We start from the raw sequence: 57,671 nt of genomic DNA, 5'->3' as shown, positions 1-57,671 counted from the left end.
ATCTGGAGCGCCTCGAATGCCGCGTTCGGCCTCTGCCCGCTGCTGACGCTCAGCGCGATCGAAGCGCTCGATGCGCATGGCAGCGAGGAACTGAAGAAGATCTATCTCGGAAAGCTGGTGTCCGGCCAATGGACCGGCACCATGCAGCTCACCGAGCCGCAGGCGGGATCGGATGTCGGCGCGCTGCGCACCCGCGCCGAGCGCGCGGCCGACGGCAGCTATCGCATCAAGGGCACCAAGATCTTCATCACCTATGGCGACCACGACATGACCGATAACATCGTGCATTTCGTGCTGGCGCGATTGCCCGACGCGCCCGCGGGCACCAAAGGCATTTCGCTGTTTCTGATTCCGAAATTCCTCGTCAACGCCGATGGCTCGCTGGGCCAGCGCAACGACATTTATCCGAGCGGCATCGAGCACAAGCTCGGCATGCATGCTTCGCCAACCTGCACCATGACGATGGGCGACCATGGCGGCGCGATCGGCTACCTGATCGGCGAGGAAAATCGCGGCATGCTGTGCATGTTCACGATGATGAACCAGGCGCGGCTGGGGGTCGGTCTCGAAGGCGTCGGCATCGCCGATCGCGCCTATCAGCAGGCCCTGGCCTATGCGCAGGACCGCCGCCAGGGCCGCGCCATCGGCAAGAAGGGCGACGGCTCGGATGCGATCATCGTGCATCCCGACGTCAAGCGGATGCTGATGCAGATGCGCGCCCTCACCGCGGCGGCGCGCACGATTTGCTACGCGACGGCCGTGGCGCTCGACGTCTCCGTGCGCGCAAAGGACCCCAAAACGCGGGCCGACGCCGCCGCCCGCGGCGCGCTGCTGACGCCGATAGCAAAAGCCTTCTCCACCGACATCGGCAATGAAGTGGCGTATCTCGGCGTGCAGATCCATGGCGGCATGGGATTCATCGAAGAGACCGGCGCCGCGCAGTATTCTCGCGATGCGCGCATCACCTCGATCTACGAAGGCACCAACGGCATCCAGTCGATCGACCTGGTGACGCGCAAGCTCGCCGCCAATGGCGGCGAGGCGGTCTGGGCCTTGCTCGGCGAGCTCACGGAGATCGTCATACGGGTCGAAACATCGAACGATCCGGCATTTGGCACGACCGGCGCCAAACTGCGCGACGCGCTGAATTCGCTGGACCGCACCAGCCGCTGGCTGCTGGAGCGCGTCACCTCGGCGCCAAACGAAGCGCTGGCGGGTGCGACGCCCTATCTGCGGCTGTTCGGCGCGACGCTCGGCGGATGCGTGCTGGCCGGAGAAGCGCTGGCGGCCCGCGACGCCAGCGAAGGCGATCCAGAGCGTTACGTCACGCTGGCGCGGTTCTTTGCCGAGAATATTTCGGTGCAGGCTGCCTCGCTGGAGCGGACGGTGATCGACAGCGCCGAAGCGGTCAACGGCGCCGACGCGGTGTTGCTGGCGTAGTAGGATCCGCAGGGTCCCGCAACAGTTAGCGGCGATCAATCGCTGCGGCATTTTTGTGACCTGGAAAATGCCAAAGGCAACTGACAGGGGCAAATGCCAAAAGCAAATGCCAAGAGAACGCCGCCGCAGTGGCAAACTTTCGACACATGATAACGGCGAAAAGGGTTGATCCGACATGACTCGCGCGCGAGGGCAGATACCGATTCCGGTTTTGCGGTCGTGCCCATATTCAAAGAGGCCCTCGTGTCGCAAAAACTCTTGCCGTCGATCCTGCTCGCCTGCGCATTGTTTGCCTTCCCTGCTTTCGCCCAGACCGGCGCTGCGCCCAATAATGCGCCTCGTGTAGCCGCTCCCGCTACAAACATCGCCAATGTACTGACGCCCGATCAGGCGCAGCGGGCGCTCGATACGCTTCAGGACGACAACAAGCGCGCGCAGATGATCGACACGCTGCGCGCGATCGCCCAAGCCGTGCCGCAGGCACAGGCCGCGCCGCAGGTCCAGGCCGCGCCACCCGCGCCCGAACCGCAGCCTGCGATTCCCCTCACGGCGGACAGCCTTGGCGCGCAGCTCTTGCTGACGGTGTCCGAGCAGGTCGGCGAGATCTCGCACGAGGTCGCCGATATGGCTCGGACGCTGACGCACTTTCCGGCGTTTTATTACTGGATCGTGCGAACGGCCAACGATCCCACCGCCTATGATCAGTTGCTCGATATCGCGTGGAAACTGGCGCTGGTGTTCGGCTGCGCCTTCGCCGCCGAATGGCTGATCTTCCGTCTTATCAGGCGGCCGGTAGCGTTCCTGGAAGCGCGCCTTCCGCAAACGGCGCGGGCGCCTGTGCAGACGCCGGCCATGATCGATCCGCCCTCCTCCGCGGCGGATGTCACCGCGGAAGGCGAACTGCATCAACGACGTCTCAGTCTGGCGCGTGCCTGGCAGTCGCTGATCAGGCTGCCGTTCGTGCTGGGACGCCTCGCGCTCGAGCTGCTCCCGGTGCTCGTCTTCGTCGGTGTCGCCACCATGCTGTTGGGCACCGAGATCGGCGATCTCGTAACGACGCGGCTCGTGATCCTTGCGGTCGTCAATGCCTACGCGCTGTCGCGCGGGCTGATCTGTGTCGCGCGGGCGCTGGCGGGACCTTTCGGCCTGTTCCGTGTTCGCGCCGAGACCGCGGCCTATATCGAGATCTGGGCGCGGCGCATCGTCACCGTCGGCGTATCCGGCATCGCCTTTGCGAATGTGGCGCTGCTGCTGGGCCTGCATCGCGCCGGCTACGCGGCATTGCTGCGTCTGGTGCTGCTGATCGTGCATCTCTTTATCGTCGTCATCATCCTGCAATGCCGCCGACAGGTCGCCGAGGCCATTCGCGCGCCGGAAGGCCGCGCGGGCACAGCCGCCATGGTGCGCAATCGCGTCGCAGGTCTCTGGCATTATCTTGCGATCGCGCTCGACCTCGCATTGTGGGCGGTGTGGGCGCTGAATATCCGCAACGGCTACTCGCTGCTGCTGCAGTATTTTGTCGGCACCGTTGCGGTCGCACTGATCACCCGTCTCGCCATCATCGTGGTGCTGAGCCTGATCGATCGCGGTTTCCGGATCAGCCCGGATATCCTGCAGCGCTTCCCGGGCCTGGAGACCCGCGCCAATCGCTATCTGCCGCTGCTGCGCAAAATCGTCTCGGCTGTGATCGCCTTCATCGGCTTCGTTGCGCTGCTTGAGGTCTGGGGCGTGGATGCCATCGTCTGGTTCTACGGCGGCCAGATCGGCAGCCGGTTGTTGGCGGCGCTGGCGACGATCGGCATCGCCGCGCTTGCGGCGGCGGCGATCTGGGAGGCAAGCAATGCGCTGATGGATCGTCAGCTCACTGCGATGTCGCGCGACGGTCACTTCGCGCGCGCCGCGCGGCTGCGTACTTTTCAGCCGATGCTGCGAACGGCGCTGCTGTGCCTGATCGTCATGGTGGTCGGCTTGACAGCGCTGAGCGAAATCGGCGTCAACGTAGCCCCACTGCTGGCCGGCGCCGGGATCGTCGGTATCGCCATCGGCTTCGGCTCGCAGAAGCTGGTGCAGGACCTCATTACCGGATTGTTTCTCCTGCTGGAAAACACCGTCCAGGTCGGCGACAACGTCACGGTGTCCGGCCTGTCGGGCACCGTCGAGAATGTATCGATCCGTACCATTCGTCTGCGCGCCGGCGACGGCGCGCTGCACATCGTTCCCTTCAGCGCCGTGACGACGCTCACCAATGCAAGCCGGGGCGCCGGCAATGCGGCCGTCAGCGTCAACGTTTCCTACAAGGAAGACACCGACCGCGCCGGCCAGATCCTCAAGGATATCGTCGCCGAAATGCGCCGCGAGCCCGAATACCGGCAGGCGATCCGCGGCGATCTCGAATTGTGGGGCGTCGACAAGGTCGACGGCTCGATGGCGTCGATCGTCGGCCAGATTCGCTGCACCGACAGCGGTCGCTGGCCGGTGCAGCGCGAATTCAACCGCCGCATGAAGCGGCGCTTCCAGGAGTGCGGAATCGAGATCGCGTCCGCAGGTCAAACCATTCTGATGCAGATTCCCGCACCGGCCGAAATAGCGCCGGATGCGATGCCTCGGCGGGCGGCTGGCTAATTTCGATTCAGTTTTCAAAGAGCGGATCGGTCCGAGGCCGTCATTCCGGGGCGATGCCACCGGGTCCGCGCGGATGCGCGGCCCGATGACAGGCTCCGCATCGAACTACGATGTGCAATTGCACATCCGAGAATCTCGGGATTCCCCGATGTGCAATTGCACATCTGAGGTCTGGTGCTAACGCACCATCCCGGAATGACGCGGGATATGCATCCGCGATCCCGCGGCACGATGCGCCCGAGGCTTGCATGAAGCATTCGCCCAAGAAAGAGAGGGCGCAGGGAAAGCCGGGTGCCCGCTGCACCCGCAGCCCCGTGTGCGGTGGTGGTAGTGGCACACGAGTGTCGTCACCACAGGTTCACCGGAAACACCCGGCCTTCCCTGCGCAATGGTTTTAACGGCTTATTTCGCGCTCTCCTCGGCGACGAATTCGTCTTGTCACCGTCGTTGACGAATAGGGCGCATCGAATCCCGGTTGGGCTCGCAACACCTCCGCCAACTTGACACCAGCAACGGGTGCCAGGACCACACGGCTTCACCGTCCACAACTAGCGCCGTTCGTCCGCTCGCCCTGATCGCTCACGAACTTCAAATGAAGCCGCCCTGCGAGTTCAGTCGCGCGCCCGACGCTGCTGCGTCCACCGCATCCCGCCTCGCGTTCGTGACGATCGCGATACGCCCCTCTGGGAGGCGGAACGGGGCGGGGGATATTCCTGTGTCGGGGAAAGTGTCAAGGATGATCGTTCCGCCGAAGCGGCTCTGCACTGGATCGCTCGCCCATGGCAAGCGCTAGATCATCGTAGCCCACAGCCATAACTCTGGCGGTGCCCGTTATTTGGCGCTTATCGACAGCAGCAGGAAACGCTGCTAATTCAACCATTTGTATAAGTGCATAGTGAACAACAACCCAATTAGAATAGCGTGTTCGTATATGGGGGGTTACGGGTATGGGGGTTTTGCCGTTGGACCAAGTGACGGGTTCTGACAATGAGGCCGCATCGAAGCGGTTCATCGGCCTGCTCGATTACGTCAATGCATTGATCAAGCTCGATGAGCGCGTTCCGTTGCGCTTGAGCCAACACAAGCTGCCCAACGGAAGCTCGGTGGTACTTCACGAACACGAACTCAGCAAACTTCCTGGAATCACGCTCAACAAAGCGGACTACGAAGGCCCTGTCTGGCTCCGCGCTCAGCGCCTGCAGCGCTCTGCTCCCCCAGCCCCGCCCGAAGAGACGGTGCAATGGATCGAGTCGTCGGATGACCCAGGGATCCCACCCTCCCTGCATGAAACAGTACACGAGCGGGTTTCGGCATCTGTCAAAGAGCAACTCATCGCGGAAGGTATGCTGAGGCCAAGCGATTGCTCCCCCGCGCTCAAACCCGCGAGCGACAAAGACGACGAATCTTACTTTGACGTCTTCTATCGGCTCGAAGACCGGCCTGATGTTCAGCTTACCTGCAGCGACTATATGAAGGAGACGTGGCAGATCTGGGCCGATCGTGAGTTCCCACGTCGGCTTTCAATTCAGGCCTATCAACGCCTGTTCGATCTGGCCCAGCGAATGTCTCTCTCCGGAGGTAGCGAGTCGATTGAACTTGTCTGGGGCGTCGGTGTGTCACGTTGGAATAAGGGAATGCTCAGCGTCGAGATCCCGCTGATTGAACTGGGCGTGGAGCTTGAGATAGCCGATGACAAGGGTGCCGACGTCATCATTCGCCCGAGAAACCTTCCGCCTCGGTTCGATCTGACAGCCTTCGACAAGCTGGCAGAAGAACAAGTTGGCGCGGCTGAGCAAATTTGCGGCCGGCAATTGAAGATCATTGAACGCGACGAACCGGAGGGCATTTCGCCGTTCCGAGCAGAGTCTTTCTCATCGGTCTTGAAGCTTTGCGGTGGCGCACTGGATCCGGAATGCGAATACCTCCCCGAGACCCATAAAGTCCCAAAGAACCAGCCGCTGCCGGAACCGCCAGAAGATCGCCTCGTAGTTAGCGATCGGTGGGTCGTCTACGCTCGCCGGCGATCGATCAACGCGACGTTGCGCGATATCCAGCGTTTGAAGGACGAGGTCGCGCCGGAGGAAGGCGGTGGTGTGAAATTGGCCGGAGCCGCCCGCACACTGATCATGGGTGCCCGCGATGATCGCGAGCGGGACTATGAGCCGCTCGGGACCACGCTGGGAGCGCGCGATACGGTGTCCGCGGAGGTCAATCAGGAACAGCTGGATCCCGATCATAGTGATCTGTTCTTCCCCAAAGCCTTCAATGACGACCAGGTACAGATTGTCCGCCGCCTTGAGAAGGCGGACGGGATTGTTGTTCAGGGTCCGCCTGGTACGGGCAAAACGCATACGATCGCGAACATCATCAGTCACATGCTGGCGACGGGACAAAGAGTGCTAGTCGTGTCCCATGGCGAGACTGCGCTTAAGGTTATTCGCGACCATCTTCCCGAGGGTATCCGCGATCTCGCGATCAGCGTCACCACATCGGAACGCGAAGGGACCAAGCAGATCGAAAAAGCGGTCCAACTTATGCTGGAGATCGTCAACACGGTCGACGCAAACTTATCGAAGCAAAAGACCATCATCAGCCAGCTCTCGAGCAACATCGTGAAAGACCGGCAGCAACTGAAATCAATCGATCGTAAGCTCGATGCGCTTGCCTCGTTGCATTTCGGCGTTATTCCCGGCAGCTCGTACAATGCGTTCGAGTTGGCAACGAAGCTGGTCGCCGAGAAAGATCGTCACGGCTGGTTTACCGACAGACCGAAAGTAAATTTTGAGAGTTCCGGCTTGACCAGGCAGATGGTCGATCTGATCGCAGATGCGCGCAAACGTGCTGGCAGCGATCTTGAATTCGTTGACGTGGAACTACCAAGCCCCGACCTGTTGCCAGCTGCAGCCGAACTGGGCGGTTGGCACCTTGATCTACTTGAAGCCGATAATCTCGTAGCGTCGCAGCCAAACCACCAAGCGATGATGATCAAGCGTATCGTGGCAAGCGTCGGCATGTCGCGCGCCCATGAAATGGCCACGGCCTTCGAGGACTTGGTGGTTTCGGTAAGAGCCTATGGCTCCGCGCCTTGGGCCCTTGAGATCGTCAGGCGCCAGGTAGCGGGCGACGCTCGCATGCGGCGGGTCAATCCGACGCTGTATGAATTTCAGCGCGACATGCGTAACTTCCTCAAGAACTACCAATCGTTCCTGGCTAGACCAGTTCAGTACCCACCGGAACTAGCCGATCGAGCCGCCGACAAGATTTGGATCGCACTCTGCGAAGGAAAGAACCCGTTCGGTCTTATGGCGTTTGGGAATAGGTCCTTCAAGACACCGTTCGAGCAGGTACGGGTTGCGGGACGGCCGCCCGCGACTACGGACGAATGGAAACACGCGTTGCGGTTTGTGACCCTGCGCCGAGAATTGCCTGCGATACGTGCACGTTGGCATGCATTGCGCGATTTGATGGAAATTCCCCCGTCAATTGACTTTGCAGAAGACTCGCCGCCGCAACTTGAAACGTTACTCGGTCTGCTCGAGAACCTAAGCACCGAGATTCCCACCAAGACGTCCAAGGCCACAAAATATCTGACCGAAGCGCTCCGCAACCCCGGTGATGCGGCCAAGATCATGGCTGATAACGGCTCGATCAATGACTTTTCCGAAACATTGTCGAGGACGGTACGGGCAGCTCGTTTGAACGAGGCGCGTGAGACTATCGCGAAGCTAACGGGTCTGTTGGCACGGGACGTGCGCTGCCTCACCGAAGGCCGGCTAGTCCTTGACGAGCGGTTGGGCTGCGCCCAGTTCAGTGCGGAACAGGTCGAAAAAGAATGGTCCGCGTTCCTAGCGACACTTAATCGTATTCGCATGCTCGCACTGAGCTTCGAGGCTATCGTACATGGCGCACGAGCCATCGCGCAGGCCGGGGCGCCCAACTGGGCCGAGCGGCTCAAGACCGAGCCGGCAGTTGGCGAGCGAGACCCATGCTTTCCTTCGGATTGGACCGATTCCTGGGATTGGGCGACATCGATCGCGTTCTTAGAGAGAAGCGGATCCGTCAAACAAATCGAAAGCCTCAACCGGGAACGGTCGGATATTGAGAAGCGATTGCGCGACTCCTTCGCCAAACTCGTCAAAGAGCGAACGTTCTATAATCTCACGCGGACGATGACCAATGCGCACAAGACCGCACTCGGCATCTTCGCAAACATCATCAAGAGGATCGGCGCCGGCACAGGCAATCGTGCCAACCTCTTCAGGCGGGATGCGCGCGAGGCGATGGAGAACTGCTACGATGCTGTTCCTTGCTGGATTATGCCCGCGTGGCGTGTCTCCGAACAGCTGCCGTCCAAGCTGGCGAGTTTCGATCTCGTCATTCTTGATGAGGCCTCGCAGTCGGATGCGCGAGACCTCCCAGCGATCCTGCGGGGGAAGAAGTTGCTGGTGGTCGGCGACGACAAGCAGATTAGCCCGACCGCGGCGTTCATTTCGCTCGCCAACATCAGACGCTTGCGCAACAACTTCTTGAGCGAGATGCCCTATCGAGCCCAGGTTGAACCTGGCGGCTCACTCTACGATCTGGCGCGGGTGATGTTCCCGGGCAATTTCGTCATGCTCAAGGAGCATTTCCGTTGCGTCGAATCGATCATCCGTTTCTCGACGAACTTCTACACGCAACCCCTTATCCCACTCCGCGTGCCGACTGCCAGCGAACGGCTGGATCCGCCGCTGATCGATATTTTGGTCCAGGACGGCAAACGCCGTGGCAAGTCGAAGATCAACGATCGCGAAGCGGAGGTTATCGTTGAAGAGATCACGTCGATCATTTCCGATCCCTCTCAAGCAAGGAATCCCGAAACTCAAAAGCCTCGCACAATTGGTGTGATTTCACTGATCGGTGGCCATCAGGCAGCATTGATTCAGAAGATGTTACTCGATCGGATCGGCGAAGTGGCTTTCATCCACCATGGCATTGTCTGCGGCGACAGCGCTACATTGCAAGGCAATGAGCGCGATATTGTATTCCTTTCGATGGTTGCCGACCCATCTAACCGTTACGCGCAAACCGCTGAGCAGTATGCGCAACGCTTCAACGTGGCACTTTCTCGCGCACGAGACCGCATGTACCTGGTGCGCTCCGTTGAGCTAGACACTCTTAATCCGAGGGATCTGAAAGCTCGGGTGATTCAGCACTTCCGAGACCCGATGCCAGCTTCGGCGCAGAAGGCCTCGAACCTAATCGAGCTGTGTCAGTCGGGTTTTGAGCGAGACTTATTCACGCGTCTTACTGAGCATGGCTACAAGGTTACGCCGCAAGTCGGTTCGGAAGGTTTTTTCATTGACCTGGTGGTTGAGGGTGACGGCGGTCGCCGCTTGGCGATCGAATGCGATGGCGACCAGTACCATGGACCTGAACGCTGGGCCGACGACATGCGGCGGCAGCGGATTCTAGAACGGGTCGGATGGACGTTTTGGCGCTGCTTCGGCTCTGACTATATCATTGATAACGACGGAGTGGTCGGTGATTTGCTGACAACGTTAGAGCAGATGGGCATTCGACCGATCGGCGGCCAGATCGAACCATACCGTTACACTGAACATCGGGTGGTGGGGGAGCCGATCGAGAGCTTGCCTGCTGATGATAACGCCAATGCCGCAAATCTCGGCTCAGGCGCCGGATTGGCGATCGGCGATCGTGTGGTAATCAAGTTTGTCGATCGCGACAGCCAGCGACCGCTTTCCTATGCGATTGGCGAGGGACAATCGGACGAGCAGAATGGGTACTTGAGCATCAATTCGGAGCTGGCGCGCGCGCTATCGCGAGCAGAGCCCGAGGAGGAGATAACTGCAGAACTTGAGGGGCAAGAGCGGCGGTTCATTTTCATGGTCCACGAACCGGCCGTGATGGAGGCCGCTTGATCGTTATCGCTGAAACAGCAGGCTACCGCCATAGACTCAGGCGCCGAACCTGCGGCGTGAAAGAACCACTGCTACCGCACGGGCATCGGCGGCCGCGGCACCGATGACAGCTCGGGATCGGTGAGCGGCTGCGGCGTGGCTTGCGGTGGCACGTAAGGCGCTGCGGCTGGTGGCGGCAGGGGAGCTACCGCGGCTTGCGGCGCCGGATAGGCCTGCGCGGGCGGATATGTCGGCGTCGGCCGGCGCGCCGGCGTGGCGGCCCATCGCGGTGGAGGCGGTAACGGCCTGGGCCGCAGATTGCGCTCGGAAACCTTAGCTTCAGAAGTTCTGGCTTCGGAAGCTTTGGCCTCAGAAGCTTTGGCAAGGTCACGGGACATTTGTTCCTGGCTGGCCTTGAGCTGCGCGACGCTGGCCTTGAGCTGCTCGATCTCTTGCCCCGCGGTTGCGAGATCGCGCGCCATGGACTGGATCGACTGCGCCGATTCCGGCGGCAGCGCGGCGATGGCCGGCGCGACACTTTCCGGTGCGCTCTGAGCCGGAGCTGTTTCCGCTGCGGTTTGAGCCGGAGCTGCCGGTTGCGGAGGCGCGTCGCTCGCCACTGCCGCCTGAACCGGAGGTGGCGTCGGCTGCGCGGTCGCTCCCGGTTTTTCCTGCGGCAGCAATAATGAAGTCACGACGAACTTTGGCGCCCACTTCGCGACCATCTGTTTGGCCAGGTTGCCGGAAGACTGCCAGGCGATGGCGGCGCCACCGATGCACGTGGCCAACAGCACCGCCGTGAAGGCGCGTATCGCGCGCCCGCCACCCGAGGGCCGGTAGCCCGGAATCCGGACATCATGGATATCAGCAGGGCGAAACGTCGTATCGACAGGTGGCACCGGTGGGACGGCGGAGAAATCGGATCCCACCTGGGGCTGCGGATTCCAGGGACGGCTGATGGCGTCGTGCGCCACGCCGGAAAGCTCTTTATCCCCGGGCGCGACCAGAACGACATCGGGCGCGATCACAAGCACATCGCTCGGATCGGATTGTTTCGGGTTCAGCGTCGATTGCATTGGCGCTCCATACTTAGTCCAATGTCACCGCCCAAGGACGGCTGGCGGATTTACGCGAGATCATGATCCTATTGGATCGGATCACGATCGCATTTCCTTCTTTGAGTCTGATCGCCGCGCAAACGCCCGGCGTCTGTCGCGCGGGGAAACCGGTCCCCATTTTTCGCCGGTCAGGCTCCAGCTCGACGAAATCCTGCCCCAGACTTCATCCCGGTTTGACCAAAGCAAGGCGATACGGTGGAGACTATAGGGCCGCTCGTGTGGCCGCGTGCGGCTCCGGGCCAGGACGTTGCGGCCTCTTTGGTCTTCCGCCCCCCTCACCCAATTTGCGCTGGACGATCTGACGTCCGCTTCAACCCGGACCAACCGACGGCGCCGAACGCGAGCCCCACGTCAGCTAAGTGCCATTCCGGATCAGCGCGAGTCTGGACATAGGCCGAACCTTGCTCCGCTTAGTCTCTCGCTCTTTCGAGTGCGTGTCGAATGAGCTTTTGTTCGTCATTCGTCATCTGTTCAGGACCAAGTTTGTACATGAGTTTATCGATCTTGCCGGTGAAGCGGAACGGAAGTTTGTAACTGTCGTCCACTGCCGTGCGGGTATCGCTGCCGATGTCAAACGTTTCGTCGATAGCCATAAGAAACGGAATCGTGTGCGGGATCGTCTTTGCGGCCACCAGCTTGCCATCGACCGTCAATACACCGGTGCCACCCTTGCCCGGGCCGGGGCCGTTGTATTTGAAATCGAACACGATCGTGTGTTTGCCGGGCTTGAGTGCGTCGCTAAACAAGTCACGACCTCCCACGCCGGCTTCCCAGCGATACCGTTCCAGATCGAGTAAGTTGTAGACGAAGACCGGCTTGCCATTGAGCAGGTAGAGGGCGTATCCGCCAAAGCGACCGCCTAGAGTTACGATCATTCCTTCCGCACCGCCTTTAGGAACGGTAACCTCGGCCGTGATCGTGTAATCCTTATTGAGAATGCTCGGCGCGTTACCGTCAGGGATGCCAGCGTTCTCGCCGGAATATGTGAAGACGGTTCGTCCGGCGGTCGCACTTGGGCGCGGGGTCACAATGCGCGGCAGGATTGAATTATCCAGCGGCAAGACCTGATATTTCCCCGCCTCCGTCAGGAACAAGGCTTGCAGCTCGCGCAACTTGTCAGGATTTTTGTCTGCGACATCATTGTATTGCGAGTAGTCGTCGGCGATGTTGTAAAGTTCCCACTTGTAGTCGTTGATCTCAGGAAGCTTTGCCGTTCCTAAAAGCCAAGGCGGCACTGGCGGTGTTGTGCACGCGTACCAGCCATCGTGGTAGATTCCGCGATTGGCGAACATTTCGAAATACTGCGTGTCGCGCTTCGAAGGTGCGTTGGCGTTGGCCTTGTCGAACGTATAGGCCATGCTCACGCCTTCGATGGGCTTTTGCGTGATGCCATTGACCGTGGCGGGAGCCTGGATGCCGGCCGCTTCGAGGATCGTCGGCACGATGTCGATGATGTGATGGAATTGGGTGCGGATGCCACCGGCGTCCGTGATGTGGCCGGGCCAAGAGATGACCATGCCTTGCCGGGTGCCGCCGAAGTGCGATGCAACCTGCTTGGTCCACTTGAACGGTGTATCAAACGCCCACGACCACGCCACCGACATGTGCGGGTAGGTTTTTTCGGAACCCCAATCCTCGTAATGCAGCATCAGCTCGGTTTCAGGGAGTTTCAGAATGCCGTTGTAGGCGGTCATCTGGTTCGGGGTGCCTTCAAGAGTGCCTTCAGCGCTGGTGCCGTTGTCCCCGCTGATGTAGATGATCAGCGTGTTATCGAGTTTGCCCATATCCTCGACCGCCTGTATGACGCGACCGATCTCATTGTCGGTATAGGCTGCGTAAGCGGCGAACACCTCCGCTTCCCGCGCGTAGAGTTTCTTTTGCACGAATGAAAGCGAGTCCCACTTCGGCAGGCTGTCCGGCCAAGGGGTGAGTTGGGTGTTCGCCGGGATAACCCCGAGCCGCTTCTGGTTGGCGAAGATCTGGTCACGCATCTTCTCCCAGCCTATGTCGAACTTGCCCTTGAACTTCTCGATCCATTCCTTCTTCGGTTGATGCGGCGAGTGCGTGCCGCCCGGGACGTAATAAAGAAAAAACGGCGTGTCCGGTGCGGCAGCGTTCAATCCGTTCATGTAGCTGATGGCCTCGTCCGCCATATCGGTAGTGAGGTTGTAGCCGGGCTTGCCGATCCACGGAAAAATCTGAGTCGTGTTGCGATAAAGATAGGGTGTCCACTGGTCGGTCTCGCCGCCCATGAAGCCGTAGAAGTACTGGAATCCCATGCCGACCGGCCATTGGTCGAATGGTCCCGCCGCGCTGTAAAGATAGGTGGGAGTGTTGTGGTTTTTACCAAACCACGACGTGGCATATCCGTTATCGCGAAGAATAGTTCCGATCGTCGCGCTCTCGGGACCGATGACGGAATCGTAGCCCGGATAGCCGGTGGACATTTCACCGATGACACCGTAGCCGACCGAATGGTGGTTTCGGCCAGTGATGAGCGCTGCCCGCGTTGGCGAGCAAAGCGCCGTTGAGTGAAACTCCGTGTAGCGCAAACCCGCCTTGGCGATGCGATCCATACTCGGAGTCGGGATGACACCGCCGAAAGTACCAGACACGCCATAACCCTGATCATCGGTCATGATCAAAAGCACGTTTGGTGCGCCCTTGGGCGGCACGACCGATGGTGGCCAGTAAGGCTTGGAATCTTTGGCGTCTTCCTTGATCACGCCGTCGAATTTCGGAGGCTCCGGCGGAAGCTGCTTGCCATCGATCGTTGTCGTGGCGCTTGGCGAACCCGGCGTGCCCGTGATTTGCTGAGCCAAAGCACCCGATGCAAGCGATACACACAGAAGAATGCTTGATGATGATAGGAAACTCGTAATTTTACTCACGACGCCCTCCTATAATAACCAGTTTCGCAGTACACAACTCCTACGCTTCGAGTCCAAAAATTAAAGCCCAAGGATTAAAGGAGGAGCGCGAGCTTATCGGGCAACCAACCTCGCTTCGGCAAAAGCCGAAATCTTCGTAGATTAAAGTGATGTCGGCTCGAACAGCGGATATTGATCGACACGATCGACAAGTCGGAAAGATCACGCCCGCCGGCGGCCCGCACAGGATTCCGTAAAATGGATGGTGGCAGTCGTGAACTCCCTTGTCACTCGGCCTTGTCACTCGGCCTTGTCACTCGGCCCTTCGCTTGGAACCTTCCACGCTTCTGCGACTTCGTCTACCGAGAGAGTCCCATCCTTAGGACGTTATCTCAGGTAAGAGCGGGTCAGCGAGGTTGACCTAATGAGCGCCATATATCCACTGAGTGTGCATCGAAACATTGAACGGCGGTGGGCTGAACGCATTAAGTCGCTCAGACAAATCCGTGGACAATTACTTGTTGCGACCGGGCGAACACTGCAACACGCATTCAACAATGACGGTTCGCAGATTCCACTCCCTGTGAGAACAGCCTCGGATATGAGAACAGCCGTCGATATAAGAACAGCCTGGGACCGGGCACGAATTAATCGGCCTCGACCCCGTGATTGATTTTCCAAATCATAGTCGTTCATATGACTCAATGCGGCGTGCCGTGCGATTTTGGGGACACGACAGCGCGATGGAAGCATCATTTTTTATAAATGAAGAGGCCTTGAGGCGAATTCAACCAGATGCCGGCCCCGATGAATCGGGCTTTCTGAACGCGTTCGATTCCAACCGTGATTTGATCTGTGCCGCCGCGGCCAAGCTCTATACGCGCGGAAGCAGAGGTTCTTATGATCTGGTTGCCGCAAATTTTTGAAACAATTGCGGCCGCCATCAGCGACGGCCTGATGCGTGCCGATTCGCCACTGTCGAGAAGCGTATTTCCCACGGCCTATTTCCTCCCGTTGCTCGGCCAAGCCGCCATGGCCGCTGTGGCGATGCTTCTCAATTCGGCCGGGGTGGCGCCGTCTCGCGCCTGGATTGCCATCCCCTGGAAGACGCTCAGATAGAACCGGCTTAGGCCATCGATGTCCGTCGAGGCGGGCAGTTCGCCTTCGGCCACGCCAGTTTTCAGGCGCGACCGCAACTTGCCCAGCACTTCAAGTCGGACCTTGCCGACGACGTCGGTAATCGCGGCCGGCCACTCGTCGCTGACGGCCGCCAGCATCGCCATGCAACCCGCTGGCATCGCCCCGGATTCCGGCAGCGTCTCGGTCCCCGCAAGCAGAAGGTTTTCAACACCGGCGCGAGCGGTCGTCCCTTCCGCAAGCTTGTCCCAGACCGGAGGTCCGATGGTCTGGACGTAATGCTCGACCGCTTCGAGATAGAGCGCCTCCTTGCTGCCGAAGGCCGCGTAAAGGCTCGGCGAACGGATGCTCATGGCGTCGCACAGGTCGTTCATCGAGGCCGCCGCGAAGCCCTTGCGCCAAAACAGCAGCATGGCAGCCTCGAGCGCCGCGTCGCGATCAAATCCCCTGGGTCGCCCGGTAATCGCCATTACCGTCCTTTCTGTAACAATCAACACATAATTCACTTGACGCTGGCAATCAATGGCTTAGATAATTCTGTGTCGATTGATACAGAAAGGAAGAGAACAATGATGCTAACGGGAAAGCGGGCCCTGGTGACAGGCGCGAGCAGAGGGATTGGCGCATCGATCGCCAAGGCGCTGGCCGCCGAGGGCGCGGATGTGGCGATCACCTATGAGAAATCCGCGGAGCGTGCCGCAGAGGTGGTCCGCGCGATCGAAGCGCACGGGCGTCGGGCCGTGGCGATCCAGGCCGACAGCGCTGATGTCACCGCTGTCCAGGCTTCGGTCGAGAGGACGGTCGCCAAACTGGGCGGCCTCGACATCCTCGTCAACAATGCCGGGATTCTTCGGGTGGCGGAGCTGAAGGACATCTCGCTCGAGGATATTGACGCAATCCTGAACGTCAACGTGCGCGCGCCGATCGTCGCAAGCAAGGCCGCGCTGGCCCACCTCACCAAGGGCGGTCGCATCATCACCATCGGAAGTTTCTTCGCCGACCGCGTGCCTGCCTCGGTCCTCAGCGTATACGCGGGGTCGAAGTCGGCGCTGGTCGCATTCACAAAAGGTCTGGCGCGGGAGCTTGGCCCCAAGGAGATCACGGTCAACCTCGTGCAGCCGGGCTCGATCGACACCGACATGAACCCGACAAACGGCCCGTTCGCCGGCACGCTCCAGCAAATCACCGCACTCGGCCGTTATGGCGCGGTCGAGGACATTGCCAACGCTGTGGCGTTCCTGGCGAGCGCCAAAGCTCAGTACATTACCGGCTCGGCGTTGACCGTCGACGGCGGCGCGATCGCCTAGATGCCGTGCGCTTTACAGGTTTTATGTCGCAACCCAAAGGAGATCGATATGTCGATCCGTAGCATGCTTGTTGCCGCTGTATTCGCCTTGGCCTCTCTGGAGGCCGCCCATGCCGATGGCCTGCGTCCGATTGCTGCCAAGAGCATCGACCTCGGCGAGGTGTCCGGTGTCGCCTACTACACCGTCGAGCGCGACGGATTCCATGTTGTCACGACCCTTGCGCAGGGCATGGCGGGAACGCCGATCCGTGTCGTGTCTGTTCTTGCACCCGGTCAGAGTGTGGCTTTCTCAACACCGCACCAGGCAGGTGCGCTCGAAATCAGCCGGAACGGCGACAGCGTGCTCTTCCGCAAGGCGAAATCGGTCTTGAACTAAGTTTCGGGCCAATTGGCGCTTCTCACCGAGCGGGAGGGCGAGATGGCCATGAGATGCGAGAGTGGAAGTTCGCTCAGGCCGACAGATTTTTTTCGTAGATGAGAATCGTCCGTCTCAACGCGCGTTTTGTCAGCGGTGGGGACGAAGTTGGGAGCCGCCGCGATCTTTCTTTGCCTTCTTTGCCTTCTTTCCGAATGCAGGTTTCACCGCAGACGCGCTGGCAAGCTGCGGCTGTCGCGCGTGGTCGGACTTGTCCTGGTGTCGCTTTTTCCTGTTGGGACCGGCTTCATTGTCAAATCTCGATCCGGTTTCGTTGTGAGACTTGCCGTGCTGCCTCGGCCCGCGCTCATCACGCGCGCTACTGTTCTGACGAGCGCCGCGGTCGGTCTCTTTGCCTTCGCGCGGCGGCGTGTGTAACCGCTGTTCCGAAGGCGCCTGCCCCTGCGGCGCATTTCCCAGCGGCTCGATCCGAATGTTGTCTTCCTTGTCGGGACGCCGGATTTTGACGGCAAACGAGTCCGCAACCCGCTCGGAAATTTCGAACTCGGTGGTCGTGTCCATAATCCGGATGGCGCCAATGTCTTGCTTGTCGATGCCGCCACGCCGGCAAATCATCGGCAACAGCCAGCGCGCTTCCGCATTCTTCCTGCGTCCAATGGCGGCGCGAAACCACACGCTGCCCTCCGCCATACCATGGCGTGGCGATGATTTCCCCGTCTTCGACCGCGGTCCGGCAACCCGATCGTCGCCGCGCGGCGCTCGGCTATCTTTTTCCCGACTGCGATCGTCACGGGATCGGCCGGTGCCTTGGCCGGGATCGAGAATGTCCTCGGGCGAAGGAAGCCGCGCCCGATAGAGCCGCGCCAGCGCCGCGGCGACATCCTCAGGTGACCGCTCGGCGAGCAAAGCCCGCGCCAGGATCAGATCGTCGGCGGTCGTTTCCTGCGCGAACAAAGCGTCTTGCAGCATGCGCTCCTGATCGAGCTTGCGAATTTCTTCCGCGGTGGGGGCTGTGCCCCATACGGCGTCGATGCCTGCCAGATTCAGCAGCACTTCCGCGCGTCGCCTTCGCGCGGGCGGCACCAGCAGGACACTCACACCCTTTCGACCCGCACGACCGGTGCGGCCGGAGCGATGTTGCATGACCTCCGCGTCATTCGGCAGATCGGCGTGAATGACGAGGTCAAGATTCGGCAGATCAATGCCGCGCGCCGCCACGTCGGTGGCCACGCAGACGCGAGCACGTCCATCGCGCAAGGATTGCAGCGCCTGGGTTCGCTCGTTCTGTGTCAACTCTCCGGAGAGGGCGACCACCGAGAAACCGCGCTCCAGAAGCGTCGCCTGCAAATGCCGGACGGCGTTTCTCGTGTTGCAAAACACAAGTGCGCTCGGTGATTCAAAAAATCGCAGTACGTTGACGACCGCATGTTCGACATCGCTCGCAGCGATCCGGATGGCCCGGTACTCGATATCGGCGTGGCCACCTTCATCGCCTGTGACCTCGACGCGAAAGGCCTGATGTTGATACTGCTTCGCCAGCGCCACGATGCCGCGCGGCAAAGTCGCCGAGAACAGCAACGTGCGGCGGGTGTCCGGCGTGGTCTTGAGGATGAACTCCATGTCCTCGCGAAAACCCAGATCCAGCATTTCGTCCGCCTCGTCCAGCACGACAGCCCTCAATTCCGAGATGTCGAGACGGCCGCGCCGCAGGTGATCGCACAGCCGTCCCGGCGTGCCGACCACGATATGAGCGCCCTCGGCAAGCTCGCGCTGTTCGCGGCGCGGATCCATGCCGCCAACGCAGGAAACGACGCGCCCATCCGCATGCTGATAGAGCCATGCGAGTTCGCGATGCACCTGCAAAGCGAGTTCCCGCGTTGGCGCCACGATCAGTGCAAGGGGTGCGGCAGCCTGCTCGAATCGCTCGGCATCGCCCAGAAGATTCTTTGCAATGGCCAGTCCATAGGCGACAGTTTTTCCCGAGCCGGTTTGCGCCGAAACAAGCAGGTCGCGGCCGGCAGCTGCGTCCGCAAGCACCGCGGTCTGGACAGGAGTCGGCTGATTGTAGTTGCGCTCCGCCAAGGCTCGGGCGAGCGGCGGGCTTGTGGTCAAGAATGTCACGAGATGGCAGACCTTGGTTGGCGTTTAACGCCGGAACATTGAGTAGGCCCGGAACCGAACAGGTCGAGCTGCCGCCTGGAAGATGAGCAGCCGCGTGGCCCGATGGATTTGAGCGAGGTTGGTAGGCTTTTAGGCCAAGTGAAACCAAAGCGCCATGCATTGCTGGCGGTTTCGTGCAAGATCGGCCGGAATCCGGCCTCAACCGCCCCGCCGCGTCACAAAACCTCAGATACCGACAATTGTCTCAAGGCGCTTGCCAGCCCGGATTGCGGCGACTTGCTGACACCAGCGGGTGGGTCCGTATCGTGCCACGAGGAGACCTAGGCGACTTCATTCGATCGTACACCGTGACGGCCAGATTCTCCGCCGGACCCTCCAGCCATTTGATATTTGCGATAGGATCGCCCCCGCTCACTCGAAGGCGGCGCAAATGGCAATTCATGCTCCCTCGCCTGCCCGTGTCCGTTTCGCGGTCGCGGTGCTTTCGGCAGCGGTACTTTCAGTGATGGGTGCGTTTCATGCCGTCGTGCGTGCGGCATCGCCTGTGCCCGACACAGTGTCTCTCCGCGAGTCGACGATGACGTGGAGCACCGTCAAGTACGCGACCGATGCGGAGAACGGCTTCGTCAGCGGGTCGCTCGACGAGAAGACCATCGTCGATCACACCTTCAAGACCTACGTGCTCGAGAATCGTTATCTGAAGGTGACGCTGGTGCCCGAATTCGGCGGGCGCATTATTTCCATCATTTACAAGCCGACCGGCCACGAACAACTTTATCGCGCCGAAGTCGGCGTGCCCTACGGGATGAAGGGCGGCACTTTTTATTACGACTGGATGATGGTGTATGGTGGCATCTTCCCGACGTTCCCGGATCCCGAGCACGGCAAGACGTGGCTGAAGCCGTGGGATTTCAAGGTGGTGAAGGAGGGTGCCAGCGAAGTGACGGTGTCGATGTCGCTGAAAGACGATTTCGCCTATAGCGCGGCGCCGAAGAGGTTCAGGCCGGGCTCGACGGGCATCGAAGCGACCACCTATGTCACGCTGAAAGCCGATCGCGCCGCGCTCGATGCGCGCGTGGTGCTGAAAAATCCGCAGGACAAGACGATCGACTACGAGTACTGGACCTGCACGACGCTCGCGCCGGGATCGGACCCAAACAACCCCAAAACGACCGGTGGCGCCGAAATCATCGCGCCGATCCAAGCCTACACCACGCCCCACTGGTCGGCCAACCTGGCCGACGGCGACAAGAGCCTGGGTCCGGGCCGGAGCCGTTTTGAAAAGCTGCGCTATTTCCGGAACTGGCCGACGATGGGCATCGCCTACGCGGCGCCCGATATGCAGGGCGGGAATTTCTGGGGCGTGATCAACCACGACAACGAAGAGGGGATCATCCGCATCGCCGACAATACGGTTACGCCGGGCCTGAAAATGTGGACGTGGGGATACCAGTCATTTACGAACGAAACCGACGCGCGCAAAGACCCGGAGCCGCAGCAGCCTTACGTCGAATTATGGGCGGGGGTGTCGGACCAGTTTTTCCACAGCGCCAACTTTCCCGCATTGGGCAAAGTATCGGTTTCGGAAACCTACAGCCCAACCGTCGGCATGAGCAACGTGACGCAGGCGAACGAGAACATCTTGATCAATCTCTCGGCCGAGGCGTCCGGCGTTAATCTTCAGTTCTTCAGTATCGAACCGGACACGCCGCTGCGCGTCACGCTGAAACGCGGCGGCGCGGTATTGTTCGACGACACCGTGCAGGCCGACCCGAAAAACGGAAATCGCATTTCCGCGACGATTCCTGAAGGCCTCAGCGGCGAACAAATACAGCTGACGATCAGGACCGCGGAAGGCAGTGAACTGATCGCAGCCGAGACAAAAATAAAATAATTTCCGCCGACCGCAAACGATTGGCGAGGCGTTGCACAACCCGCGCCTCTTGCGTGGCGCGATCGTGGGGGCGTGTCTGTGCGCATTTTGCAACGCGGCGGCTACATCCTATCCGAGCGGCTTCAGCCCCGCCTCGATCTGCTTGCGGCGCGGTTCCAGAAACGGCGGCAGCGCCAGTTTTTCGCCGAGCGTTTCCATCGTCTCGTCGGAGGCAAAGCCGGGTCCGTCGGTGGCGATCTCAAACAGAATACCGTTGGGCTCACGAAAATAAAGGCTGCGAAAATAAAACCGGTCGACCTCGCCGCTGTTGGGGATGCCAAGTTCGTTCAGCCGTTGCGTCCAGGCGTGGTACTGCACGTCGTCGTGCGTGCGGAACGCAACGTGATGCACGCCGCCCGCGCCTTGCCGCGCCATCGGCAAGTCCTTCTGCTCGATCACATGAAGCTCGGCGGCCGGACCGCCCTCGCCCATGGCGAATACATGCACCTGCGCCGGTGCATCCGGCGCCGCATAGTCGCGCACCCGTCGCATGTTCATGACGCCGGTCAGGACCTGTTCGGTGCGCGCAACGTCATGCACGTTGAGCACGATCGGGCCGAGGCCGCGAATTTGATGCTGCGCCGGCACGGTGCTGCGCTCCCACGGCGATGCCGAACCCGCGCCACCGTCATCGACCAGCACCAGACGTTGACCTTCCTGATCTTCAAACGGCAGCGTCAGCCGGCCGTCGACTTCGACGACATCGCCGGCATGGCCGCCGGCTTTCCTGAGGCGATCCCGCCAAAACCCAAGGCTGCTCTCTCCGGCGACCCGCAGTCCCGTGCGCGAAATGCTGTTGCTGCCGCGGCGCTCGGGCGCGGCCGGGAAATCGAAGAATGTCAGGTCGGTGCCGGGGTTGGCTTTGCCGTCGGCGTAGAACAGGTGGTATGCGCTGACGTCATCCTGATTGACGGTCTTCTTCACCAGACGCATGCCGAGCAGGCCGGTGTAAAAGGCCAGATTCTCCCGCGGTTTCGCCGAAATCGCCGTGAGATGGTGAATTCCCGTTAACTGCATTGCCTCTCTCCGCGCGTCATTGAGTCACCGTTGAAAACCGGCCAGCGCCGTTTGGACGCCTGAGGACTTGATGTAGGCTGTCCAGGAAAGACTCGCCAGCGCCACACCGGCCAGGGACAAGAACAATGACGGATCACCTGATAGTCACCGACGAAAACACGATGCGGGTGATCAAGCTCAGGCGGCCTGAAAAGAAGAATGCGATCACGCAGGACATGTATCGCATGATGAGCGATGCCATCGACACCGCGCAGAACAATCCGGATATCCGCTGCATCATCATCACCGGCGGATCGGGCGTATTCACCGCCGGCAACGATCTCGAGGAATTCCTGCACGAAGGCACGTCGAACGCCGACACGCCGCGCGCCTCCAACGCCGTAAAGTTTCTCTATTCGCTCGCACACAACGTCAAGCCGATCATCGCCGCGGTCGATGGCATCGCGATCGGAATCGGGACCACCATGCTGTTCCATTGCGACTACGTGCTGGCCAGCAACACCGCGACGTTCTCGACGCCGTTCATCCATCTGGGCCTGGTGCCGGAAGGCGCCTCCAGCCTGCTGATGCCGCGCACCATGGGACACCAACGCGCGTTCGCCACGCTGGTGATGGGGCGCACCATGAGCGCCGATGACGCCTGCATCGCAGGTTTCGTCAATGTGGTGGTGCCGCCCGGCCATACCGAAGCCGAGGCCCGCAAGGTCGCGCGCGAGATCTGCCATTTGCCGGCCGAAGCGGTCGCGATCTCGCGCAAGCTTTTGAAGACGCCGCCCGAAGACCTGACGCGCCGGATCGACCAGGAAAGCCACCTGTTCGGCGAGCGCATGCGCTCCAAGGAGGCGGTTGCCGCGTTCAAGGCGTTCTTTTCGCGCAAGAAGGCCTAGGCTTGCGCTTCGTGAAATCGTTGCACTGCCCCTCTATCATCAAGTCATGAGACGTTCGCCTTTTCAGATCCTCGCCGCGGTGCTGCTGACGATCATGCTTGATCCGGCCGCGCCCGCGCTGGCCCAGGCCGCTCCCGTCGATGTGAGGATCCTCGCGATCAACGATCTTCATGGCTACCTCCAGCCACCGGCGGGTGGAATTCGCATTGCCGATCCCGACGACAAAACCAGAAAGATCGCGCTGGCGGCCGGCGGCGTCGAGACCATGGCGACCCTGGTCAAGCAACTTCGCCAGCAGACAAAAAACAGCATCTTCGTCGCGGCGGGCGATTTGATCGGCGCCAGCCCGTTTCTGTCGGCGATGTTTCACGACGAGCCCACCATCGAATCGCTGTCGATGATGGGGCTTGAGATCGCGTCGGTCGGCAACCACGAATTCGACGAGGGCGTGGACGAACTGCTCCGGATGCAGAATGGCGGCTGCCATCCGATCGACAAATGCCAGGGACCGCATCCGTTTCCCGGCGCGAAATTCCACTATCTGGCGGCGAGCACGGTCGAGAAGAGCACGGGCAAGACGATATTTCCGCCATACGAGATCAGGGACTTCGACGGCATCCCAGTCGCCTTTATCGGCCTGACGCTGAAGGGGACGGCGAATATCGTGTCGCCTGTCGGTATCGCAGGCCTCGAGTTCAGGGACGAGGCCGACACCGTAAACGCGCTGGTGCCGGAGCTGAAGGCGCGCGGCGTTGAAGCCATCGTCGTGCTGATCCATGAAGGCGGCTATCCGACCGGCGACTACAATGAATGTCCTGGCATATCCGGCGCCATCGTCGATATCGTCAAGAAATTCGATAAGGCTGTCGACGTCGTGATCAGCGGGCACACCCATCAGGCCTATGTCTGCGACATCGACGGCCGGCTCGTCACCTCAGGCGACAAATACGGCACCATCGTCACCGCGATCGATCTGAAGCTCGATTCGGCGACCCGCGACGTCATCAGCGCCAAGGCTGACAACGTTATCGTCCGCACCGGCGTTTACGCCAAGGACGCGGACCAGACCGCATTGCTGGCCTCATATGAAAAGCTCGCCGCGCCGATCGCCGACCGCCGCGCGGGGTCGATCACGGAAACGCTGTCCCACATTCCCAACAACGCCGGCGAGAGCCCGCTCGGAGATATCATCGCCGATGCCCAGCTGGCCGCGACCCAAAACCCAACGAATGGCGGAGCCGTGGCCGCGTTCACCAATCCCGGCGGCATCCGCATCAACGTGACGAAGAAGGAGGACGGTGCGGTAAGCTACGGTGATCTGTTCGCCAGCCAGCCGTTTCGGAACCAGCTGGTGACGCTGACGCTGACCGGGATGCAGATCAAGAATGTGCTGGAACAGCAATGGCGCGACCCGAAACTGCCGCGCATCCTTCAGGTCTCCAACGGTTTCAACTACACATGGGACGGCGCGAAACCCTATGGTGACCACGTGGTGGCCGATAGTATGTCGCTGAACGGCAAGCGCATCGATCCCGCGGCGAGCTACCGGGTGACGGTCAACAACTATCTGTCGGTCGGCGGTGACGGCTTCACCGGCCTGAAGGAAGGGCTCACGCAGCAGTTCGGCGTCTACGACATCGACGCCTTGTACGGATATTTCCAGGCGAACAGTCCGATCGGGCCTGCCGCGGCCGGTCGCATCGCGCGGATCAACTGAATTACACCGCCATAACTGTGGCGTGGCTCTTTCGGAGCGGCCGCGAACCCCCTAGATTAGCCGCTTCTCGCAAGCGCAATCAGCGCCAGGGTTCTGCATGACGCTTCTTCTCAGCCATCCGGCAAGCCTCAACCATCTAACGCCGCCAGGACATCCCGAGCGCCCCGATCGAATTCGCGCGGTCGAGCAAGTTCTCGGCGAAAGCAGCTTTGACGGGCTGACGCGCGAGGAAGCGCCCGAAGGCTCGCTCGACCTGGTCACGCTCTGTCACGATGGCCACTACGTCGAAGAGCTTCGGCACATCTCGCCATCAAGCGGACTGATCTATCTCGACGGCGATACGTCGATGTCACCAGGCACATGGGAGGCGGTGATGCGCGGCGTCGGCGGCGCGGTCGCAGCTGCCGACGCGGTCATGACCGGCACCCATCATAATGCATTCGTCGCGATGCGCCCGCCCGGCCATCACGCCGAAGCCAACAAGCCGATGGGCTTCTGCTTTTTCGATCATGCCGCGATCGCCACACGCTACGCCCAGCGCAAATACGGCATCGCCCGTGCCGCGGTGGTCGATTTCGACGTGCATCACGGCAACGGCACCCAGGATATTTTCTGGGCCGACCCGACCGTGATGTATTGCTCGACGCACCAGATGCCACTGTTTCCCGGCACCGGCGCCAGCGGCGAGCGCGGCGAGCACGACACCATCGTCAATGCACCGCTTGCGCCGGAAGACGGCAGCACCAAATTCCGCGCCGCGTTCGACAACGTGATCCTGCCGCAACTGAAGAAATTCAGCCCCGAACTGATCGTCATCTCGGCCGGCTTCGACGCGCATCACCGCGATCCGCTGGCTTCGCTCAATCTCAGGGCGGAAGATTTCGGCTGGGTCACACGCAAATTGATGGACGTCGCGGATAGCAGTGCCGGCGGGCGAATCGTCTCCGTACTCGAGGGCGGATATGATTTGCAAGGCCTGAAAGAGTCAGTGGCGGAACACGTCACGGCATTGATGGGCACGTGAATTCCCGCCACAATGCGCCCGCATAAATATCCTTGAATCTCAGCCGGTGAAGGGACGCATCGGGGAAACCAATATGGCCGAAAACACCCAAATGGACGTCAAGAAACTGAGCTTCGAGCGCGCGATCGAGGAGCTTGAATCGATCGTCAAGCGCCTCGAGGAGGGCAAGGTGCCGCTCGAGGAATCCGTCGCCATCTACGAGCGGGGCGAGTCCTTGAAGAGGCGGTGCGAGGAACTGCTGCGGCAGGCGGAAGCCCGGGTCGACAAGATCACCACCGACGCCACCGGACAGGTGACCGGTACCGAGCCGCTCGACGTTCAATGATGATCGGACGCTGTCCGGCGATAGTTAAAGACTTCGAGCGCAATCCGGCCGCGACACCGCACCGCACATTGCCGGAAATTAACTGCGGACCGCCCGACCGGGGATGAAATAGCTCTTGGCGCATTACGCGGCCTGATATAGTCCGGCTATTAGTCCGGGGATTATCAATACGTGCGCGTCCAGCAGCGCCATATCATCTATGTGCAAGGATACGACCCGCGCGGCCTTGCGCAGTACTATCGCATGTTCAGAACCGAACTGCGCAAGTTTGGCCGTTTGTATCAGCTCACGACCAATGTCAGCCGCCCGCAGAGCGCGGCCGACGGCGAAACCGCATCCTGGACCATCGAGACCAAGGGAAACGACTGGCAGACGCGGACCAGCTACGATTTCCTGCGATGGGAAGACCTGATCCAGCGCGACCTGGCCGCGCCGATCTGGCACACGGTTTTCCAGGCGATGTGGATCTATTGGCGGCTGGTGTTCAACGGCACCATTGCGCGATTCTGGCGCGCGCATTGGCGCTTTGCGACCTTCATCAGTTATCCGCATTTCATGCTGTTCAACGAGGCGCTGTGGACGCTGGGCATCGCGTTCGCCTTCGGCAAGGGCCTTGAAGCGCTGGGCTCTCCCAACCTGTTGAGTGTTGTCGCAGCCCTCGGCGTGTTTGTCGCGGTCCTCGGCGCATTGCTGAAATACACGGAAAACCGCACCTATCTGCTTTATCTGTTGTCCGACACGATCTGGACCTGGCAATTCTCGCACCGCCGGCGGCCGGAATGGGACGCGCGCATCGACCGTTTCGCCCGCTACCTTGTTGACGTCGCCCGATCGAGCGAAGCCGAGGAAATCGTGATCGTCGGCCACAGCTCGGGATCTTTCCTGGGCGTGGAGATTCTGGCGCGCGCGCTCCAGCTCGATCCGGACATCGGACGCCACGGCCCCCGGGTTGTTCTGCTGACGATCGGCGGCAACTTCCCGATCGTCGGCTTTCATGCCGTGTCACGGGATTTCCGCGATCACCTGCGCCTGCTGGCGATCGAGCCTTCGATCGACTGGATCGACTGCCAGTCGCGCAAGGATGTCATGAATTTCTTCCCGTTCGATCCGGTCGCCGGGCACGGCATCGATCTCGGCGCCGACAGGCGCAACCCCACGATCGTACCGGTCCGGTTTCGCGAGATCATCAAGCCCGAAAACTACAATCTGTTTCGCTGGAAGTTCTTCCGCGTCCATTTCCAGTTCGTCATGGCCAACGAGCGGCCGCATGCCTACGATTTTTTCATGATCGTCTGCGGGCCCGTCCCCTTACGGGAACGCATGGCTCGGCCCGAAGCTGCGCTGGCCGTTGCAACCGGGGACGACGCCACCCGCGAATGGGCATGGAAAAGGCTGAAAATGGCCGCCACTGCCCGCCCGGATGCCGCCGATTTAGGCGAAATGGAACCATCGGCCCGGCGCCGGGGTTGAAACTCGCGCCTTCGTTCCCTTATCTGTGCCACGCCATGCTGTCTGCGAGTTGGCTTTGACGGCAGCTTTGGTGTAAAGCTTGCAGGGTTGTGGGCTATTGATGGCGGACTTGGCGCCAGCTTTAGACGGGTGTAAGCGCTTCAAATACCTCATGAAAATGATCGAGAAGGGCTAAATCACCAAGAGTGATGTATATCACATTGAACGATCCGGGGCGCATCTGGGCTTTCAAATCGGGCTTCGGCCTGCTCAGGTGGCATCCGGCGTCTGGGTTTTCGCTGCGCTGATAATGCGCAACCCATCTCACGTCGGGCCATTTATCCCGACATGCAAAATTGGAATATCGCTGTGACCACATATAGTAAAACGCCGCTTCTCGATACGATCCGCACCCCTGACGATCTCCGCCGGCTCAAGGTGGACCAGGTTCGGCAAGTCGCCGACGAGTTGCGTCAGGAAACCATCGACGCCGTTTCGGTCACCGGCGGCCATTTCGGCGCGGGCCTCGGCGTCGTGGAACTAACCACAGCGTTGCATTATATTTTTGACACCCCGCGCGACCGTTTGATCTGGGACGTCGGCCATCAGGCTTATCCACACAAGATCCTGACCGGCCGCCGCGATCGCATCCGCACCCTGCGCACCGGCGGCGGGCTGTCCGGATTTACCAAGCGAACCGAGAGCGATTACGATCCGTTCGGCGCAGCCCACTCCTCGACTTCGATCTCGGCCGGCCTCGGCATGGCGGTGGCGCGCGATCTCTCCGGCGGCAAGAACAATGTCATCGCCGTGATCGGCGACGGCGCGATGTCGGCGGGCATGGCCTATGAAGCCATGAACAATGCCGGCGCGATGAACTCCCGGCTGATCGTCATCCTCAACGACAACGACATGTCGATTGCGCCGCCAGTCGGCGCGATGAGCGCCTATCTGTCGCGCCTTTATTCGGGCAAGACCTACCGCTCGCTGCGCGAAGCCGCAAAACAGATCAACAAGCGTCTGCCGAAAGTGCTGGCCGACCGCGCCAACCGTGTGGAAGAATATTCGCGCGGCTTCATGGTCGGCGGCGGAACGCTGTTCGAGGAACTTGGCTTCTACTATGTCGGCCCGATCGACGGCCACAATCTCGACCATCTGCTGCCGGTGCTGAAGAACGTCCGCGACATGCAGGACGGTCCGATCCTGGTCCACGTCGTCACCCAGAAGGGCAAGGGCTATCCGCCCGCCGAAGCATCCGCCGATAAATATCATGCGGTGGTCAAATTCGACGTCGCCACCGGCGCACAGGCCAAGGCCAAGCCAAATGCGCCGTCCTACCAGAACGTGTTCGGCCAGAGCCTGGTCAAGGAAGCGGCAAAGGACGACAAGATCGTCGGCATCACCGCGGCAATGCCGTCGGGCACCGGGATCGACATCTTCAACAAGGCCTTCCCCGACCGCACTTTCGATGTCGGCATCGCCGAGCAGCATGCGGTGACTTTCGCCGCCGGTCTTGCGACCGAAGGCTACAAGCCGTTCTGCGCGATTTACTCGACCTTCCTGCAACGCGGATACGATCAGGTGGTCCACGACGTCGCGATCCAGAGCCTGCCGGTACGTTTCGCGATCGACCGCGCCGGATTGGTCGGCGCCGACGGCGCCACCCACGCCGGTTCCTTCGACAACGCCTATCTCGGCTGCCTGCCGAACTTCGTCATCATGGCGGCATCGGATGAGGCCGAACTCGTAAACATGGTCGCAACCCAGGTCGCGATCAACGATCGGCCCAGCGCGCTGCGCTATCCCCGCGGCGAAGGCCGCGGCGTCGAAATGCCGGAAGTGGGCGTTCCCATGGAGGTCGGCAAAGGACGCATTGTCCGGCAGGGTAACAAGATCGCGCTGTTGTCGTTCGGCACCCGGCTTGGCGAATGCGAGAAGGCCGCGGACGAACTGGCGGCGCATGGACTTTCAACCACCATCGCCGATGCGCGCTTCATGAAGCCGCTCGACGTCGACCTGGTGCTGAAGCTGGCGCGCGAGCACGAAGTGCTTCTCACCATCGAGGAAGGCTCGATCGGCGGCTTCGGCTCCCATGTCATGCAGACGCTGGCAGAGCACGGCATGCTCGACGGCGGTTTGCGGATGCGGGCGATGGTGCTGCCTGACGTGTTCCTCGACCACGATTCGCCGAACGCGATGTACGCCCGTGCCGGCCTCGACGCCAAGGGCATCGTCGCCAAGGTGTTTGAAGCGCTCGGCAAGGACTTCAAGACCGAAACGGTGAAGCTGGCCTGACCACTCGGCCTCATTCCGTTTTTTCTGCACAGCGACGGCATGGTGGCGGTCCGGATTGAAGGTTGTCGAGACGGAGACCGGCATGCCCCCTCCCCGCAAGCGCGCGGACGTATTGCTGGTCGAGCGCGGCCTGTTCGAAAGCCGGGCGCGGGCCCAGGCCGCCATCGAAGCCGGCCTCGTTATCGCCAATGATAAACAGGTCCTGAAGGCATCCGAGGGCATTCCCGACGACGCCGTGCTGCAGGCGCAGCCGGCGCATCCCTTTGTTTCGCGGGGCGGCGTCAAGCTGGCGGGCGCGCTGGAACGCTATCCGATCGACATCGAAGATCACGTCTGTCTCGACGTCGGCGCATCGACCGGCGGCTTTACCGAAGTCCTGCTCGCCAACGGCGCCGCTCTGGTATTCGCCATCGACGTCGGGCGCGACCAGCTCCATCCCTCGCTGCAGGGCCATTCCAGAGTCGTTTCGATGGAGGAAACCGATATCCGCGACTTTGAGGGCAAACGCCTGCCGCAGCGGCCCGATATCGTCGTCATCGATGTCAGCTTCATCTCGTTGAAAGCCGTGCTGCCGGTTGCGCTGTCGCTGGCGGCAGCGCCGATGCACCTTCTGGCGCTGATCAAGCCGCAGTTCGAAGCCCAGCGAAAGCATTCCAAGCGCGGCATCATCCGCAATGCGTCGGTGCACCAGGCGATCTGCGACGACATCGCCGCATTCGCCTCGTCGCTCGGATGCACCGATATCCAGGTGTTTCCGTCTTCGATCACCGGCGGCGACGGCAATATCGAATTCTTCATCGGCGCGCGCCGTGGCTGAACGTGTCGTCATCGATCACGTCGGTCATCGCGGCGACGGCGCGGGTTTTGCCGGCGGCGAGAGCCTGTTCGTGCCTTACACGCTCGGTGGGGAAATCGTCGAGGTCGAGCCCGTCGCGGGGCACCCCGACCGCAAACACCTGTTACGCATCGAGCGCGCGAGTACGGAGCGGATCACGCCGTTCTGCAGATATTTCGGCGCTTGCGGCGGCTGCGCCATTCAACATTGGCAGCCGGAAGCCTATCGCGCGTGGAAACGCCAGATCGTGACCGATACGCTGGCGCACGCCGGTATCGAATGCGAGGTCGATGCGCTGATCGACGCCCACGGCGCCGGCCGCCGGCGCATCACCGTGCATGCGCGCCGCGGCGATGATGGCGAGTTGCGAACCGGGTTCGCCGCGGCCAACAGCCACGCGATTGTCGCGATCGACGATTGTCCGATCCTCGATCCAGCCTTGCGCGGCGCGCTCGACGCTGCGCGTGCGCTAGCCGAAGCCTTGAAGCCCGCCGGCAAGCCGCTGGACATCCAGATCACGGCTGCCGACAACGGGCTCGACATCGACGTGCGCGGTTCCGGGCCGCTGACGTCGGCTGACATCGCGGTTCTGTCCGATCTCGCTCAAAGGCACGGTCTGGCGCGGCTGACACGCCATGGCGAACTGGTGTTGATGCGGACGCCGCCGACGGTCGCGATCGGCACCGCGCGATTGAACCTGCCGCCGGGTTCGTTCCTGCAGGCGACGCGCGCCGGCGAAGAAGCGCTGGCGGCACTGGTCATCCAGCATTGCAAGCGCGCCAAACATATCGCTGATCTGTTTTGCGGGGTCGGACCATTTGCGCTGCGGCTCGCGGCCATCGCGCGAGTCTCGGCTTTCGACAGCGATGCCGGCGCGGTGACGGCGCTACAGAAGGCCGCGGCGTCGGCGTCGGGACTGAAACCGATCAAGGCCGAGACGCGCGATCTGTTCCGGCGACCACTGATGCCGCAGGAACTGCGCGATTACGACGCGGTCGTGTTCGATCCGCCGCGGCAAGGCGCGCAGGCACAAGTGCGGCAACTCGCGGCCAGCAAGATCTCTTCGATTATTGCCGTGTCATGCAACGTCGCGACATTCGTGCGCGATGCGCGAAGTTTGATCGATGGCGGCTATAAAATAGAAAACGTCACGCCGGTTGACCAATTTCGTCACACGCCGCATGTCGAATTGGTGGCCAGATTCACGCTGAAACGCTGAACCTGCCGCCGTTGAACCTTCCCAGCGACCGCGTGACATATCCTGAAGTGACGGAGTTTGCGGGGCCGGTTTTTCACCGCCCCTGATGCGGCGCAGCCGCCATATGATCCGCACGAAGCAATCACGCCACGTCATTGAAACATCTCACATTCGACGGAGGTCATCATGGACGTCAATCCTGACAGACTGAACGCCTTCATGGGAAAAATGCTGGGCGATGTCGGCTCGGCAATGAATGCGTCGCTGATGCTGATGGGCGACAAGCTCGGCCTGTACAAAGCACTCGCGACAAAAGGTCCGATGAATTCCCTGGAGCTTGCGAAGGCCACCGGTACCACCGAACGCTATGTTCGCGAATGGCTCGCGGCGCAGGCTGCATCCGGCTATGTCGAATATGACGCCAAGTCCGGCAAATTCTCGATGCAGCCTGAACAAGCGATGGCACTGGCGGACGAGGACAGTCCCGTTTTCATGGGCGCGGTCGGCGATCTGGTCTCGGCGACGTTTCTCGACGAGCCGAAGATCTCCGACGCATTCAAGACCGGCAAAGGCGTCGGCTGGAACCGGCGCAGCGAGTGCCTGTTCTGCGGCACGGCACGCTTCTTCCGCACCGGCTACAAGCACCATTTGGTGCAGGAATGGCTGCCCGCGCTTGACGGCGTTGTTGAAAAGCTCAAACGCGGCGCCAAGGTCGCCGATGTCGGTTGTGGGCATGGCGTTTCGACCCGCCTGATGGCGGAGGCATTTCCGAAATCACGCTTCTATGGATTCGACTATCACGAGGGATCGATCGAAGCCGCGCGCGAGGGGGCCAGGAAGGCCGGACTGAGCGATCGTGTGCGCTTCGACGTCCACTCCGCCAAGACCTACCCGGCGGAAGGCTATGACCTCATCTGCTTCTTCGACTGCTTGCACGACATGGGCGATCCGGTCGGCGCGATGAAGCATGTGCGCGAGACCATGGCCGAGGACGGCACCTGCATGCTGGTCGAGCCATTCGCCAACGACCGCCTGGAAGATAATCTCAACCCGATCGGACGCATCTATTACGCCGCTTCGACGGTGGTCTGCACGCCTGCGTCGCTCGATCAGGAGGTCGGTCTCGCGCTTGGCGCACAGGCCGGTGAGGCAAGGCTTCGCGAAGTCGCCCGCCAAGGCGGCCTGACCCGGTTCCGTCGGGCGACCGAAACGCCCTTCAATCTGATTTTGGAGGCCCGGGTATAGAGCGTTACCGGTTCTGATTGGATCAGAACCGGGCTCTCCTATTTTGTTTGAGGCGTTTTCCCGGCGCGAAGCGATATCCACTTCGCTCGAAAGCGTTGGGATCACCTGCCCCAGCGATCCTGCCAGATCTTCTCGCCGATCAGGCAGGAAACACGCGGCTCTTTCTCGGCCACCGGGATAACCCGGCGCTCCGGCGTTCGCCCTGCGACTTCGAGCACGAGCTTGGTGCGGATCGCCTCCTTGAACTTCTCGCGGTCCTTGATCGACACCACGAAGGAACCCGGGCCGCCGATCACGCAGTCCTCGTAATAGTAATCGAGGTTGTCGATATCCATGGTCGAGTAGGACGGCTCCTTCACCATGATCGGCAGGCCGTTGATGGTGATTCCCTTCGACAGCGCCTCGTCGCGGGCGCCGGTAACCGGCGCACCGTTGTTGTTGGGACCGTCACCGGAGATATCGATCACCCGCCGCAGCCCGTGATACGGATCCTGATCGAACAGCGGCATCGCAAAATAGATCGCGCCCGAGATCGAGGTGCGCGACGCGCGGCGGACCGGCGTCTTCATGATCTCGTCGGCAACCGCATCCGCCGTTTCCGGCCCGTCGATCAACCGCCAGGGAATGATGATCTTCTGGTCGCTCGATGCCGCCCATTCGAAATAGGTCACGGAAACCTTGCCGTTCGGCAGGGTCTTCAGCGCCTGCAGAAATTCCTTGGAAACGATCGCCTGCGCATACCCCTCGCGCTGAATGGCGAGTTCGTCCATGTCCATCGAATAGGAGACGTCGACGGCAAGGATCAGTTCGATGTCGACGGCAGGCCGGCTGTCAGTGGTTTCCGTCAGTTGACGTGCAGTATTCGGCGCCGCGATACTCGCGACGTCGCCACCTGCCATCGCCCCCGCGAAAAGCACGGCCCCGATCGAGACACACCATCGCATTGCGGCCCTCCCGTCGTCTGACGGATCGTGACATGCAAAACGCGCTCCGAAAAGCGGGAAGATCGGTTGCTCTTCACATTCAAGTCAGGCAATCGCTGCTGTTGTTTTGGGCGGGAACCGGACTCGAGGACACCGGCCGGCTGTCATCGTTGACCTGCGAACGGTGCCGTCGCTGCAACGAAGCCATCGCAAACAGCCGGTTCCGCCGCTGCTCGCGAGACGGTATTGTGGTGGATGAACCCCGAAGATATCTGGAGACGCCTCCGGGATGATCGACACCGTCACCACACCCAAAACCAAAGTCCTGACCAAGACCGAGCGGCCTCGCCTGCACAAGGTGATCCTGGTCAATGACGACTACACGCCCCGCGAATTTGTCGTCACCGTTCTGAAGGCGGAATTCCGCATGACCGAGGACCAGGCCCACAAGGTCATGATAACGGCGCATCAGCGCGGCGTCTGCGTGGTCGCGGTCTTCACCAAGGATATTGCCGAGACCAAGGCGACACGCGCCACCGACGCCGGCCGTGCCAAGGGCTATCCGCTGCTGTTCACCACCGAGCCGGAGGAATAGCCGGCGGCCAGGCTGACTTTTCGGCAACCACCTTCCTTGTGCCGGATCGCCCTAGGCGGCCGGCGTTTCGTCCTCCATGCCATAGACGCGTTCGGCTTTCGAAAATCCCGCGATCGGAAATTCGCCGAGATCAGCCCAGCCGCCGGCGCATATTCCGGCGAAACCTGAAGATGCGACGATGGTGCGGTGGAGTCGACCCGCGATCTTCTCCAGCCGGGCCGCGAGATTGACCGCCGGCCCGATGCAGGTGAAGTCGAGCCGATTGCCGCCGCCGATATTGCCGTACAGGATCCGACCCAGATGCAGCGCAACCCCGAAGCGAAAACGCTCGACGGCTTCACCGTACGGATAATGCAGCGCATCGACGCTGGCGCGGGATTCGCGCGCCGCTTCCAGCACGCGGCTGCAAACGTGCTGGGCATCGCCGACATACTCATCGATCGGAAAAACCGCGAGCAGTCCGTCACCCATATATTTCAGGACCTCACCGCCATGCGCCCGGATCGCGGATACCTGGCAATCGAAGTAATGATTGAGAATGTCCACCACGGTTTCGGCCGGCAACCGGTCCGATAGCGCGGTGAAGCCGCGCAGATCGGACAGCCAGATCGCGGCATTCATCGTCTCGGTGTGGCCACGGCGGATCTGGCCACCCATGATCCGTTCGCCGGCGCGGTTGCCAACATAGGTATCGAGCAGCGTCAGGGCGGTGCGACGGAGGCTGATCACTTCGACGTAGCGCGCCAGCGCCGGCACGATCTTTCGCAGGGCGGTCACCTGTTCGTCGGTGAACCCTCCAGCCTGCTTGGTGGTCCAACTCGACGCGTGAATCGGACCTTCGATGTAGCGAAGCGGAATGGCGATGTAATCGGTAACCTCCTCCACGCGCAGGTCGTCGAAGATCGGAAAATTCGGACTTGCGGGGTCGTCGAGGTGGTACCTGACCTCGTCTTCAGTGGCGTAGAGGATCGCCAGCGGGCTGCTCTTGAATTGCGGTGAGTCCTGGACATCGAAGTCCGCATTGGCGACGATAACCTCGGTCCCCGGACGCCAGGTGAAGCTTCGACCGAAAATGTCGGGATGCAACGTCCGGACAAAGACGCCGACACGCCACAACGGCACACCTGCCTGCACAAGGCGTTCGCAGCACTCCGTCATCATCTGTGTCGGAGTGGCCGCCGACCTCGCGCCGTCGACCATCCAGTCGATAATCTTCTGCAGGTCCGATGCGTTCATGGGGTCATCCAGCCGAATACCAACTCAGATAACCGGCACCCCAGGCAGCTAGCCAACCTGCCCGCGATGCCGCAAAAAGTGATCCGCCAGCACGCAAGCCATCATCGCTTCGCCGACCGGCACCGCGCGAATGCCGACGCAGGGGTCATGGCGGCCCTTGGTCATGATATCGGTATCGGCGCCGCTGCGGTCCACGGTGCGGCGTGGCGACAGGATCGACGATGTCGGCTTCACCGCGAAGCGCGCCACCACCGGCTGGCCGGTCGAGATGCCGCCCAAAACGCCGCCGGCATGGTTGGACAGGAACCGCGTGCCGTTATTGCCGGTCCGCATCTCGTCGGCATTTTCCTCGCCCGACAATTCCGCAGCCCCGAAGCCTGAGCCGATCTCGACCCCCTTCACCGCGTTGATGCTCATCAGCGCGGCCGCGAGTTCAGCGTCGAGCTTGGCGTAGATCGGTGCGCCCAATCCCGCCGGCACGCCTTCGGCCACGATCTCGAGCACCGCGCCGATCGACGATCCCTTCTTTCTGATGTCGTCGAGATAGCTTTCGAAGAACGCGGCCTTGTCCTTGTCCGGACAGAAAAACGGGTTGCGCGCGATCTCGTCCCAATCCCATTTGTCGCGGTCGATCTTGTGCGGCCCCATCTGCACCAGCGCGCCACGCACCGTCATAGCAGGCACGACCTTGCGGGCGATCGCGCCGGCCGCGACCCGCATCGCGGTCTCGCGCGCCGAGGAGCGTCCACCGCCGCGATAGTCGCGCAGGCCGTATTTGGCCTCATAGGTGAAGTCGGCATGGCCCGGGCGAAACTTGTCCTTGATCTCGGAATAATCCTTCGAGCGCTGATCGGTATTCTCGATCAGCAACGCGATCGGCGTGCCCGTCGTCACCTGCACGCCCGTCTCCGGATGCGCCATCACGCCGGACAGAATCTTGACCGCGTCGGGCTCCTGGCGCTGGGTGGTGAAGCGCGACTGTCCGGGGCGGCGGCGATCAAGATCGTGCTGGATGTCCTCTGCGGTCAGCGGTATCTGCGGCGGGCAGCCATCGACCACGCAGCCGATCGCGATCCCGTGGCTTTCGCCAAAGGTCGTGACCCGGAACATGTGGCCGAAGGTATTGAAGGACATGAAGCCGTGCGCTCGCTGCCTATGTTGACAATCCGCATTAATGCGAACTGTCAACATAACTACATGTCGTAACGCCCGGCCGTCAAACCTCATTCGTCATGGCCGGGCTTGTCCCGGCCATCCACGTCTTGTTTCTTCGTGCTGCCAAGACGTGGATGCCCGGCACAAGGCCGGGCATGACGGCGAATAGCCCGGGCTATCACCGCTCTTAACTATACTTTTTCAGCTCGCCGTCCCTGAACACATAGACCACGCCCTGCCCGATCGGCGTCTCGGCAGCTTCCAGCGGCGTCGCCACGCCGAGCGCCACCATCAGCGCGCGCATGGTGCCGCCATGGGCAACAGTCACCGTATCGGCAAGGAGGGAATCGAACCATTCCCGCATCCGCAGCGTGACGCTGGCATAGCTCTCGCCGGACGGGGCGGCGACACCCCATTTGTCGATATTGCGCGAGGCGAAGGTCGCCGCGTCATGCCGCTCCATTTCCGGCAGCGTCAGCCCTTCCCAATGGCCGTAGCCGATTTCCCGCAATCGATCGTCGACGCTGTAATCCGCCGCCGGCAGTTGCAGCGCCCCGCGCGCCAATTCCATCGTCAGCCGCGCACGGCCGAGCGGGCTTGCGACATAAGGCAATGATGCCGCCTCACGGCCATCGCGCGCCAGCAAGCGGGCGAGGATTTCACCGGCGGCAACCGCCTGCTTGCGGCCAAGATCGTTGAGCGGGATATCTTTCGATCCCTGAAAGCGGCCTGCAGCGTTCCACGCCGTCTCGCCGTGGCGAATATAGTAGATCGTCGGCACCGGCATCGAAGCTGCAACTATTCCTTGCTCGTGGAATGGCTGAGCGAGATGTCCGGCGCCTCCGGGCGCTTCATGCCGACGGCGTGATAGCCGGAATCGACATGATGCACTTCGCCGGTGACGCCGCGCGACATGTCCGACAGCAGATACAGCGCGCTGTTGCCGACTTCCTCTGTTGTCACGTTACGCCGCAGCGGCGTGTTGTATTCATTCCATTTGAGAATATAGCGGAAATCGCCGATGCCGGACGCAGCCAGTGTCTTGATCGGCCCCGCCGAAATCGCGTTGACGCGGATGTTCTTCTCGCCCAAATCAGCGGCGAGATAACGCACGCTTGCTTCGAGCGCTGCTTTGGCGACGCCCATCACGTTGTAATGCGGCATCCATTTCTCGGCGCCGTAATAGGTCAGCGTCAGGATCGAGCCGCCGTCGGTCAGAAGCTTTTCGGCACGCTGCGCGATCGCTGTCAGCGAGTAGCAGCTGATCAGCATGGTCTTCGAGAAATTGTCGGCGGTGGTCTCCAGATAGCGGCCGTCGAGCTGGTCCTTGTCGGAGAACGCGATGGCGTGAACCACGAAGTCGATCTTGCCCCACTTCTGCTTGAGTACATCGAACACGGCGTCGATGGTCGCGGCATCGGTCACGTCGCAATGACCTAGCAGGATACCGCCGAGTTCGGCAGCCAGCGGCTCGACGCGTTTCTTGAGCGCATCGCCCTGCCAGGTCAGCGCGATCTCGGCCCCCGCCGCACGGCAGGCCTTGGCGATGCCCCAGGCGATCGAGCGATTATTGGCGACGCCGAGGATCACTCCGCGCTTGCCCTGCATCAGACCTGAACTTTGAGTCATCCGGTTTCCAATCGAGCCCATCTGCGATTTGGAGGTACACCAGCGCTCCAGCGCGGTACAGTCTTAAATCCACCCGGGATTAACGCTGTTTGGCCGGAAACCCTGACGGCCGGAATAGTCACGTCACCAAGGTGTTAGCTTCAAGTAAGGCGTTCGCGTTGCATGATTGAACGCTGCTGACAGATACAGACCGAGCCTCCATGACTGCATTTCGCGACAGCGTCGAAGCCATGATTCCGGCCCTGCGCCGCTACGCGCGCGCGCTCGCGCGCGATGCCGATATCGCCGACGATCTTGTGCAGGATACGCTGGTAAGGGCGCTGCGTTCGGAGCGGCTGTTTCTTGGCGGCGACGTCAGGAGCTGGCTCTACACCATCCTGACCAACCTCAACAAGAACAGGCGCCGCTCGCTGGCCCGGCGGCCGCAATTCATGCCGCTGCTCGACAATAATCCCGACGCCAGCGGCACCGAGGCGGAGGGCCGGGACATCGCCCGCGCGCTGTCCACGCTGGTCGAAGAACAGCGCGCGGTGCTGCTGTTGGTGATGCTGGAGGGATTAAGCTACCGCGAGGTCGCGGATATTCAGGGCGTGCCGATCGGCACCGTAATGTCCCGCCTTGCGCGCGCCCGCGCCCATGTGAAAGCCTCGCTCGAAGGCGACCGCCCGGCGCTGCGACGGGTGAAATAATGGCAGGTAATATGCATCAGCGAACGAATTAAGGAACAAGTTAAGAAACGAAGTGGAAGCCAAGTGGATGAGATGATCGAATTTGAATCACGATGGCATTTTCTCAATCCCCTCGCGTGGGAGGGATCGCAACCGGCCGGGCGACAGACCTCGACCGAGATTAGACAGAGACGACGACAATGACCGACCCCAAAATTCCCGTCACCGAAGACGAGTTGCACGCCTACATCGACAATGAATTGCCGGCGGAACGCCGCGGCGACGTCGAGGCATGGCTGACGGCGCATCCTGACGATGCGGCGCGGGTGCAGTCATGGCGCGCGATGGCGGACGCGCTGCATGCGCGCTACGACACCGTTCTCGACGAAGCTGTTCCGAAGCGGCTGGAGATCGAGCGGCTGGTGCGGCAACCGCGCAAATGGATTTATGGCGCTGTCGCGGCGACGCTGGTGGCGTTCATCGCTGGCGGTGGCGCGGGCTGGGTGGCGCGCGGAGTGGCTGCCTCACCTTCGGCATTCCAGAATTTCACGCTGGATGCGCTGGATGCGCACCGGCTCTACGTGGTCGAGGTGCGTCATCCGGTGGAGGTCGCAGGCTCCGAGCGCGACCATCTGGTGCAATGGCTGTCGAAGCGTTGCGGCTATGACGTGATGGCGCCGGAGCTTGACGGCACCGGCCTCAAACTGGTCGGCGGCCGGCTGTTACCCGGGCCGGAAGCTCCCGCGGCGTTCCTGATGTATGAAAGCCCGACCGGCGAGCGCTTCACGCTCTACGCCTCGCGGGCGGACACCCAGACCACCCAGATGCGCTATGCGGCAAGCAATGGCGACGGCGCCATGTTTTGGGCCGATCGCGGCGTCGGCTACGTCCTGAGCGGCCCAACCGACAAAACCCGGCTCAACCAGGTCGCGCGGCTGGTCTACGACCAGACGGAAAAGACCGGGGCGGAAAAGACCGGCGGGTGAGTAGGTCACCCCCGATGTCCCAATTCCGACATCGAAAATGTGAAATTGGAACATGGGTGCGTCTCAATATCGCACCGGTACTCACGGGAAATTGTAGCGCGTTCGATCCGCCGATCGGCGCATGCGGCCTCGATCGGGGTTTGGTACCGCGCTGGTCCCCCTTTCGAGGCCGCACCCCTTTTATGGCGATCCGGAACTGTCAGCCCAGATCGGTGCGCGGGTTGTAAGGGTGTCCATCGCGCCACTTTTGCATTAACGCCTCCAGCTCGCTGTCGTTCCCGTCCGGCAGCATAATTCTTGTGGTCAGGAACAGATCGCCCGGCGTGCCCGCAACCTTCGGCAATCCCTTGCCTTTCAGCCGAAAAATCCGGCCGCTCGAGGTGTTCTTCGGGATCGACAATTCGACCGCATTGCCGAGCGTCGGCACGCGAACCTTGCCGCCCAAAACCGCTTCGTACAGCGTGATCGGCAGGTCGACGCGCAGATCGCTGCCGTCGACCTTGAAGAAGGGATGCGGCGCGATGCTGACGGTAATCAGGAGATCGCCGGGCGGATGACCCTGCGCGGTCTCGCCCTGCCCCTTCAGCCGGATCTGCTGGCCGGCGACGACGCCGGCCGGAATCTTGACATTCAGCTCTTTGCCGGTCGGCAGCCGGACCCGCTTCTCGGCGCCGTGGACCGACTCCTCCAGCGACACCGACATGGAGACGTTGAGATCGAGATCGAGCGCAATCCCGCCCGGATCGAACTCGAAGGTCGTGCTTCCGCCCGGCCGGCCGCCGCGCGCCGCGCCAGAAAACATGCTGTTGAGGATGTCTTCGAAACCTCCGCCGCCGAAGCCGCCGGGACCGGTGCCGCCGCTACGGTAGGTCCGCGATTCGAATCCGCCGCCGGGTGAGGACCCGCGCGCACGCGGATCTCCACCGGGAAAGCCCTGGAAGCGGGGCTTGCCTTCGGCGTCGATCTCGCCGCGATCGAATTGCTTGCGCTTGTCCTCGTCGCCGACGATCTCGTTGGCTGAGTTCAGCTCGGAAAAACGGGCCGCAGCTTTTGGATCGTTCTTGTTATTGTCCGGGTGGTGCTTTTTGGCGAGCTTGCGATAGGCGCTCTTGATCGCCGCAGCGCTGGCGCCCCGCGGCACCCCCAGGACCTCATAGGGGTCGCGCATCCGTCACGTCTCCTTCAAGGAAAATCAGGCGTTTGAACTTCGGGCTGCTTGCCCATCTCGGTTTCATTTGGGGTCTTCGTGGCATTTTTGCAACGGGATTACGCAATCAACCCTGCTTCCAGGGCTTTAGCGTATGGATCTCCCAGCGGCCCCGACCGGACTGGCAGGCCGCGCCCTGCAGCCAGCTTTCCGAGTGGCCGTTAACGTAACTTGCCAAAAAATCCCGGCAGGTGCGCCCGTCCGAAGAATAGGCCTGGGCCAGCGGCGTCACCGAGCCGCGCGCGCCGGTCTGGGGATTTTCCCAGGGCTGGCTGGAATCCTTATCGCCCTTGGTCAGCACGTCGGAAGCGGCGTTGCGGGCAAAGGCCAGGTCGCTTTCAGTCGGCGCGGGCACCGCGCCGGCCGCCAAGGGGTTGAGCGAACCGGTAACCTCCCGGTCTTCCATTTTGGCAAAGGCATTGCCGGTACGGGACATGCTGCAGCCGCTCGAGCCTACGCCGATTAGAATCAGTGTCATCATGGCGCCCGCCGGCCTGATCGCCGATAGGCCAACGCGCCGCCATGTCCTATATAGGGCTTGCCTATACCGGGGCGATAGCGCGCTCTGGGCCGCGGGCGTACGCAACTGGAATCTCCGGGCATGACGGACACGACCTCCATCAGACACACGACACCGTTAACATCCGGTGATTTCACCGCGGCCGATGAACCGTTCGCGCTGTTCGCCGAGTGGTTCGCCGAGGCCGTGAAGGCCGAGCCGAATGATCCCAACGCGATGTCGCTGGCCACCGTTGATGCCGATGGCCTGCCCGACGTGCGAATGGTGTTGATGAAAGGCTATGACGCCGCAGGTTTTGTGTTCTACAGCCACATCGCCAGCCAGAAAGGCCGCGAACTCGCCACAAATCCTAAGGCTGCTTTACTGTTCCATTGGAAATCGCTGCGCCGTCAGGTGCGCATCCGCGGCAACGTGTCGCCGGTGACGGACGCGGAGGCCGACGCCTATTTTGCGACCCGGCCGAAGCAGGCCCAGATCGGCGCCTGGGCCAGCAAGCAGTCGCAGCCGCTGGAAAGCCGCTTTGCCTTCGAGCAGGCGATCGCCACAATCGCCGCCAAGCACATCATCAGCGACGTGCCGCGCCCGCCGGGCTGGAGCGGCTGGCGCGTCGCGCCGTCGCGATTCGAATTCTGGCACGACCGCCCGTTCCGCCTGCATGACCGCATCGAATTCCGCCGCGATGCGCCGGATCAACCATGGTCCAAGACACGGCTTTACCCGTGACACCGACAGCCTGAAGGACTTCCATGCCGAGTTCCGCTAACGCGCCGCGGCGCACGTTGCTTCTGACCGGGGCCAGCCGCGGCATCGGCCATGCGACCGTGATCCGCTTTTCCAGCGCGGGATGGCGCGTCATCACCTGTTCGCGGCACCCGTTTCCGGAAGAATGTCCATGGGGCGCCGGACCTGAGGATCACGTCCAGGTCGACCTTGCCGACCACGACGACACCACGCGCGCCATCTCGGAAATCCGCCGCCGGCTGGACGGTGGCGAACTTCATGCGCTGGTCAACAACGCCGCGATCTCGCCGAAAGCACCGGGCGGTGGCCGTCTCGGGGCGATCGATACCGACATCGACACCTGGAGCCATGTGTTCCGCGTGAACTTTTTCGCGCCGATCATGATGGCCCGCGGATTGATGGATGAGCTGAAGGCGGCCAAGGGCTCCGTCGTCAACGTCACCTCGATCGCGGGTTCACGCGTGCATCCATTTGCGGGCGCGGCCTATGCAACCTCGAAGGCGGCGCTGGCCTCACTCACTCGCGAAATGGCGTCCGAGTTCGGCCGCATCGGCGTTCGCGTCAATTCGATCGCGCCCGGCGAGATCGACACTGCGATCCTGTCGCCCGGCACCGAGAAAATTGTCGATCAGCAAATTCCGATGCACCGGCTCGGGACACCGGATGAAGTCGCAAAGATCATCTATGTGCTGTGCACGGAAACATCATCCTACGTGAACGGCGCCGAGATCCACATCAACGGCGGCCAGCACGTTTAAGGCTTTGTCATCCATGCATGGACATAGCTGCGCCAATCGCAGGGAATGCAGCCCTTGCGAGCAAAAGATGCGCGATCAATCCGCGTAAAACCGGCGCGGTTCCGCGCAAAGGACCGACGCCTCCTTGTTGAAGGCACTGGAACAGTCGTCTTCGCTTTCACCTTCCAACAGCGCCGCACCGCAATGCCGGCAGTTCCGCGCCACCATCGCGCGCGCCTTGCCGGCTGCGTTACGACCCTGATAGCGCGAGAAGTCGACGACGTTGGGTCCGGGCGTTATGACTTTTTCAACCATTGCTATCCTCGCGGCGTGAGGCAGCGTTATCGCAGAAACATTTCGCTCAAACGTTCAGTGCAACGCTCAAATTTTAGCAGAGAAATTGAGGCAGGTACGGCAGGATTCTTGCCCAATACCACCTTGCCAGGGAACCAGTTGCAGCCGCGCCCCGCCAGCTCCTACAGCCACTTCTTCCACTTGAAAACAAGGTAGGGCAGCACGGCCGCGAGCACCATCATGACAAGCGCCAACGGATAGCCGTGGGTCCATTCCAGTTCCGGCATGATCTTGAAATTCATGCCGTAGATCGAGGCGATCAGCGTCGGCGGCATCAACACCACCGCCATCACCGAAAACAGCTTGATGATGTTGTTCTGCTCGAGATTAACCACGCCAAGCATCGCATCCAGCACGAAGGTGATCTTGTTGGAGAGATAAGAGGCGTGATCGGTCAGCGAGATCACGTCGCGCTGCATGGTCTTCAGTTGCTCGCGCATGTCCTTGGACCATTTGGCGCCCTCGACGGCGGCAGTGACGAACGTCACCACCCGGCCGACCGAGACCAGACTTTCGCGTACTTTGGAGGTCAGATCGCCCTTGCGGCCGATCGCGATCAGGATGTCGGAATAGCGCTTGGCATGCCCGGTGCGCCCACCGCCGTCGGGCTCGAAAATATCATGACTGATGGTATCCATGTCGCCGCCGGCGCGCTCCAGAATATCGGCGTTGCGATCGATCACCGCATCGAGCAGTTCCATCAGCACCATTTCGCCAGTGATGCCCTGCGGACAGGATCGCGCCAGCTTGTTCTCCACCAGCATGAACGGCTTCGGCGCGTCGTAACGCACCGTCACCAGGCGATGACCCGCAAGAATGAAAGTCACCGCCGTCGTGCGCGGATTCTCGCTGTCCGACGAGCACATCAGGGTTGCCGTCATGTAGCGTGCGCCATTCTCGATATAGAGCCGGCTGGAAATCTCGATTTCCTGCATGTCTTCCCGGGTCGGCACCGCGATGCCGGCCAGCCGTTCCACGGCGTGATCCTCTTCCGGACTAGGCTTGACGAGATCGATCCAGACCGCGGCTTCGGGCAACGCCGCGAGATCGACCGAAGCGACTTTCTTGAGCGAGGCTTCGGAAGGAATGAACACCGAGAGCATGCAGCAGGACTCCAGAGCTGAGCGCGTGGCCACCCAAACAGGACTTCGCTCGATTCTGGCAAGCGCTTCATGAGCGGGGCATGAACCACCGATCGCATTTACGGCAACCGGGTAGCGAGACCGTGACAATGATTCGCCCCGCTGCGCATTCTGCCCGAAAATACGCCAGAAACCGCAAAATATGCGGCAAAAAAGACACAGAGTGTATCCCGCATTGCGGGACCGGGCATCTAGTTCTGGAATTGTGGCCAATTTTGACGATAATGAGATCAATGGAATCGTGGCGTTCAGAGCGCAATTTTGACGCTACGAACGCGAGACTTTCGATCGGAAATGCACATGTCGTCGCTCAAGGTAACGTTTGGGATTATGGCCGCCGGCCTGATGTTGTCGGGCTGCATGCAGGCCACGACCTATGAGGCGACCAACACGGCCGCTTTCAAACCGCACGACAAGGAACTGCTGGCGAAGATTCGCTACACCAACGTTCCGGTTGCCGAGCCATTCCGCCGCGCCATTGTCGACTATCATCGCAAGGAAGCGCCCGGCTCGATCCTGGTCGATTCCGACAATCATTATCTCTATTACGTGCTCGATAACGGCAAGGCGATCCGCTACGGCATCACCGTTGGCGAGGAAGCGATGGCATGGTCGGGCATCGCCAAGGTCGGCAGCATGACCGAATGGCCGGCCTGGCATCCGACCAAGGGCGAAATCGAGCGGCTCGGCGTTCCCACATTCGTGGCGCCGGGACCAGACAATCCGATGGGCTCACGCGCGATGTATCTCTATGCGGGCGGCAAGGACACGCTGTTCCGCATTCACGGCACCAACCAGCCGGAATATATCGGCGCTTCGATCTCTTCCGGTTGCATCCGGATGACCAACGAGGACGCGATCGACCTGTATAACCGGGTGAAGGTCGGAACCGTGGTGGTGGTGCTTGAGCCGCACCATGGCGATTCGCCGTACAATTCGCAGATGGCGCTCCAGGGCGGCGGCAACACCGTTCAGTAACCGATCGCATCAGTTCGATCCGACAACATCAAGCGCCGGTTTACCGGCGCTTTTTTATTGGCGGTGATTTTGCCTGCCTGGCTTGGCCGGCCTCGGCGTATCCGGTTTAACGCCAACTGATTCCGTCTCGTCGGGTTTTTCGGCAATCTTGCGCGGCGGCGCATCGTCGGGCCGCGCAGCCGGCAGCAGCGGCGCAATCTGCGGCATGGGCTCCCACACGTCCCACTCGCAGATCTTGTAATTGTTGTGCCGCTCCATCAAATCGAGATGGATGTGATCCTCATGGTAGCCGTCCGAGCCCGGCCCCAGCACCGTCGAAAACCGCGTACACACCGAATGCAGCACATTCTCTCGCAACTCGCGCGGCACCGTGCGGTCGGTCAGTGAAATCGACTGGCCGTTGGCGAGCCCAAACGCGCGGACGTCGAGCGCATTGGCACGGCCATGTTCGGATAGTTTGGCGCCGACGATGCGGTTACGGCCGCGACACTCGAATGAATCGAAATTGTCGAGACTGCTGATCGTCGTGCCCAAGGGGGCCGTCAGCGGTGCGATGTCGGTCCGGATCCAGTCCGCAATCGCCGACGCCATCGCGCAGCGCAGGGTCGCGGCGGGCTTCACGGCCACCTGCCGCCTATCCGGCAGCACTACGGCCTCCAGCCGCACCAGGCCCTCGCCGCCGCATCCGCCGGGGCCATGGATGTCGGGAATGCTGGGAGCAATGGCCACTGCGTCGGTCAGCGCCAACCGGCAGGCCGAAAGCGCCGGCGCGGGCGTCGCCTGTCTGGCTGGCTCCTCAGTCGAAGGGGGCGCCTGCTTTTCAGCCGCGGTCCCCTCCGCCGGCCCGGTCGCCGGCGCCTCGGCGGGACGCGCCTTCGGCAGCGGCACCGATCTGGGCGGCCTGGCGCGGCGCGGCTTCGGCCTGTTCTCCCCGAACAGGCCGATCCACGGCGCCAATCCGGACTTCCGTGCCGCCACAGCCGGTCCGGACGGCGCGAAAACCGCCAGCAGCACCGCCGCGACGGTAACCATTGCCACTTCGCCGCGGCCAAACGCATTACAAGGCCATTTGCGGGCTGCTTTCTCCGCGCTAAAGTTCATGTCAATTCCGTGAAGAGCCGCGGTAAGCGATAACACAATCTGGAGGAACGTTCGTATGCGTGGATTGATGCAAGATTGGCCTTTGCTGTGTCACCGCATTATCGAGCATGCCGCGCTGTATCACGGAACCCAGGAGGTCGTGACGCGATCGGTCGAGGGCCCCATTCATCGCACCAATTACGCCGAAATTCGCGATCGCGCCCTGAAGGTCTCGCAGCGTCTCGATCGCGACGGCATCAAGCTCGGCGACCGCGTCGCCACCATCGCATGGAACACCTGGCGCCATCTCGAAGCCTGGTACGGCATCATGGGCATCGGCGCGATCTGCCACACCGTCAATCCGCGGCTGTTTCCCGAACAGATTGCCTGGATCATCAACCATGCCGAGGACCGCGTGGTGATGACCGACATCACCTTCGTGCCGGTCCTGGAAAAAATCGCCGACAAATTGCCGAGCGTGGAACGCTATGTCGTATTCACCGACAAGGCGCATATGCCGCAAACCACGCTGAAGAACGCCGTCGCCTATGAGGACTGGATCGCCGAGGCGGATGGAGACTTCGCGTGGAAGACCTTCGACGAAAATACCGCGGCCGCGATGTGCTACACCTCGGGCACCACGGGCGATCCCAAGGGCGTGCTGTATTCGCACCGCTCCAACGTCCTGCACGCGCTGATGGCCAACAGCATCGATGCGCTGGGGACCTCCGCCAGCGACACCATGCTGCCGGTCGTGCCGCTGTTCCACGCCAATAGCTGGGGCATCGCCTTCTCTGCGCCCTCGATGGGCACTAAGCTCGTCATGCCCGGCCCGAAGCTCGACGGCGCCTCGGTCTATGAGTTGCTGGATACCGAGAAAGTCACCTACACCGCGGGCGTGCCGACGGTCTGGCTGATGCTGCTCAATCACATGGCCGCGCATAATCTGAAGCTGCCTCACCTCAGAATGGTGGTTTGCGGCGGCTCGGCGATGCCGCGCTCGATGATCAAGTCATTCCTCGACATGGGTGTGAAGGTGCGCCACGCCTGGGGCATGACCGAGATGAGCCCGCTCGGTACGCTGGCTACGCTGAAGCCGCCCTTCACTGAGCGCACCGGCGAAGAACGGCTCGATATCCTGCAGACCCAAGGCTATCCGCCGTTCGGGGTGCAGATGAAGATCACCGACGATGCCGGCGAGAAACTGCCATGGGATGGCAAGACGTTCGGCCGGCTGAAGGTCAGCGGCCCCGCGATATCGAAGGCTTATTTCCGGGTCGACAGCAGCATTCTCGACGAGGAAGGCTATTTCGACACCGGCGACGTCGCGACCATGGACCAACATGGCTACATGCGGATCACCGATCGCTCCAAGGATGTGATCAAATCCGGCGGCGAATGGATTTCGTCGATCGACCTGGAAAATCTCGCGGTCGGACATCCCGCGGTCGCGGAAGCCGCCGTGATCGGCATCCATCATCCGAAATGGGACGAGCGCCCGCTCCTGATCGTGCAGCTCAAGCAGGGCCAGCAAGCGACCCGCGAGGACATCCTGAAATACATGGATGGCAAGATCGCCAAATGGTGGATGCCCGATGACGTCGCCTTCGTCGAGGCCATTCCGCATACCGCGACGGGAAAGATCCTGAAAACGGCGCTGCGCGATCAGTTCAAGGCCTATAGCTTCCCGAACGCCGCCGCGTAGAAATTAGTTAGCTGCGCAGTGGATCAAGAGGTCTGGATAGCCGGGAGCGCAGGCAAGTATACCCGGCCTGCGCGGGCTCGATTACCGGGCCCGGCCGCGGCGGACCCGGGCTGATAGGCGCGAAAGTCCCTTGAATTCGCCGCAACCCCGTGGTCTCAACGGGCTGGATCATGATCTGATGAGATGAAATCCGATCATGATCTCATCTCCTTGTTCGAGCATGATCTTTTCGGAAAACCGGTTTCCACTTTTCCGGATCATGCTCTAGTTTCCAGCCCGGCATATTTTATCCGGCAAGGTTCCAACCCGGCAGAATCAAACGATGGCCCGCAGGTTTTCCGCTCCCTATCAGACGGAGCCCGTGTCCCGCCTCGCCTCCTGGGCGCGCAATCTTGCGGTATTTTCGGTGGTCGCGGTGGTGGTTTCGATCCTGATCGTCCGCTTCGGCTTCCTCGAAATCAAACCCGCGCTGGCGACGTTTTTCGGCGCGCTGGCCTGCTCCGGTCTTTCCATCCTGGTCGGCTTCGCCGCCTTTGCCGCGATCTGGCAGAATGGTTCGCGCGGCATGAGCCTCATCCTGCTGGCGCTTCTGATCGACGCCGTGGTGCTCGCCTACCCGGGCTATCTTGCCTATCAATATCGCAAGCTTCCGCCGATCCACGACATCACCACCGATCCGATCGATCCGCCGCGCTTCGACGCGCTGGCCCGGCTTCGCACCGGCGACGGCGCCAATACGGCCGTCTATGCCGGGCTGTACTCCGCCGAGTTGCAGCGGCAGGCCTATCCCGACATCGAGCCGGTGGACCTCGAAACCCCGGCACAGCGGGCCTATCAGATCACGCTGCAACTGGTGAACCGGCGCAAATGGCTGGTGATCGACGAACGGGCTCCGCAGCCGCCGCGAATGATCGGCCACATCGAGGCGGTGGCGCGGACCCCGATCATGGGTTTTCGCGAGGATGTATCGATCCGCGTCGCGCCCGATGGCGAGGATTCCCGCGTCGATATCCGGTCGTCCTCGCGCTATTTCGAGAGCGACCTCGGCAGCAATGCCGCACGGATCAGCAGGCTGATCGACGACCTCAATAGCGCCGTCGACAACGCCAACCTCAAGCCGGTGGTGAAGAAGCCGCAGTTGCCGGTCAAGCTTCCGGCCAAGACGGTGAAGAAGTAGCGGTTGTCATTCCGGGGCGTGCATCAGCGCGAACCCGAAATCTCGTGCCACAATTCTCCAGATTCCGGGTTCGATGCTCCGCATCGCCCCGGAATGACAACTAGGGGCTAGCCAGCCGATAGGTTCCGCCGATCACGGGATCGCCATCGGTCGCGACCATTCCGCGCGCGACCAGATCTTCCAGATGCGCCAGCACGGAGTAGCCGGCAGCTCCGGTCAGCCGCGGATCGATACCGATATAAATCGCGCGCACCATGGATGGGATGTCCGCCTCGCCTTTGGCGAGGCGATGCAGGATCGAGGCTTCGCGCGCCTGCCGATGCCGGATCAGGAAGCGCACATAGCGCGGCCCTTCCGGGATTTCCGGTCCGTGGCCGGAGAAATACAGCTCCTCGTCGCGCAGGGCCAACCGTTCGAGCGATGCCATGTAATCGATCATCGATCCGTCCGGCGGCGCCACGATCGAGGTCGACCAGCCCATGACGTGATCGCCGACGAAATTGATTTTCCGTTCAGGCCACGCAAACGCCAGATGGTTGGCGGTGTGCCCGGGCGTCGCCACCGCCTGCAACGCCCAGCCGTCGCCCTCGACGGTTTCACCGTCGCGCAGCCGGACATCGGGATTGAACTCGCGGTCGGCGCCGGATTCCGGATTGTGCTTCTCGCTCTCATAGCGCGGCCGCGAGGCCCGGTGCGGGCCCTCGGCATAGACAGTGGCGCCGGTCGCGGCCTTGAGCCGCGCGGTGTTCGGCGAATGATCGCGGTGGGTATGGGTGACAAAAATATGCGTGACGGTTTCGCCGCGCACCGCATCCAGCAGCGCCGCGGCGTGGGCCTCGTCGGCGGGGCCGGGATCGATGATCGCCACCTTGCCCTTGCCCACGATGTAACTCACCGTGCCCGTGAAGGTGAACGGGCTCGGATTGTTGCAGAGAATCCGCCGCACGCCGGGACAGACTTCATCCACCACGCCGGGCTTCAGCGGAAAATCGCGGTTGAACGGGACGTCGTCATTATCGGCCATGGAGGATTCCCTACTCAAACTACGTTGCGCGGATGCGAGAAGCACTCACAACCGTCATACCCCGCGCAAGCGGGGTATCCAGTAGTCGCAGACGTTCGAGATAAAAACGAGGCGCCGCGGAGCACTGGATCGTCCGCTTTCGCGGACGATGACAGCAGAATTCTTGGCCACGCCGGAGTCCTGACAACACCGCCTTATGAAAACGCCTGGATGCCGGTGATGGCGCGGCCGAGGATCAGCGCGTGAACGTCGTGCGTGCCTTCATAGGTATTCACGGTTTCCAGGTTCGCGGTGTGGCGCATGACATGGTATTCGATCTGAATGCCGTTGCCGCCATGCATATCGCGGGACATGCGCGCGATATCGAGCGCCTTGCCGCAATTGTTGCGCTTGACGATCGAGATCATCTCCGGCGCCATCTTGCCTTCATCCATCAGCCGGCCGACGCGCAAGGAGGCCTGCAGGCCCAGCGCAATCTCGGTCTGCATGTCGGCAAGCTTCTTCTGAACCAGTTGCGTCGCCGCCAACGGGCGATTGAACTGCTTGCGATCAAGGGTGTATTGCCGCGCGCGGTGCATGCAGTCTTCGGCCGCGCCCATGGCGCCCCAGGAGATACCGTAGCGCGCGCGGTTGAGGCAGCCGAACGGCCCCTTCAGACCGGATACGTTGGGCAACAGCGCGCTCTCCGGCACTTCCACGCCTTCCATCACGATCTCGCCGGTGACCGAGGCGCGCAGTGAGAGCTTGCCGCCGATCTTGGGCGCCGAGAGGCCCTTCATACCCTTTTCGAGAATGAAGCCGCGGATCTGGTTGTCATGCGCGGCCGATTTCGCCCACACCACGAACACGTCGGCGATCGGCGCATTGGAAATCCACATCTTGGAACCGGTCAGCCGGTAGCCGTCGGAGGTCTTCTCGGCGCGTGTCTTCATGCCGCCGGGATCGGAACCGGCATCCGGCTCGGTCAAGCCGAAGCAGCCGACCCATTCTCCGGTGGCGAGCTTGGGCAGATATTTCTTGCGCTGGTTCTCGTCGCCATAGGCATAGATCGGGTGCATGACCAGCGACGACTGCACCGAATTCATCGAGCGATAGCCGGAATCGACGCGTTCGATCTCGCGCGCGACCAGGCCATAGGCGACGTAGCTCGCGTTGGCGCAGCCATATTCTTCCGGCAGCGTAATGCCGATCAGGCCAAGCTCGCCCATTTCGTTAAAAATCTCGCGATCGGTCTTTTCTTCGAGATAGGCCTTGGTGACGCGCGGCAGCAGCTTGTCCTGCGCATAGGCGCGCGCGGTGTCGCGGATCATGCGCTCATCCTCGGTGAGCTGCTCGTCGAGCAGGAATGGATCATCCCACTGAAAACCCGCCGCGGTCGGCTTGTCCTTGGTCTGAGGGCGCACGCTCATAACAATTCCTTTCGCGTCAGTCCTTATGGATCAACTTGCTAAATTAATGCGCTACGAACGGAAGCGCAATTGCGGGATGCCGAATCTGGCTCGGGCGATCCCGGAATGGCACGATCTAACCGTCGAGACGTTCGTTGGAGACGATCTCAATACCGAAGCCGGACAATCCCTTGTAGTCATGCACCGACGACGTCAGATTGACGATCGAGGTGACGCCGAGGTCGCGAAGAATCTGCGCGCCGACGCCAACCTCGCGCCATTGCCGGTTGCGATCGGCTTCGGCCGATTGCGATTGACCGACCGGCTCGACCGGAACACCGGCGGCGCCATCGCGCAAATAGACCAGCACGCCGCGGCCGGCCTTCTTGAAATGCTGGAGGATGACCTGCATGCGGGCCTGGCCGGTGAAGAGATCCTTGACGATGTTCGGCTTGTGCAGCCGGGTCAGGACATTCTTGCCATCGCCGATGCCGTTATAAACAAAAGCCGCATGCGCGATCTCGTCAAACGGCGATCGATAGGCGTAGCCTTGCAGCGGACCGATCGGGCTCTCCGTCGTAAAGGTCGCGACCCGCTCGATCAGCTTCTCGCGCGCCTGACGATACGCGATCATGTCAGCGATGGTGACATGCTTGAGTCTATGGTCAGCGGCGAACCGCGCCACCTGCTCGCCCTTCATCACGGTGCCGTCGTCGTTCATCAATTCGCTGATGACGCCGACCGGCGGCAGGCCGCTGAGCTTGCAGAGATCGACCGCGGCCTCGGTGTGGCCCGAGCGAAGCAGCACGCCGCCATCGCGCGCGATCAGCGGGAAGATATGGCCGGGACGGGCAAAGTCGTTGGCGCCGGCATTGGGGTTGGCCAGCGCGCGGCAGCAGGAAGCGCGTTCCTCCGCCGAGATGCCGGTGCCGTTATCGGGCTTGTAGTCGATCGACACGGTGAAGGCGGTGGTGTGATTGGACTCATTATGCGCGACCATCGGATCAAGCCGCAGCCGCCGCGCATCGTCCGTGGTGATCGGGGCGCAGACGATGCCGGAGGTATGGCGGATGATGAACGCCATTTTCTCGGCGGTGCACAGCGACGCCGCGATAATCAGATCGCCCTCACCCTCGCGATCGTCGTCATCGGTCACGACAACGAGTTCGCCGCGGGCGAAGGCATTCAAAACTTCCTGGATCGGATCGGCCATTGAGGATCTCTGCTTTATCGGGGCAGCATTAGCCGGACTCGCCAGCCCGCGCCAGCACGATTACGCAGGGCAGAATATCGCCCATGGGACATCGCGTGATGTAAACGCCCGCCATTGCGCGATCAAGCCCGCAAGTAACGATCGCCGCCGCAGCGGAAGGTGGTGGCAAAAGCCAACTCACGGCAGCACCTCCTTTCGTTCGCTCAATTGCGCGTCCATCTCGGCTCGCATGTTTTGCAACAGCCCTTTGTCGGCGGCCTCAATGACCATGAAAAGCTCGTGGGCGTCGCTGACCCGCGGTACCGTCACATAGTCGGCGCCCGCGGCATAGAGGTCTGCGACATTCGCCAGCAGATCGGCTGTCGCAACAATCTTGGCGACCGCGTTCAGCGTGCGAACGTGGCGGACCAGCTTTTCGTTGTCGGCGCCCTTGAGCAGGGCATCCGGCACGCTCAGGATAATGACTTCGGCGTTGCCAATGCCGGCATGCACCAGGGTATCGAGATTACTGATATCTCCATAGATAACATGCACGCCGCGGTCTGCCAGGTTTCGAAACGCATCGGGGTTGAAATCGACGACGCTGATCTGGTCAAGCAAGGATGCATTCTGGCGCTCGATCTCGCTCAACAAGGCGCTGGCGGCGCGGAAAAACCCCAGAATGACGATCCGCCGCGCTTCGCCATGACCGCCTTCGTGCCCTGGCTCGCCGGAATGGACATGGTCGAGGTCGCGAAGGCCGATCCGCTTCAGCGGGCCGATGGCCAGCCGCGTGATCTGGTCGCTGCGCACCATTACAAACGTGCTCAGCACCGCCAGGATCACAAAGGCAAATGAGACCGCGTTGGCGGTCGGGGCCTGGATATGTTTCGCGGCCACGCCGGTCTGGATCACCACCAGCGAGAATTCGCTGATCTGCGCCAGATTAAGCGCCGGCAACAGGCTGGCGCGCAACCCCTGCTTCATCAGGTAAAGCGGCGTAAACGTCGTTATCACGCGGCTGACCACGGTGAAGGCGGCGATAATCAGCGCAAGCCCGATCACCGGCAGATTGGGGATCGGGATCGTCATGCCCAATGCGACAAAAAACAGCGTGATAAAGAAGTCCCGCAACGTCGTGACCTTGGCCGTGACGTCGAGCGCATAGGGAAACGTCGAGAGCGAAACCCCGGCGACCAGCGATCCCATTTCGCGCGACAGATGCAGCTTTTCGGCGATTTCCCCGATCAAAAAGCACCAGGCCAGCGCGCCGAGCAGCACAAGCTCGGGCCGGCGCGCGATCTGGTGGAACAGCCGCGGCAAAACATAGCGGCTCAGCATCAGCGCCGTCGCCATCAATATTCCGACACGGCCGATCGACAATAAAATCACGCTGACTTGAAGGTTGCCGAGGCTCGGTTGAACGGCCAGGAACAGGATCGCGAAAATATCCTGCAAGACCAGCACGCCGAGCGTGACGCGGCCGGGAAGCGTATCGAGTTCGCGTTTCTCGTAAAGCACCTTGACGATGATGACCGTGCTGCTCAGCGCACAGGCGACGCAGAGATAGACCGCGTCGAAACGGCCGCCTCCCATCGAGAGCCCGATCCCTGCGAAAAACAGGACACCAAGCACGCAGCCGCCCACGAGCTGTCCGCCGGCGGCGAAAAGGATCACCCGGCCGGCGCGCACGATCTTCTTCAGATCGATTTCCAGCCCGATCATGAACAGCATGAAAATCAGGCCCAGTTCGGAGATAATGCGGATGGATTCCTGGGACTCGACCCACCCCATCCCGAATGGACCAATGAAAAACCCGGCGATAAGATAAGCCAGGATGAGAGGCTGCCGGAAAAAATGGGCCAGAAGCCCCAGCAGCCACGCAAACAGGATGCACAGAGTGATATCGCCGATAAGTTCATGCATGACCGAGGCCCCCTGTTTCAGCCTAAAGGCGCGGTCGTGACGGTAAAACGGGCAATGTGTCACATCCTGACAAGGGGCCTTTTTCTGGCGATTCTCGGAGGCCTGGCGCCGATACTTGCGCCGCCCGCGAGCGCACAGACCGCCGCCGGCATCGAACAGGCTTTTGCCGGTTCTCTGACCACGATGCCGTCGGAAAATCTCGACGTATCCGGTGCGTTCTATGTTCCGGTTTACTCGAGCGTCTCGATGAGCCAGGGTAAATTGCGTGCTGATTTCTCGGTTACCCTGAGCGTTCATAATGCCTCGGAAACGCGCCCACTGGTTTTGAAGCGGATCGCCTATTTCGACACCGGCGGAAAATTGGTGGAGAGCTATCTCAAGGCGCCGGTAGCGCTGAAACCCTTCTCGACGATTGAAGTCTTCGTGGGCGCGGTGGACGTCCGTGGCGGCACCGGGGCCAACTTTGCGGTGGACTGGGCAGCCACCGGCGAGATCGCCGAACCCGTGGTCGAGGCGCTGATGATCGGCAGCCTGGGTAGCGGGCACTACGCCTTTATCAGCCAGGGCCGGCCCCTGAAGATGGTCGGAAAGAACTAGCCTGCACCGAAGCCACGATCAGCGGCTTCGCAACGAGAAAATAATAAGGGAGACAGCGTTTATGACCTCGGCAACTTTCGACTTCGCCCCCCTGCTTCCAGCCGGACTACCCGCCCCCGCCGCAAAATGGACAGGGCTGGCGAAATACAGCTTCATCGGCGGCAACAACGATGCCGACCAGGTCCCGGTCGAGGGCCTGATCGACGCGGTCAACGCCGTTCTCAAGCGCGAGGGCAAGACGCTCGCCACCTACGGGCTGGCCAGCGGTCCGCAGGGCTATCGGCCGCTGCGCGAATTCATCTCGGCCAAGCTCAAGCGCGACGCCGGCATCAACTGCACGGCCGACGACATCCTGATCGTCTCCGGCTCGCTGCAGGCGCTCGACCTTGTCAACCAGTCGCTGTTGACGCGTGGCGACACGGTCATCATCGAGCAGGAAACCTATCAGGGCTCGCTGAACCGGCTGACCCGGCTCGGCGTCAACGTGGTCGGCATTCCCCTGGACCAGGACGGCATGCGGATGGACGCGCTGGCGTCCGTGCTTGCCGACCTCAAGCGCCGCAGCGTCACGCCGAAATACATCTACACCATCCCGACCGTGCAGAACCCGACCGGAACCATCCTGCCCGAGGTGCGCCGCGCCGAACTGCTCAGGCTTTCGCAGGAATATGGCGTGCCGGTTTTCGAGGATGATTGCTACGCCGACCTGATCTGGGACGGAAAGCGGCCGCCGGCGATCCATGCGATGAGCAAGACCGGTGGGGTGATCCATATCGGCTCGTTCTCCAAATCGATCGCGCCGGCGCTGCGGGTCGGCTATATCGTGGCGCCCTGGCAAATGCTGTCGCGGATGCTGGCGCTGAAGACCGACGCCGGTTCCGGCGCGCTGGAGCAGATGGTGCTCGCGGAATACTGCGCGCCGCATTTCGCGTCCCACGTGCCGAAGCTGACACGCGGATTGCGCGCCAAGCTCGATACGCTGATGGAAGCGCTCAATGAGCAATTCGGCACGGCGGCGGAATTTTGCGATCCCAAGGGCGGCATCTTCCTGTGGGTAAAACTGCCTGACAATGTCGATACGCTGAAACTCTATCAGGCCGCGCTCGCCGCGGGCGTCGCCATCAATCCCGGGCCGGAATGGTCGACCGACAAGGCCTATGCCGGCAGCCGGCTGCGGCTCTGCTTTGCCAGTCCGTCACATGAGCAGATCCGCGAAGGCGTCGCCGTATTGGCCGACGTTTGCCGTCGCGAATTCGGTGTGCCGGCCAGAAGCGCAAATGTGGAGAAGCGGGCGTAAGCCCGGGATCGCCGATCATCGCGTACAACGGAACTACCCTGCACAGACCTCACTCCAATCCTCCATCTTTGACATCAAAGGGCCCGAAGAGCCCGAACGGGAGATCTCCATGACTGCCATCCGAATCCTCGCAACTGCGCTTTGCCTGATGGCTTCCAGCGCCGCTTTCGCCGAAGACCCCCTGCCCCGCGCCAAGCCTGAAGACGTCGGCATGTCTTCGGAACGGCTGGCGCGGATCGAGACGACGCTGAAAGCCGACATCGAAGCCGGGCGGATTCCCGGCGCGGTCATTGCCATTGCCCGGCACGGCAAACTGGTGATGCTCAATGCCTATGGCTGGCGCGACAAGGCGGCCGGCGTTGCCATGACCACCGACACCATCTTCAACATCGCTTCGATGACCAAACCGATGACGACGGTGGGCGCCCTGATGCTTTACGAACAGGGCAAGATCCTGATCGACGATCCCTTGAGCAAATACTTTCCGAAATTCGCCAATATGCGTGTCGCCGCGCGCGATGCGAATGGCGAGCCGACCGCGGAGACCGTTCCGGCCAATCGCCAGATCACGATCCAGGATCTGATGCGTCACACCTCGG

At 61.5% G+C, this 57,671-nt stretch carries 47 protein-coding genes (2 of these 47 only partly in view); 27 read left to right on the top strand and 20 right to left on the bottom strand.

Going from position 1 to position 57,671, the window contains the following annotated elements; all coding sequences use genetic code 11:
- The 3 genes from BLV09_RS34280 to BLV09_RS34270 all read left to right on the top strand — a co-directional run.
- Positions 1-1,440, top strand: the 3' portion of a protein-coding gene (locus BLV09_RS34280; RefSeq protein ID WP_146690573.1) for an acyl-CoA dehydrogenase. It extends 339 nt beyond the left edge of the window; only the last 1,440 of its 1,779 coding nucleotides appear in the window; the start codon falls outside the window, past its left edge; the stop codon is at positions 1,438-1,440.
- A gap of 243 nt (positions 1,441-1,683) precedes the next feature.
- A complete protein-coding gene (locus tag BLV09_RS34275) occupies positions 1,684-4,062 on the top strand; it encodes a mechanosensitive ion channel family protein (RefSeq protein ID WP_167558979.1) in 2,379 nt (792 codons plus the stop codon).
- A 971-nt stretch (positions 4,063-5,033) separates the two neighbouring features.
- Positions 5,034-9,983: an AAA domain-containing protein gene (locus tag BLV09_RS34270; RefSeq protein WP_244549230.1), complete on the top strand. Its 4,950-nt coding sequence runs from the start codon at positions 5,034-5,036 to the stop codon at positions 9,981-9,983.
- 71 nt (positions 9,984-10,054) lie between these two features.
- Here BLV09_RS34270 and BLV09_RS34265 read toward each other — a convergent pair whose 3' ends face one another.
- On the bottom strand, positions 10,055-11,038 hold the full coding sequence (locus BLV09_RS34265) for a PspA/IM30 family protein (protein ID WP_146690570.1): 984 nt from the start codon (positions 11,036-11,038) through the stop codon (positions 10,055-10,057).
- Between the two features lie 452 nt (positions 11,039-11,490).
- Positions 11,491-13,962 carry an arylsulfatase gene (locus tag BLV09_RS34260; protein ID WP_146691430.1) on the bottom strand — a complete coding sequence of 824 codons (2,472 nt, stop codon included), beginning with the start codon at positions 13,960-13,962 and terminating at the stop codon, positions 11,491-11,493.
- A gap of 692 nt (positions 13,963-14,654) precedes the next feature.
- On the opposite strand from BLV09_RS34260, the gene BLV09_RS34255 reads away from it, so the two are divergent.
- Positions 14,655-14,876 carry a DUF1488 domain-containing protein gene (locus BLV09_RS34255; RefSeq protein WP_244549228.1) on the top strand — a complete coding sequence of 74 codons (222 nt, stop codon included), beginning with the start codon at positions 14,655-14,657 and terminating at the stop codon, positions 14,874-14,876.
- Between the two features lie 75 nt (positions 14,877-14,951).
- Here BLV09_RS34255 and BLV09_RS34250 read toward each other — a convergent pair whose 3' ends face one another.
- Entirely contained in the window at positions 14,952-15,557 is a 606-nt protein-coding gene (locus tag BLV09_RS34250; RefSeq protein ID WP_244548889.1) for a TetR/AcrR family transcriptional regulator, read from the bottom strand.
- A 99-nt stretch (positions 15,558-15,656) separates the two neighbouring features.
- Here BLV09_RS34250 and BLV09_RS34245 point away from each other — a divergent pair, with 99 nt between their 5' ends.
- Both BLV09_RS34245 and BLV09_RS34240 read left to right on the top strand, forming a co-directional pair.
- A complete protein-coding gene (locus BLV09_RS34245; protein ID WP_146691428.1) occupies positions 15,657-16,394 on the top strand; it encodes a 3-oxoacyl-ACP reductase family protein in 738 nt (245 codons plus the stop codon).
- 48 nt (positions 16,395-16,442) lie between these two features.
- The gene (locus tag BLV09_RS34240) at positions 16,443-16,769 is read left to right on the top strand and encodes a hypothetical protein (RefSeq protein ID WP_146690568.1); all 327 of its coding nucleotides are present in this window, start codon (positions 16,443-16,445) and stop codon (positions 16,767-16,769) included.
- Positions 16,770-16,898: 129 nt separating this feature from the next.
- On the opposite strand, the gene BLV09_RS34235 is transcribed toward BLV09_RS34240, so the two are convergent.
- Positions 16,899-18,890: a DEAD/DEAH box helicase gene (locus tag BLV09_RS34235; protein WP_146690567.1), complete on the bottom strand. Its 1,992-nt coding sequence runs from the start codon at positions 18,888-18,890 to the stop codon at positions 16,899-16,901.
- Between the two features lie 430 nt (positions 18,891-19,320).
- On the opposite strand from BLV09_RS34235, the gene BLV09_RS34230 reads away from it, so the two are divergent.
- The gene (locus tag BLV09_RS34230; RefSeq protein WP_146690566.1) at positions 19,321-20,784 is read left to right on the top strand and encodes a DUF5107 domain-containing protein; all 1,464 of its coding nucleotides are present in this window, start codon (positions 19,321-19,323) and stop codon (positions 20,782-20,784) included.
- 108 nt (positions 20,785-20,892) lie between these two features.
- On the opposite strand, the gene BLV09_RS34225 is transcribed toward BLV09_RS34230, so the two are convergent.
- Positions 20,893-21,840 (bottom strand): ring-cleaving dioxygenase, encoded by a 948-nt coding sequence (locus tag BLV09_RS34225; RefSeq protein ID WP_146690565.1) that lies wholly within the window; start codon positions 21,838-21,840, stop codon positions 20,893-20,895.
- A gap of 125 nt (positions 21,841-21,965) precedes the next feature.
- On the opposite strand from BLV09_RS34225, the gene BLV09_RS34220 reads away from it, so the two are divergent.
- The 9 genes from BLV09_RS34220 to BLV09_RS34180 all read left to right on the top strand — a co-directional run bounded on the left by BLV09_RS34220 (position 21,966) and on the right by BLV09_RS34180 (position 32,815).
- Positions 21,966-22,727: a crotonase/enoyl-CoA hydratase family protein gene (locus BLV09_RS34220; RefSeq protein ID WP_100386568.1), complete on the top strand. Its 762-nt coding sequence runs from the start codon at positions 21,966-21,968 to the stop codon at positions 22,725-22,727.
- A gap of 46 nt (positions 22,728-22,773) precedes the next feature.
- On the top strand, positions 22,774-24,444 hold the full coding sequence (locus BLV09_RS34215) for a bifunctional metallophosphatase/5'-nucleotidase (RefSeq protein WP_146690564.1): 1,671 nt from the start codon (positions 22,774-22,776) through the stop codon (positions 24,442-24,444).
- 97 nt (positions 24,445-24,541) lie between these two features.
- Entirely contained in the window at positions 24,542-25,468 is a 927-nt protein-coding gene (locus BLV09_RS34210) for a histone deacetylase family protein (protein ID WP_146690563.1), read from the top strand.
- 73 nt (positions 25,469-25,541) lie between these two features.
- Positions 25,542-25,793: an exodeoxyribonuclease VII small subunit gene (locus tag BLV09_RS34205; protein WP_100386565.1), complete on the top strand. Its 252-nt coding sequence runs from the start codon at positions 25,542-25,544 to the stop codon at positions 25,791-25,793.
- Positions 25,794-25,964: 171 nt separating this feature from the next.
- Positions 25,965-27,263: a hypothetical protein gene (locus BLV09_RS34200; RefSeq protein ID WP_146690562.1), complete on the top strand. Its 1,299-nt coding sequence runs from the start codon at positions 25,965-25,967 to the stop codon at positions 27,261-27,263.
- 327 nt (positions 27,264-27,590) lie between these two features.
- On the top strand, positions 27,591-29,537 hold the full coding sequence (gene dxs, locus BLV09_RS34195; protein ID WP_174556582.1) for a 1-deoxy-D-xylulose-5-phosphate synthase: 1,947 nt from the start codon (positions 27,591-27,593) through the stop codon (positions 29,535-29,537).
- An 82-nt stretch (positions 29,538-29,619) separates the two neighbouring features.
- Positions 29,620-30,354 carry a TlyA family RNA methyltransferase gene (locus BLV09_RS34190; protein ID WP_146690561.1) on the top strand — a complete coding sequence of 245 codons (735 nt, stop codon included), beginning with the start codon at positions 29,620-29,622 and terminating at the stop codon, positions 30,352-30,354.
- Complete coding sequence (locus BLV09_RS34185) at positions 30,347-31,591, top strand: class I SAM-dependent RNA methyltransferase (protein ID WP_146690560.1); 1,245 nt, start codon at positions 30,347-30,349, stop codon at positions 31,589-31,591. Before BLV09_RS34190 ends, BLV09_RS34185 begins: the two co-directional genes overlap by 8 nt.
- Positions 31,592-31,756: 165 nt before the next feature.
- Complete coding sequence (locus BLV09_RS34180; protein WP_146690559.1) at positions 31,757-32,815, top strand: class I SAM-dependent methyltransferase; 1,059 nt, start codon at positions 31,757-31,759, stop codon at positions 32,813-32,815.
- Positions 32,816-32,916: 101 nt separating this feature from the next.
- On the opposite strand, the gene BLV09_RS34175 is transcribed toward BLV09_RS34180, so the two are convergent.
- Positions 32,917-33,759: a DUF1194 domain-containing protein gene (locus tag BLV09_RS34175; protein WP_146690558.1), complete on the bottom strand. Its 843-nt coding sequence runs from the start codon at positions 33,757-33,759 to the stop codon at positions 32,917-32,919.
- A gap of 268 nt (positions 33,760-34,027) precedes the next feature.
- Between BLV09_RS34175 and clpS the strand changes: the two genes are divergently transcribed.
- Complete coding sequence (gene clpS / locus BLV09_RS34170) at positions 34,028-34,333, top strand: ATP-dependent Clp protease adapter ClpS (RefSeq protein WP_100386560.1); 306 nt, start codon at positions 34,028-34,030, stop codon at positions 34,331-34,333.
- A gap of 51 nt (positions 34,334-34,384) precedes the next feature.
- On the opposite strand, the gene BLV09_RS34165 is transcribed toward clpS, so the two are convergent.
- The 4 genes from BLV09_RS34165 to fabI all read right to left on the bottom strand — a co-directional run bounded on the left by BLV09_RS34165 (position 34,385) and on the right by fabI (position 38,353).
- The gene (locus BLV09_RS34165; RefSeq protein ID WP_146690557.1) at positions 34,385-35,569 is read right to left on the bottom strand and encodes an adenylate/guanylate cyclase domain-containing protein; all 1,185 of its coding nucleotides are present in this window, start codon (positions 35,567-35,569) and stop codon (positions 34,385-34,387) included.
- 48 nt (positions 35,570-35,617) lie between these two features.
- Positions 35,618-36,703, bottom strand: coding sequence for a chorismate synthase (aroC, locus tag BLV09_RS34160; RefSeq protein WP_100386558.1), 1,086 nt, complete (start codon positions 36,701-36,703; stop codon positions 35,618-35,620).
- Positions 36,704-36,911: 208 nt separating this feature from the next.
- Positions 36,912-37,511, bottom strand: coding sequence for a histidine phosphatase family protein (locus BLV09_RS34155; protein ID WP_100386557.1), 600 nt, complete (start codon positions 37,509-37,511; stop codon positions 36,912-36,914).
- Between the two features lie 11 nt (positions 37,512-37,522).
- Positions 37,523-38,353 (bottom strand): enoyl-ACP reductase FabI, encoded by an 831-nt coding sequence (gene fabI / locus BLV09_RS34150; RefSeq protein ID WP_146690556.1) that lies wholly within the window; start codon positions 38,351-38,353, stop codon positions 37,523-37,525.
- A 200-nt stretch (positions 38,354-38,553) separates the two neighbouring features.
- Between fabI and BLV09_RS34145 the strand changes: the two genes are divergently transcribed.
- Both BLV09_RS34145 and BLV09_RS34140 read left to right on the top strand, forming a co-directional pair.
- The gene (locus tag BLV09_RS34145; RefSeq protein ID WP_100386556.1) at positions 38,554-39,042 is read left to right on the top strand and encodes a sigma-70 family RNA polymerase sigma factor; all 489 of its coding nucleotides are present in this window, start codon (positions 38,554-38,556) and stop codon (positions 39,040-39,042) included.
- 179 nt (positions 39,043-39,221) lie between these two features.
- Complete coding sequence (locus BLV09_RS34140) at positions 39,222-40,007, top strand: anti-sigma factor family protein (RefSeq protein WP_146690555.1); 786 nt, start codon at positions 39,222-39,224, stop codon at positions 40,005-40,007.
- 199 nt (positions 40,008-40,206) lie between these two features.
- Here BLV09_RS34140 and BLV09_RS34135 read toward each other — a convergent pair whose 3' ends face one another.
- Both BLV09_RS34135 and BLV09_RS34130 read right to left on the bottom strand, forming a co-directional pair.
- Positions 40,207-41,175 (bottom strand): DnaJ C-terminal domain-containing protein, encoded by a 969-nt coding sequence (locus BLV09_RS34135; RefSeq protein WP_146690554.1) that lies wholly within the window; start codon positions 41,173-41,175, stop codon positions 40,207-40,209.
- Between the two features lie 106 nt (positions 41,176-41,281).
- Positions 41,282-41,620 (bottom strand): RT0821/Lpp0805 family surface protein, encoded by a 339-nt coding sequence (locus tag BLV09_RS34130; protein WP_433994457.1) that lies wholly within the window; start codon positions 41,618-41,620, stop codon positions 41,282-41,284.
- A 195-nt stretch (positions 41,621-41,815) separates the two neighbouring features.
- Between BLV09_RS34130 and pdxH the strand changes: the two genes are divergently transcribed.
- Positions 41,816-42,457 carry a pyridoxamine 5'-phosphate oxidase gene (pdxH, locus tag BLV09_RS34125; RefSeq protein WP_146690553.1) on the top strand — a complete coding sequence of 214 codons (642 nt, stop codon included), beginning with the start codon at positions 41,816-41,818 and terminating at the stop codon, positions 42,455-42,457.
- Between the two features lie 23 nt (positions 42,458-42,480).
- On the top strand, positions 42,481-43,233 hold the full coding sequence (locus BLV09_RS34120) for an SDR family NAD(P)-dependent oxidoreductase (protein WP_100386552.1): 753 nt from the start codon (positions 42,481-42,483) through the stop codon (positions 43,231-43,233).
- 75 nt (positions 43,234-43,308) lie between these two features.
- Here BLV09_RS34120 and BLV09_RS34115 read toward each other — a convergent pair whose 3' ends face one another.
- On the bottom strand, positions 43,309-43,527 hold the full coding sequence (locus BLV09_RS34115) for a hypothetical protein (RefSeq protein ID WP_100386551.1): 219 nt from the start codon (positions 43,525-43,527) through the stop codon (positions 43,309-43,311).
- 161 nt (positions 43,528-43,688) lie between these two features.
- The gene (locus BLV09_RS34110) at positions 43,689-44,669 is read right to left on the bottom strand and encodes a magnesium transporter CorA family protein (RefSeq protein WP_100387565.1); all 981 of its coding nucleotides are present in this window, start codon (positions 44,667-44,669) and stop codon (positions 43,689-43,691) included.
- A 339-nt stretch (positions 44,670-45,008) separates the two neighbouring features.
- Here BLV09_RS34110 and BLV09_RS34105 point away from each other — a divergent pair, with 339 nt between their 5' ends.
- Positions 45,009-45,686, top strand: a complete 678-nt coding sequence (locus BLV09_RS34105) for a L,D-transpeptidase (RefSeq protein ID WP_100386550.1) — start codon at positions 45,009-45,011, stop codon at positions 45,684-45,686.
- Between the two features lie 54 nt (positions 45,687-45,740).
- On the opposite strand, the gene BLV09_RS34100 is transcribed toward BLV09_RS34105, so the two are convergent.
- Entirely contained in the window at positions 45,741-46,787 is a 1,047-nt protein-coding gene (locus BLV09_RS34100; RefSeq protein WP_146690552.1) for an extensin family protein, read from the bottom strand.
- 55 nt (positions 46,788-46,842) lie between these two features.
- Between BLV09_RS34100 and BLV09_RS34095 the strand changes: the two genes are divergently transcribed.
- Complete coding sequence (locus BLV09_RS34095) at positions 46,843-48,471, top strand: fatty-acid--CoA ligase (protein ID WP_146690551.1); 1,629 nt, start codon at positions 46,843-46,845, stop codon at positions 48,469-48,471.
- Positions 48,472-48,793: 322 nt separating this feature from the next.
- Complete coding sequence (locus BLV09_RS34090) at positions 48,794-49,648, top strand: DUF1499 domain-containing protein (RefSeq protein WP_146690550.1); 855 nt, start codon at positions 48,794-48,796, stop codon at positions 49,646-49,648.
- 100 nt (positions 49,649-49,748) lie between these two features.
- Here the strand turns inward: BLV09_RS34090 and BLV09_RS34085 are convergent, their stop codons facing one another.
- The 5 genes from BLV09_RS34085 to BLV09_RS34070 all read right to left on the bottom strand — a co-directional run bounded on the left by BLV09_RS34085 (position 49,749) and on the right by BLV09_RS34070 (position 55,178).
- Complete coding sequence (locus BLV09_RS34085) at positions 49,749-50,672, bottom strand: MBL fold metallo-hydrolase (protein WP_146690549.1); 924 nt, start codon at positions 50,670-50,672, stop codon at positions 49,749-49,751.
- A gap of 194 nt (positions 50,673-50,866) precedes the next feature.
- Positions 50,867-52,081 carry an acyl-CoA dehydrogenase gene (locus tag BLV09_RS34080; protein WP_146690548.1) on the bottom strand — a complete coding sequence of 405 codons (1,215 nt, stop codon included), beginning with the start codon at positions 52,079-52,081 and terminating at the stop codon, positions 50,867-50,869.
- 115 nt (positions 52,082-52,196) lie between these two features.
- On the bottom strand, positions 52,197-53,273 hold the full coding sequence (gene ribB, locus BLV09_RS34075) for a 3,4-dihydroxy-2-butanone-4-phosphate synthase (protein WP_100386544.1): 1,077 nt from the start codon (positions 53,271-53,273) through the stop codon (positions 52,197-52,199).
- A gap of 28 nt (positions 53,274-53,301) precedes the next feature.
- Positions 53,302-53,454, bottom strand: coding sequence for a hypothetical protein (locus BLV09_RS37600; protein WP_167558977.1), 153 nt, complete (start codon positions 53,452-53,454; stop codon positions 53,302-53,304).
- Complete coding sequence (locus BLV09_RS34070; protein WP_146690547.1) at positions 53,451-55,178, bottom strand: cation:proton antiporter; 1,728 nt, start codon at positions 55,176-55,178, stop codon at positions 53,451-53,453. The genes BLV09_RS37600 and BLV09_RS34070 overlap by 4 nt, the downstream gene beginning before the upstream one ends.
- A gap of 54 nt (positions 55,179-55,232) precedes the next feature.
- Between BLV09_RS34070 and BLV09_RS34065 the strand changes: the two genes are divergently transcribed.
- The 3 genes from BLV09_RS34065 to BLV09_RS34055 all read left to right on the top strand — a co-directional run.
- A complete protein-coding gene (locus BLV09_RS34065; RefSeq protein WP_174556624.1) occupies positions 55,233-55,775 on the top strand; it encodes a DUF3124 domain-containing protein in 543 nt (180 codons plus the stop codon).
- Positions 55,776-55,836: 61 nt separating this feature from the next.
- A complete protein-coding gene (locus BLV09_RS34060) occupies positions 55,837-57,072 on the top strand; it encodes a PLP-dependent aminotransferase family protein (protein ID WP_146690546.1) in 1,236 nt (411 codons plus the stop codon).
- 109 nt (positions 57,073-57,181) lie between these two features.
- Positions 57,182-57,671 carry the start of a serine hydrolase domain-containing protein gene (locus BLV09_RS34055; RefSeq protein ID WP_167558976.1) on the top strand. The gene runs 785 nt beyond the window's last position, so only the first 490 of its 1,275 coding nucleotides appear in the window; the start codon lies at positions 57,182-57,184; its stop codon lies beyond the right edge, outside the window.

This window comes from Bradyrhizobium canariense (assembly GCF_900105125.1).
Taxonomy (GTDB): domain Bacteria; phylum Pseudomonadota; class Alphaproteobacteria; order Rhizobiales; family Xanthobacteraceae; genus Bradyrhizobium; species Bradyrhizobium canariense_A.
Note: the sequence above shows the minus strand (reverse complement) of the source record. Positions and strands in the feature narration are given on the sequence as shown.

Excerpts from the sequence above, each read along its gene's own strand:
- pdxH (WP_146690553.1), top strand. The coding sequence starts at position 41,816 with ATGACGGACACGACCTCCATCAGACACACGACACCGTTAACATCCGGT.
- BLV09_RS34215 (WP_146690564.1), top strand. The coding sequence starts at position 22,774 with ATGAGACGTTCGCCTTTTCAGATCCTCGCCGCGGTGCTGCTGACGATC.
- BLV09_RS34155 (WP_100386557.1), bottom strand. The coding sequence starts at position 37,511 with ATGCCGGTGCCGACGATCTACTATATTCGCCACGGCGAGACGGCGTGG.
- BLV09_RS34165 (WP_146690557.1), bottom strand. The coding sequence starts at position 35,569 with ATGAACGCATCGGACCTGCAGAAGATTATCGACTGGATGGTCGACGGC.
- ribB (WP_100386544.1), bottom strand. The coding sequence starts at position 53,273 with ATGGCCGATCCGATCCAGGAAGTTTTGAATGCCTTCGCCCGCGGCGAA.
- BLV09_RS34220 (WP_100386568.1), top strand. The coding sequence starts at position 21,966 with ATGACGGATCACCTGATAGTCACCGACGAAAACACGATGCGGGTGATC.
- BLV09_RS34135 (WP_146690554.1), bottom strand. The coding sequence starts at position 41,175 with ATGCGCGACCCCTATGAGGTCCTGGGGGTGCCGCGGGGCGCCAGCGCT.
- BLV09_RS34090 (WP_146690550.1), top strand. The coding sequence starts at position 48,794 with ATGGCCCGCAGGTTTTCCGCTCCCTATCAGACGGAGCCCGTGTCCCGC.
- BLV09_RS34085 (WP_146690549.1), bottom strand. The coding sequence starts at position 50,672 with ATGGCCGATAATGACGACGTCCCGTTCAACCGCGATTTTCCGCTGAAG.
- BLV09_RS34065 (WP_174556624.1), top strand. The coding sequence starts at position 55,233 with ATGTGTCACATCCTGACAAGGGGCCTTTTTCTGGCGATTCTCGGAGGC.
- BLV09_RS34240 (WP_146690568.1), top strand. The coding sequence starts at position 16,443 with ATGTCGATCCGTAGCATGCTTGTTGCCGCTGTATTCGCCTTGGCCTCT.
- BLV09_RS34110 (WP_100387565.1), bottom strand. The coding sequence starts at position 44,669 with ATGCTCTCGGTGTTCATTCCTTCCGAAGCCTCGCTCAAGAAAGTCGCT.
- BLV09_RS34095 (WP_146690551.1), top strand. The coding sequence starts at position 46,843 with ATGCGTGGATTGATGCAAGATTGGCCTTTGCTGTGTCACCGCATTATC.
- aroC (WP_100386558.1), bottom strand. The coding sequence starts at position 36,703 with ATGTCCTTCAATACCTTCGGCCACATGTTCCGGGTCACGACCTTTGGC.
- BLV09_RS34190 (WP_146690561.1), top strand. The coding sequence starts at position 29,620 with ATGCCCCCTCCCCGCAAGCGCGCGGACGTATTGCTGGTCGAGCGCGGC.
- BLV09_RS34080 (WP_146690548.1), bottom strand. The coding sequence starts at position 52,081 with ATGAGCGTGCGCCCTCAGACCAAGGACAAGCCGACCGCGGCGGGTTTT.
- BLV09_RS34120 (WP_100386552.1), top strand. The coding sequence starts at position 42,481 with ATGCCGAGTTCCGCTAACGCGCCGCGGCGCACGTTGCTTCTGACCGGG.
- BLV09_RS34175 (WP_146690558.1), bottom strand. The coding sequence starts at position 33,759 with ATGCGATGGTGTGTCTCGATCGGGGCCGTGCTTTTCGCGGGGGCGATG.
- BLV09_RS34255 (WP_244549228.1), top strand. The coding sequence starts at position 14,655 with ATGCGGCGTGCCGTGCGATTTTGGGGACACGACAGCGCGATGGAAGCA.
- BLV09_RS34250 (WP_244548889.1), bottom strand. The coding sequence starts at position 15,557 with ATGGCGATTACCGGGCGACCCAGGGGATTTGATCGCGACGCGGCGCTC.
- clpS (WP_100386560.1), top strand. The coding sequence starts at position 34,028 with ATGATCGACACCGTCACCACACCCAAAACCAAAGTCCTGACCAAGACC.
- BLV09_RS34105 (WP_100386550.1), top strand. The coding sequence starts at position 45,009 with ATGTCGTCGCTCAAGGTAACGTTTGGGATTATGGCCGCCGGCCTGATG.
- BLV09_RS34225 (WP_146690565.1), bottom strand. The coding sequence starts at position 21,840 with ATGCAGTTAACGGGAATTCACCATCTCACGGCGATTTCGGCGAAACCG.
- fabI (WP_146690556.1), bottom strand. The coding sequence starts at position 38,353 with ATGACTCAAAGTTCAGGTCTGATGCAGGGCAAGCGCGGAGTGATCCTC.
- BLV09_RS34145 (WP_100386556.1), top strand. The coding sequence starts at position 38,554 with ATGACTGCATTTCGCGACAGCGTCGAAGCCATGATTCCGGCCCTGCGC.
- BLV09_RS34180 (WP_146690559.1), top strand. The coding sequence starts at position 31,757 with ATGGACGTCAATCCTGACAGACTGAACGCCTTCATGGGAAAAATGCTG.
- dxs (WP_174556582.1), top strand. The coding sequence starts at position 27,591 with ATGCAAAATTGGAATATCGCTGTGACCACATATAGTAAAACGCCGCTT.
- BLV09_RS34245 (WP_146691428.1), top strand. The coding sequence starts at position 15,657 with ATGATGCTAACGGGAAAGCGGGCCCTGGTGACAGGCGCGAGCAGAGGG.
- BLV09_RS34130 (WP_433994457.1), bottom strand. The coding sequence starts at position 41,620 with ATGGAAGACCGGGAGGTTACCGGTTCGCTCAACCCCTTGGCGGCCGGC.
- BLV09_RS34060 (WP_146690546.1), top strand. The coding sequence starts at position 55,837 with ATGACCTCGGCAACTTTCGACTTCGCCCCCCTGCTTCCAGCCGGACTA.
- BLV09_RS34210 (WP_146690563.1), top strand. The coding sequence starts at position 24,542 with ATGACGCTTCTTCTCAGCCATCCGGCAAGCCTCAACCATCTAACGCCG.
- BLV09_RS34100 (WP_146690552.1), bottom strand. The coding sequence starts at position 46,787 with ATGAACTTTAGCGCGGAGAAAGCAGCCCGCAAATGGCCTTGTAATGCG.
- BLV09_RS34230 (WP_146690566.1), top strand. The coding sequence starts at position 19,321 with ATGGCAATTCATGCTCCCTCGCCTGCCCGTGTCCGTTTCGCGGTCGCG.
- BLV09_RS34265 (WP_146690570.1), bottom strand. The coding sequence starts at position 11,038 with ATGCAATCGACGCTGAACCCGAAACAATCCGATCCGAGCGATGTGCTT.
- BLV09_RS34205 (WP_100386565.1), top strand. The coding sequence starts at position 25,542 with ATGGCCGAAAACACCCAAATGGACGTCAAGAAACTGAGCTTCGAGCGC.
- BLV09_RS34115 (WP_100386551.1), bottom strand. The coding sequence starts at position 43,527 with ATGGTTGAAAAAGTCATAACGCCCGGACCCAACGTCGTCGACTTCTCG.
- BLV09_RS34140 (WP_146690555.1), top strand. The coding sequence starts at position 39,222 with ATGACCGACCCCAAAATTCCCGTCACCGAAGACGAGTTGCACGCCTAC.
- BLV09_RS34070 (WP_146690547.1), bottom strand. The coding sequence starts at position 55,178 with ATGCATGAACTTATCGGCGATATCACTCTGTGCATCCTGTTTGCGTGG.